The sequence below is a fragment of the Paenibacillus sp. J2L1-98 genome (genome assembly GCF_056269405.1).
This window is the reverse complement of the sequence record NZ_JBWDNW010000002.1, coordinates 459583-515646: the sequence shown is the minus strand read 5'-3', so window position 1 is coordinate 515646 and position 56064 is coordinate 459583. Positions and strand designations below refer to the sequence as shown.

Sequence of the window (56064 nt, the reverse complement as noted above, 5' to 3'; positions counted from 1 at the left end):
AAGGAACGGGACTTCATCGGCTTAATAGGTACGAATGGTGCGGGAAAAACGACGCTGCTTCGCATGATTGTTGGCTTACTGAAGCCGACCAGCGGCACGATCCGTTTATTTGGAGAGAAAATAGACAAGTTTAAGCAATGGGAGCGTATTGGCTACGTTCCGCAGAAAAACACACTCAACCCGTTGTTTCCGGCTACTGTGCGGGAAGTGGTACTTTCAGGGCTTTATGGGCGGAGCAAGCTGTTTAAGCAGATGAATAAAGCGGATTTTAAAAAATGCGAGGATGCGCTTCAAGCGATGGGCATCGATGACTTAAAGGATAAGCGCATCGGTCAGCTGTCGGGCGGCCAGCAGCAGCGTGTGTTTCTGGCAAGAGCGTTGATTAACAATCCTTCACTGCTCATTCTGGATGAGCCGACGGTGGGCATTGATACGGAGACGCAGGAGAGCTTCTTCCATATGATCAAGCATATGCACCAGCATCATAACATCACGTTTCTGATGGTTTCCCATGACTTGGAAATGATCCGTTCCTATCTTGGCCAAGAGCCTGCGTCAGCGAACGGGAAGCTCAAGTTTCATATTAAGCATTCGCATGAAACGCAGGATTGCGTGGAGAATGACCTGGCGCACAGCTTGAAAGGTTTAAGGGAGCAAATGGAGAGCAGGAAAGAGGTTGTTTTAGTTGGAGATCGTAACGAGTGAGTTTTTTCAAAGAGCCCTTATCGGCGGTTTGCTGATTGGCATAACCGCTCCGCTGATGGGCTTATTTCTTGTGCTGCGCAGACTGTCTATGATTGGCGACACTTTATCTCACGTCTCTATTGCCGGCGTGGCGCTGGGCTTCCTTATAGGCGTTTACCCGATTGCGGTAGGGCTGCTATTCGCCATAGTCGCATCCTTCGCTATCGAGAAGCTTAGAAAGGCCTACAAATCTTACGCGGAGCTGTCAATTGCTATTATTATGTCGGGCGGGGTCGCGCTTGCGTCGATTCTATTCACGATGGGCAAGGGCTTTAACAACAATGTGAACAGTTATTTATTTGGGAGTATCTATACACTCAATAATACCGATCTATACGTTATTGGCGGAGTTACAGTCATCGTACTCGCAGCGATCCGCTTGCAGGTCAAGGAGCTTTTCCTTATTACATTTGACGAGGATGCGGCTGCGGTAAGCGGCTTGCCCGTGAAATTTTATAATGTTATGATTAGCGTGCTTACTGCACTCATTATTAGCGTATCTATTAAAATCGTGGGCGCGCTGCTTGTGTCCGCCTTGCTCACGATACCGGCTGCATGCAGCCTGATTATTGCCCGCAGCTTCCGTCAGAGCGTCATTACGGTCGTCATTATCGGTGAGCTGGCCGTTATTATCGGGCTACTTATCGCTGGGATATGGAATTTAGCGCCTGGCGGTACGATCGTATTATTGCTTATTGCCGTGCTGCTTTTGCTGCTCGTGTTCCGTCGCGGGGTGCGGGCAGGCAGTTGATTCGGATTGGGGTGAAAGGTATTGTCAGACATTAACATTTGGCTGGCTTTCGGCGCCGGCTTCGCATCGTTCATTTCCCCTTGCTGCTTGCCTCTGTATCCCTCATATTTATCGTATATTACGGGTATTTCAGTGGCTGATTTGAAGGAGAATTCGAACGCAAAACAAAAACGGATGCGTACGATGTCGCATACGCTGTTTTTCATTTTAGGCTTTTGCACGGTTTATTACGCTTTAGGTTACGGAACGAATGTGTTTGCTGAGTTTTTCAGCGAGTACAGACAACTGATTAGGCAGTTATCCGCTATACTGATCATTTTGATGGGACTTTTTCTAATCGGATTATTCCAGCCGCAGCTGCTCATGAAAGAACGGAGAATGAATCTGATACCGAAAAAAGCGGACTACATAAGCTCCTTTATTTTTGGAATCGGCTTCTCTGCTGGCTGGACTCCGTGCATGGGACCTGCTCTAACGGCTATATTAGGATTGGCCGCAACGGAACCCGGAACATGGTTTCAATTGACGACAGCATATGCGCTAGGTTTTGCAATCCCGTTTTTTGTGCTTGCTTTTTTCCTCGGCACGGCAAGATGGATTTTGAAATATTCCGCTTCCGTAATGAAGATTGGCGGAGCCGTCATGATTTTGATGGGTATTTTGCTGTTTACCGATCAAATGACCAAAATTACGATCTGGTTAAATATCATTACGCCGGAATGGCTTGCATTCTAAACGAAAGCTCAGCCCTTTGAGTAAAATATTTAATTTTTGCATCTGGAAAACGGTTATAGATGCGCTCCGATATAGACTTGCGGAGCGCATCTGCTTATTTTAGGAGTTATAAGCTCTCCAAAGCGGTTCTCCCTGCCGTCATGCCTTAGAGTGGTGGGAAATGAAGTCCGTCGGATAACCCGCTCTTGCAGCCTTAGCGGCGGCCTAATGCGGAGTTTAAATCTAGTGCATCACGCTAGAAATTTTAGCCCCATGAGCGTTAATTTGTGGAAGAGAAGAGTGGATCAAACGGGCATTTTCAAGCGTTTTTGGCGTTTTGTAATCTATTTTTGGATTGAGAGCAGGTTGCAGTGAGCGTAATGAACAGTGTATGATACATAGAGTAACGCCTGCGAAACAGGTTGAAGAAGTATGGTTAGGAGGTTCTTCAGTGCCTACACCGAGCATGGAAGACTACTTGGAAAAAATTTATAAGCTGATCGATGAAAAAGGATATGCGCGTGTCTCGGACATAGCAGAAGGACTAGAGGTGCATCCTTCTTCCGTCACTAAAATGATTCAGAAGCTCGATAAAGATAATTATTTGATTTATGAGAAGTATCGCGGGCTTGTCCTGACCAATAAAGGCAAGAAAATGGGTAAAAGACTTGTCGACCGGCACCAGCTGCTAGAGTCGTTTCTAACGACGATCGGCGTACAGGACGAAAATATTTATCAGGATGTCGAAGGAATTGAACATCATTTAAGTTGGGATTCTATTACATGCATTGAAACATTGGTTGAATATTTCCGCCGGGACTCGCAAAGAATGGACGAGCTTCGCGCCGTACGTGCGGAAATGGACAGTGAATGATACATAGCATATAGAATAATCTGCAAAAAAAGGACTGCGGCTAACATGCCGCAGTCCTTTTTTGTATTTAATGGTATTTAGGTAGTTCATCGTCATCCTTGCCGCCTTCAATGACGCGAAACGGCACGGTTTTGGAGCGGGGCTTGCTTGTCTTCGATCGGGAAGAGGCGGAACGGCTCGGCTTGACGTAGGTCCTGCTTTGCTGCGAGCCATATCCTCTTAAGAAAGACGGCGGATATTTATACAGCAGGAAAATACCGCCAAGCACTGCAATCGGAATAATAAATGTGCCTGGTCTATTAATAACACTGTATACGAGACCGATCACTAGCAGCGCCAAAACCGTGATTGACCATACATTCCATTTGCCCGGTATTCTGCTCATTGTAATACCGCCTTTCAGCTCATCGTAAATTTATTTCATTTGCCTATCAAGCTCAAGCATGCGTTTAAATGAAGCGATGGACACCGCCACCTGCTCGTCGCGCGGTTCTTTAGTCGTAAGCAGCTGCAGCCACAAGCCCGGATAGCCGAGGTAGCGCAGAATAGGAATTTCACGCAAAGCATTCGTCCAGCGCAGTACCTCATACGATATACCGAGAACGAGAGGAAGCAGAAGAATACGGATGTAAATTCGTTCCCAAATCGTATCCCATGTGAAAAAGGGTAGCGAGTATACGACAACGCCCACTAAGACAGTGAACACGATAAAGCTGGAGCCGCAGCGATAGTGGAGACGGCTATATTTTTGCACATTGCGAATGGTAAGCTCCTCGCCTGCTTCATAAGCGCTGATTACCTTATGTTCAGCGCCATGATACTGGAACAGCCGCTTAATAAGCGGAGTCATGGAGATGAAGTATAAGTAAGCGAGCAATAAAATAATTTTGATAAGTCCTTCTAATAAATTATGACCGACCTTGTTGTCAAATACCCCGGCAAACAGTAATTCTTCAAGCGCTGCAGGAGCAGCGGTGAATATGAGCTTGCCGAAAATAAAGGACAGTACGCCTGCCACGGCCACGCCGACCAGCATACTGAGACTCCAGCCTGATTTTTTTTCTTCCTTTGCCTTGGCGGCTTGCACGGACTTAACTGTATCCTGTTCTTCGCCGGCTTCATCCTCCGCGTATGTTTCCATAGAGAAGTTCAAATGCTGCGAGCCTTTGGCGCTTGATTCCAAAATGCCTACAACGCCCCGGACGAATGGGATTTTTTTTAATACTTGGATCCAGCTCTTGGTAGTACGGGGTACTTCATAAAATACAATTTCATCATTTTTGCGTCGGACTGCCGTTACGTTAACGTGTTTGCCAGCAAACATTACGCCTTCAATAACCGCTTGTCCGCCATATATGCTTCGGGAGTCTTGCGGCAAGAGCTTGTCACCTTCCTTGAGTGGAATATCGTCTTAGCTGTTACGACGAATGTACCTTTAACTTTGTAATCTATTGTACTTGATCTACCGGCCAATTGCCAACGTCAGCATGCTGGAAGCGAAAAGCGGATTAATGAAAGCCGGCTGTTGAAGTCAGCGGTTACGGATCGGAATTTCTTCACATACTAAGCCAGGCAACAATGCACATCAGAGTGGAGGTTAACCAAAATGTCTAAGGAAAAGCAGCGGACAGATTATGATGAGCGGGAGCATCATACAAATCCATGGCTTTACTCGATCAAAATCGGCTTTTTCGCAGGTCTTATATGGGGAATCGTGCGGTGGATGTTTTATGAAATGAAATTTACGAAGGTGCTGCCCGGCTTTGCGGCGGATCCTTTCTTTCGGTCATCCTTTCTAAAGACCGGATGGGGAGAGGTCGTTGGGATAGGCGCATTCGTACTATTTTCAATAGCCGCAGCGTTACTTTATAAACTAGCGCTTGGCCGATTGCGCGGTCCATGGCCGGGCGTTTTGTACGGCGCCGTTTGGTGGGCCATTCTATTTATCGTCGTAGGCCCGATGCTCGGCATCATGGAGAGCATTAGAATAGCAGGCTGGAATACGCTTTACACCGAGATTTGCGTATTTCTCCTGTGGGGCGTGTTTATCGGTTATTCCATTTCCTTTGAGTTCACTGACGAAGCATCGAGGGAGCCAATTAAAGCGGAGTAACGAGTTCTACTTCTCAAGGAGCCGACATTTGTGGTAAAATGGCTATTGATCTTTGAACCTATGATGGATTCGGTTGCTTGGGAGGTGCATTTATGCACAGAATCATTGTTTTGAACGGGCCGAACTTAAACATGCTCGGAATTCGTGAGCCCGGGGTATACGGGACAGAGACGCTTGCATCCATTGAATCGCTCTTGAAGAATAAAGCCGAAGCGCTTGGCGCCACGCTTGAATTTTTCCAAACGAATCATGAGGGCGAAATGATTGACCGAATACATAGTGTGTATGGCAAAGCAGACGGTATCGTCATTAACCCCGGTGCTTGGACGCATTACAGCTATGCGCTGCGCGATGCTCTTAGCACAGTGGGGCTGCCGGTCATCGAGGTGCATATGTCGAACATTCACAAGAGAGAAGCGTTCCGGCATGTATCCGTCATCGCTGCAATCGCAGTCGGTCAAATTGCCGGCTTCGGGTCTCACAGCTATGAACTCGGCCTTACTGCGCTCGTACGTCATTTGCAAAAATCGTAATGAGTTTAAGAAGGGGTGAAGCGGTTATGCCAAACGATAGAGTAAAGCGACTGCGCCAGCTGATGGAAGAACATCGCTATGAAGCGATACTAATTGGAAGCGAACACAACCGTCGATACATAAGCGGCTTTACCGGCTCTTCAGGCATGGTGCTGATCACGCTTCGCGAAAGCTATTTGCTTACCGATTTTCGCTATCGTACGCAAGCGCCTCAGCAGGCGGCAGGCTTTCAAATCGTCGAGCACGGATCAAGTCCGCTTGAGGATGTGCTCGGGCTTCTGCGTCAAGGCAAGCTGACGAAGCTCGCTTTCGAGCAAGACCATGTCGTGTACAGCGAGTTTACGGCATGGACGAAAACGTTGAGCGGCATTACACTCGAGCCTGCTGCAGGATTGGTTGAACGGCTTCGCATCATAAAGGACGAGTCTGAGCTGCAAATTATGCAGGATGCTGCGGACCTGGCGGACAGCACCTTCAATCATATTTTGAAACTGATCCGCCCGGGAGTTCGTGAAACGGAAATCGCGCTTGAGATGGAAGTGTATATGCGAAAGCACGGCGCAACATCCTCTTCCTTCGACACCATCGTAGCGTCGGGCGAGCGCTCCGCACTGCCGCATGGAGTAGCCAGCGATCGCATAATCGGCAATAATGAGTTTGTGAAGCTTGATTTCGGCGCTTATTATAATGGCTATTGCTCTGATTTGACCCGGACAGTAGTAGTTGGAACGCCCACAGCGAAGCATCTTGAGATCTACAACATCGTTCTCGAAGCGCAGCTGCATGCACTGGAGAATATTAAGCCGGGCATGACCGGCCGCGAAGCGGATGCGCTAACTCGCGACATCATTACGAAATACGGCTATGGCGATCTGTTTGGGCATGGTACCGGGCATGGACTCGGCATGGAAATTCATGAAGCGCCGAGATTGTCCAAATTAAGTGAAACGATTTTAACCCCCGGCATGACGGTCACGGTTGAACCCGGCATATACGTACCTGGCTTCGGCGGCGTGCGCATAGAGGATGATATCGTTATTACGGAAACCGGTATTAAAATATTAACCTCATCCCCGAAGGACTTGATCACTCTGGGTTAGGACTATTCATTCAGGAGGGAATCAGCAATGATTTCAGTAAACGATTTTAAAACAGGTTTGACCGTGCAAGTAGACTCAGATATTTTCACCGTTCTTGACTTTCAACACGTTAAGCCGGGTAAAGGCGCGGCTTTCGTTCGCTCCAAGCTGAAAAACCTTCGCAACGGTAACGTTGTTGAGAAAACGTTCCGTGCGGGCGAGAGCATCGGCCGCGCGATTATCGAAAACCGTGAAGTGCAATATTTGTACAACTCCGGTTCGGAGTACACGTTTATGGATAATGAAACGTTTGATCAATTTAACTTGGACAAGAAGCAGCTGGAATGGGAACTTAACTTCCTGAAAGAAAACATGAACGTTAACATTTCTAGCTACCAAGGCGAAATTCTTGGTATTCAAATGCAAAACAGCGTTGAGCTGAAAGTCATTGAAACAGAGCCGGGTGTGAAAGGCAACACAGCACAAGGCGCTACGAAAATGGCTAAGGTTGAAACCGGCCTGAACGTTCAAGTTCCACTGTTCATAAACGAAGGCGACGTTCTGCTCATCGATACTCGCGAAGGCAAATACATCTCGCGCGCTTAGTAAGCAGCTTGATTCAACCGTCCGATGCAACTCGGACGGTTTTTTTTGCAGGCGGATATACCCAAGGGACCGTCTTTTGTGTTATAATATTGTCTTGTATGTACATGTCAGGGTTGGGAGTGAATCAGCTTTGTCGTTGATAGTGATGAAGTTTGGCGGCAGCTCCGTGGGAACGCCGGAGCGGATGCAGCGCGTAGCGAAACGAATAATTGACAGGCAGCGGGAAGGCAACGATATCGTTGTCGTCGTTTCTGCCATGGGAGATACGACGGACGATTTAATCGATCAGTCGAAACAGCTTAATCCAAATCCGCCGGCGCGGGAAATGGATATGCTATTAACGGTTGGAGAGCAAATATCGATAGCTTTGCTGTCGATGACCGTTCACCAGCTTGGAGCTGAGGCCGTATCCTTTACCGGCTGGCAGGCAGGCATCCGCACAGAAGCGGTGCATGGCAAGGCGAAGATGACGAACATTCACCCTGAGCGCGTATTTAAAGCGCTGGAGCAGGGCAATGTAGCCATCATTGCCGGCTTCCAAGGGATGACGGAAGACGGTGAAATTACGACACTCGGACGCGGCGGCTCTGACACGACGGCAGTTGCAATGGCAGCCGCGATGAAAGCAGACGTTTGCGAGATTTATACGGATGTGGACGGCATTTATTCAACCGATCCCCGCGTCGTAAAAAATGCGCGCAAGCTAAACGAGATTTCGTATGATGAAATGCTTGAGCTCGCTAATTTGGGCGCTGCTGTATTGCACCCGCGTGCGGTGGAATACGCTAAGCATAACAATGTTAAGCTTGTTGTGCGTTCAAGCTTTACCCAAAACGAAGGTACAAGTGTGAAGGAGGAAGCGGTCATGGAGCAAGGCGTGGTCGTTCGCGGCATCGCGTTTGACAAAAATGTAGCTAGAATTAGCATTATGGGTGTTGAGGATGTACCGGGCGTGCTTGCCAATGTGTTTGGCGCACTCGCGAGCAACGGCATCGATGTCGACATTATCGTACAAAGCGGTGTGCAGGACGGTAAGGCCGACTTCTCCTTCACTCTCTCTGGCGACGACAAGGATAAAGCGATTTCGGTTATCGAGGGTGTCCGCAGCAAGGTGCCGTACCGTGAGACTACTTCAGAATCGAACCTTGTGAAGGTATCCATCGTGGGCGCAGGCATGGTCAGCAATCCAGGCGTTGCAGCGAAAATGTTCGCAACGATTTCATCGCTTGGCGTCAGCATCAAGATGGTAAGCACCTCTGAAATCAAATGCTCTTGCGTGATTACTGCTGAGCCTTTGAGCGACGTTGTGCGTGCGCTTCATACTGCATACGGTCTTGATACCGAAGTGCAGGCGTTTGTAGGCGGCCCTCAGGAACGGCGATAATAGAATAGGCTAAAGAGAAGGCACGTTCCGTACTGACGGAACGTGCCTTTTTTTACGCGCAAGCGATCAGGATCTTGTTAGCTGATCTCCATTCAATCTTGGGACCTCGTGGTAAATATCGATGGCGGAGCAAGCCTCAATATCTTTTTTCATCCCCATTTTCAAAAGCTTTTTTCCCGTCATTCCATTCATTATTGTCTCTTTCACTTGAGCCGACCGATTGCGGTACAGCGCCAGCATCGCGGTGCCAAAATCGTCCATTTCAACAGTAACATGGCTTAAGCTATGAAGCTTATCAAGCACAAGCCCGGCGCATAAGCCATCCTCAATCGCAAATTCATCATGACTGCCCGCGCACAAAATAACGACATCGCGCCGAAGATCGACAGCCAAGCGGGCGCAGGCCTCCGCATTCAGCAGCGACGCGGTCAGCACATTGTCTGCCCGCATCGATTTATGGATCGCCCTTGTGCCGTTCGTAGTCGTAAGCACAATTCTTTTGCCTGCCACGACCTGTTCGGTGTACTCATCCGGCGAGTTGCCCAGATCGAAGCCTGCGATTTTTCGGCAAAATCGTTCTCCTCCAAGCAAATCTCCCGGACGCTGAAGAGCCCTTGCCTCCATGACGGTTTCAGCAGGGATGACGCATAAAGCGCCCGCTGCGATTGCCGTAATAATCGTGCTTGTCGCCCGCAGCACGTCGATGATAATAGCCGTCTTTTGATGAAATCTTGCGGAGCTGGCTTCATTTACACTTGATATAACCTGCACTTGCATGTTGGATATTCCGCCTTTCCTAAGCTCAATCCTTTACTATATGCGTCTTCCTATGGGCAGGTGTCCGGTATGAAAGGTAGACAAGCGTGCATATGAATAAGGAACAGATGGATTGCGAAGGGAGGTCATTTAATCGTGCTTAATAAAATTGTACTGACTATGGCGTCACTGCGGCTTATGTCAGGCAGCATCGAAATTTGCGCCGCGCTGCTGATGCTCCGGTTGAACCAAATCGACAGAGCGCTGGTCGTAAACTCATCACTTGCGTTAGTAGGCCCGCTCATTCTCATCGCGACGACTACCGTTGGTCTCGTCGGGATTTCCGACAAGCTGTCGCCTTCTAAATTTCTTTGGGTAGGTGCCGGCGTCATCTGTCTGATGATCGGTATTTTGAAAAAATAATAGATTGTAAATCTAGCAAACGATGAACGGGGCAGACATATTTTCGCATCGATAGCATACAAATAGGAACTACGAAGGACAAACATCCGGGAGTGATGATGGCATGCTGGCACGCATCGTGCACTTACTGCCCTTGGAGCTAAAGACGCTGCTGGAGCGGCTTCCTGAACCTATGCAAGAGCAGCTAGAGGAAATTCGGATTCGAGAAGGACGACCGCTTGAAATAGGGTTTCGGGGGCAGTCTCGATTTATGATGATTGACGGGTCGCTGCGCCAAGCTGCCGACGGGGCATACAAGCCATCGGCAGACACATGCCGCAAGCTGCTCGAACGCATTACCAACTATTCCTTGTACGCCATGGAGGAGGAGCTCCGCAGAGGGTTTATCACCGTTTCGGGCGGTCATCGTATTGGACTGGCCGGCAGGACTATACTCGACAGCGGCGTTGTACGCGGCATTCGCGATATTGGCGCTTTCAATATCCGGGTAGCCAGAGAAGTGATCGGCGCTAGCGCCCACCTGCTGCCTAAGCTGATCGACCGTACGAGAAAAACGCTGCATTCCACACTTATTTTAGCTCCTCCGCAGCAGGGTAAAACGACGCTCGTGCGGGACATCGCCAGATCTGTCAGCTATGGCTTGTGGCCGACCTTGGAGGCAAGCGGCTGGCAAGGAAGAAAGGTCGGCATCGTCGACGAACGGTCGGAGATTGCAGCTTGCGTCCGCGGCATCCCGACATTCGACGTAGGTCCGCGAACCGATGTGATGGATGCCTGTCCAAAGGCGGAAGGCATGATGATGCTTTTGCGCTCCATGTCGCCCGAGGTGCTGATTGCCGACGAGATCGGCAGGCCTGAGGATGGCGAAGCCATTCGTGAGGCCAGTCATGCGGGCATCAGCGTTGTCGCCACCGCACATGCCTATGATTTGCAGGATGCAAGAGGCAGGCCCGTACTGCTGAAGCTGCTTGAAGAGGGCGCATTTACGTACGTCGTTGAGCTGAAACGCACAGACCAGGGCATCATGCACCGCGTGGTGCCTGCGGAAGCAATCGCCCTACGGGCCTCCTCCCGCGAGCATCCTTCAGCATCCCGTACAGCCACAGATACGATGCATGCCTTCTCGGGGCGACATCGAGCTGATGACCCGTGATTAAGCTGCTAGGCGCGGTTCTAGTCTTGTTTGCAGGCACGATGATCGGCTTCCAGCAAGCAGCAAAATTCGCCGAGCGACCAAGGCAGCTGCGGCAGCTCGCACATGCGCTGCAGCGGCTGGAGACGGAAATCGGCTATGGCCACACGCCTTTACCGGAGGCGCTGGAGAGAACGGCAGCAGCTACCCCCGAGCCGCTCGCGACCATTTTTCGCAAAGCGGCTAGCGGTATCTGGGAAACGGAAAGCTTTACTTTCCGCGATAGCTGGGAGCAGGCGATCAAATCACAGTGGGAAGCGACTTCGATGCGGAATAACGAGCAGGCCGTGCTCATTCGGCTAGGCTCGACGCTAGGCATCAGCGATAAAGAAGATCAAATGAAGCATATACATCTAGCGTTATTGCAGCTGAAAGCCGAGGAGGACGCAGCGAGAGATGATCAGGGGCGTTATGAGAAGATGTGGAAAAGTCTCGGTATTTTGATCGCTGTGCTGATCGTCATTTTGATGGTGTAGTGGGGTGCGGCATAGATGAACATGGATGTGAGCGCCATTTTCCAGATTGCCGGAATCGGAATTGTTATCGCGATGATACATTCGGTTCTTAAGCAAATGGGGAAGGAAGATATGGCGCATTGGGTAACGGTCATTGGTTTCGTCGTCGTACTGTTTATGGTTGTTCGGCTCCTGAATGAACTGTTCCAAGAAATAAAAACGATTTTTTTGTTCCAGTAAACGTCTTAAGTCGGACGTGCATGCGAGCAGGTGAGCGGAATGGAAATGATTCAAATCGTCGGCCTTGGTCTGATGGCTACAGTACTTATACTTGTTGTTCGGGAGCAAAAGCCGATGTTCGCTTTTCTGCTCGCGGCGTTTACAGGCTTGTTTATCTTTCTGTACTTGATCGGCAAAATCGAAATCGTCATATCCGTGCTAGAGGATCTGGCTAATCGATCGGGTATCCCTTCGATATACTTGAAGACGATCCTAAAAATTATCGGCATTGCGTACATTGCGGAATTTGGGGCGCAGATCGTAAGAGACGCAGGTCAAGAGGGCATCGCATCGAAAATCGAATTTGCCGGCAAAGTATTTATTCTCGTCATGGCTGTTCCGATTATTAGCGTAATCGTCGAGACCGTTATCGGGCTGCTGCCGGAGGGGAGCTGAAGCCTATGATTAAGCTCACTCCTGCAAGAGACCGGGCCAGGCTGCTGCTCTTCATTTTAACTGCGGCGTTTCTGTTCTCCTTTGTTCCGAATGTCGGTTACGCGGGAAGCGGGGAGAGCGGTACACCGGCTGAGGAAAGCCGCGTCCAAGCAGATCAGCTCTCCAAGGAGCTGGCAGCCGAGCAGTTAGGCGCTCTGGAAACGGAAGCTGTTGAGTCTTACTGGAATAAGCTTCGGAGTGAATACGGCGGTTTTTTTCCGGAACAGCATATTCCCAGCTTCGCCCAGATGATTCTTCCAGGCGGCGAAGGCCTTAAGTTTACGGATGTGTTGCAAGGGCTGCTTCGGTATATGTGGCATGAAGTGCTCTACAATGGCAAGCTTCTCGTAACCGTTGTGATGCTGACGGTGTTCAGCATGGTGCTGGAGACGCTGCAAAACGCTTTCGAACGAAATGCAGTCAGCAAGGTCGCCTATTCCATTACTTATATGGTGCTCATTATTATCGCGGTAAACAGCTTTCATGTTGCAATGGGCTATGCAAAAGGCGCAATAGAAAGCATGATTCAGTTCATGCTGGCGATGGTGCCGCTGCTGCTTACGCTGCTTGCATCGATGGGCAACGTCGTTACGGTGTCCGTTCTGCATCCGCTAATCATTTTTATGATTCATGCAGTCGGTACGCTGATTTATACGCTCGTATTTCCGCTTTTGTTCTTTTCGGCGGTTCTCCATATTGCAAGCGCATTGACGGATAAATTCAAAGTCACGCAGCTGGCAAACCTATTGCGGAACATTAGCGTAGGCGTGATGGGCGTTCTGCTGACCGTATTTCTCGGCGTCATTTCCGTACAGGGCGCAACTGGAGCGGTAACCGATGGCGTCACGCTGCGGACAGCCAAATTCGTTACGGGGAGTTTCGTGCCGGTCGTGGGAAGGATGTTCTCCGATGCGGCGGATACGGTCATCTCGGCGTCAATGCTTGCTAAAAACGCAGTAGGGTTGGCCGGCGTTATTATACTGCTTTTCATCAGCGCGTTCCCTGCAATCAAAATATTGACGCTAGCGCTCATCTATAACATTTCTGCAGCTGTCATGCAGCCGCTGGGGGATTCGCCGATTGTAAGCTGCCTGGCGACGATCGGGAAGACGATGATTTATGTATTTGCAGCATTGGCAGCTGTCAGTCTCATGTTTTTCCTTGCAGTTACAATTATTTTGACTGCAGGAAATGCGGCGTTGATGGTCAGGTAAGGAAGGAGACGAGTGCTGTGATGGCTTGGTTAAGCGACTGGCTGCGAGACATCATTGCAGTCATTTTGCTGGCGGTGTTCGTTGAGCTTCTGCTCCCCAACAAAGCGATGCAGCGATATGCGAGGCTCGTAGTCGGCTTATTCATTTTGCTGACGATTCTCTCTCCGATATTAAAGCTCATACAAAGCGACTTTGGAGCGAAGCTGGATGAAGGAATGGAGAATTGGAGTAAATCGGCCATGACGCGGGAGGAGCAGATGTCCGGGTTAAACCAAATTACAAGTGATGCCGAAGCAATGAGCGAGAAGCGCAATCTCGAAGCCGCCAAACTCACGGAACGGACGCTGGAGGAATCCATTCGGAATGAATTGATCGAGAAAGAAGCAGCACCGGTGGCCGAGGTGGATGCGATGCTGAAGTGGGTTGCGATTTCCGGTAAGCAAACACCTTATATAAGTCAAGTAACCGTCACTCTCAAAGCAAACGATCAGAAAAAAGGGATACCCAAGGAAGATTCTGCAGTCGAAGCGGTGCAGCCGGTAATCGTAGATGTTGAGATCGAGCCTCTGGGCGATACCTCGCCGCTCCCGGGCAGCAAGGATTCAACCGGCGAAATAGAAGGATCTGATGAACCGGAGGGCAAATGGTCGAGAGCGGACCCGGCTGCAGCTGCTGCAATCAGCAGCTTGATTACGAAGGGCTGGGGCGTTGAGGCGGATCGGATTATCGTAAGGCAGCCGGCGGAACAACAAACGAAATAATAAAAGGTTAGCGATGGAGAGGAGGTATGGCGCGGTGGCCAAATGGCTGGAAGGCATAGAATCAGCGGTTAGCGGAGGTCCCGGGGGTCCGAAGCGTGTGCGGACCCTTCGAATATTGCTAATCGTTGGAGGGATTGGCGCAGCGCTAATGATTATGAATTCTTTTTTGACGTATAAGCAGGTTGAACCATCGGCACAGGATCCGAATCCTCCGCCTCAGACAGAGGCCGCATGGAACAATTCGGTGTCGTCATCAGGCTCTATGTTTGCTGCGATCGAGCATCCATTGGAGACAAGGCTGAAAGAGATTTTGGAGAAAATCGTAGGCGTTGGAACAGTGGATGTACTCGTAACGGTTGATTCGACAGAAGAAATAGTCGTTGAGCGACATAAACAAGATTCACAGCAGGTCACGGATGAGAATGATCCGAACGGAGGCAAACGGCATAATACCGCGATAACAGAAGACGGACAGGTCGTTTTGTACGAGGTATCAGGTGACCAGAAGCCGATCGTGACCAAAACGATTAACCCGCACATTCGAGGTGTTCTTATCGTTGCCAAAGGCGCTGAAAACGCCACTGTCAGACGTCTCATCGTCAATGCGGTCGAGCGGGGCATAAACGTACCGGTTAACCGAATTTCTGTTGTGCCAAGCAAACAATAAACTAAATTGAATGGTTGGGGAGGGTGTTCACATGAACACGAAAAGACAAACGGTATGGCTCGTATCAATGCTTAGCTTAATGGTGGTATTGTCGGCGTATTACTTATTTACGCAAGACGTAGAAACTCCGGAAGTGTTGACTGACGGCTCTCAAACGGAGCAAGCAGCGCAAAATGCGACGGAGGCTGCTGCGAATGGCGATGGGCTGGTTGTGAATGAAGTGGAGCAGCCAGCCGAAGATGTCGTTCTAAGCGATGCGGATAAAGAGGCATTGAATCTAATCGAGGAGCAGGGATTAGCGGCAGGCGGCTTGTTCAGCGAGCTGCTCGCGAAGCGGGAGCTGAAAAACACAGAGGAAGAAAATCGCATAATGGCAGCCATTGCGGAGACGCAAACCAAGCAGGAGGAATCCGTAGCCGCCATTGCCGAGCTTGATATGCTGGAAGAGAAAAACGCTAAATTAACAGGCATTGAGTCGGAGCTTTTGAAGCAGTATGAAAATGTCGTTATCGATGAGCAAAGCGACAAATTCAATGTCGTAGTTTCCAGCGACAAGCTGGAGAAAAAGCAGGCTGCCGACATTATTAAATTGGTGATGAGCACCATGCAAGTCGGTGCGGACCAAGTATCTGTCCGATATATTCCTTAAGCGCCAGCAAGCTTTTATCAGAACAAGAGGCCTTGTCGTCCCCGGCATGTCAGCGGGTGGCGGCAAGGCCTTTTTTTGTGTTATCATCGATTACCGAACAAAAAATGATTCGTGTTCAGGCTTGTTTATGATATAATGTTAAACGTTATGTGTAAGAATTGGTTATATTGGCATGGTAACCATTGTGGTTATCCGCTATGGAAGCAATTTTGCTATCGCAAATTTAAGGAGTGAAAATATTCATGTTCAAATTGAGCGAGATCAAAGAGTTGATCAAATTGGTTGATCAAACTTCCGTTCATGAGCTGGAAATCGAAAACGAAGGGACTCGCCTGCTCATCCGCAAGCCTGGCAAAACAGAAGTGGTGAATGTGCAAGCAGCCCCAATTACGCATACATACGCGCCTGCACCTGTACAAACTCAGCCAGCCGCACCGGCAGCACTGGCACCACAGCCTCAAGCTGTACAAGAAACGGCGCCTGCACGCCCATCGACTGATCATTTGCATCAAATCGTATCCCCGATGGTAGGCACGTTCTACAGCTCTCCGTCACCGGAAGCGCCAGTCTACGTCAAGATCGGCGACCGCGTCAGTGAGAAGAGCGTCGTTTGTATTCTGGAAGCGATGAAGCTGATGAATGAGCTGGAAGCAGAGGTACGCGGTGAAATCGTAGAAATTTTGGTTTCTAACGGCCAGCTTGTTGAGTACGGCCAGCCATTGTTTCTTGTTAAGCCGGAATAATGAAGTGAGTTAACGTCCGTTTTAGGGAAACTGTCGTTTGAAAGGGGTTCCTACGTGAAATTTCACAAAATATTAATTGCAAACCGCGGTGAAATTGCGGTTCGAATTATTCGCGCTTGCCGCGAGCTTGGTATTAGCACTGTCGCTGTTTATTCTGAAGCGGATCGCGATTCGCTTCATGTGCGTTTAGCCGATGAAGCTTACTGCATTGGGCCGACCGCATCGAAGGACAGCTATTTAAACTTAACGAACATTATGAGCGTAGCTACAATTACGGAATGTGATGCTATTCATCCCGGCTATGGCTTTCTAGCTGAAAATGCTGACTTTGCGGAAATTTGCGAGTCATGCAATATCACATTCATCGGTCCATCCCCGGTTGCGATTAATAAGATGGGTGACAAAGCGGTTGCCAAACTGACGATGAGAACGGCCGATGTTCCGATCATCCCGGGCTCTGACGGTCTCGTTGAGAACCTGGATGAAGCTATCAGCGTAGCTCGTGATATCGGCTATCCAGTCATTATTAAAGCAACGGCTGGCGGCGGAGGCAAAGGTATTCGGATCGCGGAAGACGAGTCGACGCTTATACAGCAAATTACGACTGCTCAACAGGAAGCGCAGAAGGCATTCGGCAATGCAGGCGTTTATCTCGAAAAATATTTAACGGGCATGAAGCACGTTGAAATTCAAATTATGGCCGACAAGCATGGCAATGCCGTTCATTTATTTGAACGCGATTGCTCGGTACAGCGCAGACGCCAAAAGCTGGTTGAAGAAGCGCCATGTTCCGTATTGTCTCCCGAGCTTCGCGAGCGAATGGGACAAGCGGCCGTTCGAGCGGCGCTGGCGGTTAACTATTCAGGCGCCGGTACGCTTGAGTTTTTGCTCGGACCGGACGGAAACTTTTATTTCATGGAAATGAATACGCGTATTCAAGTCGAACATCCCGTAACCGAGATGATTACGAACGTGGATTTAATTAAAGAAATGATATCGGTAGCAGAGGGTAATCCTCTTTCGTTCACTCAAAACGACCTGAAAATTAACGGCTGGTCCATCGAGTGCCGCATTAACGCAGAGGATTCCGAACGCAATTTCATGCCATCCCCAGGAACGATTCCGTTCTACTTGCCTCCTGGCGGCGCAGGGGTTCGCGTGGACAGCGCCGTATATCCCGGCTATACGATTTCGCCGCACTACGATTCGATGATCGCGAAGCTGATTGTTTGGGGCGCGACCCGCGAGGAAGCGATCGCAAGAATGAAACGGGCATTATCTGAATTTGCAATCGAAGGCATTCGGACGACGATACCGTTTCATCAGAAGCTTCTAAATCACTCCAAATTCGTGAGCGGTGACTTTGATATTAAGTTTCTCGAGGAGCATGATATTAACGCTCCGGAATGAACATACGACAAAGATGTGAACAAGTAGTAATGTTTGTCATATTTCTTGCCGAATGTTATAGTATATTAACAAGATGCGGTTTATTGCTTGGCCTCGCGCCAAGTACGCGCAACTTTAAGGAGGTGTACAGCCATCATGAGTACGATCGCTGCGGAGTATGAGAGAACGGACATTGGAACGATTCAAATTGCACCTGAAGTCATCGAAGTTATCGCTGGATTAGCTACGGTTGAAGTGGATGGAGTGGCTGGAATGAGCGGCGGATTTGCTGGAGGCATCGTTGAGCTTCTTGGCCGCAAAAATTTATCCAAAGGTGTTAAAGTTGAAGTGGGTCAACGAGAAGCTGCGGTAGATGTGAACATTATCGTTGAGTATGGCATCCGTATTCCCGAGATTGCTTCGGAAATTCAACTCAATGTGAAACGTTCTATCGAGATGATGACGGGACTCCACGTTGTTGAAGTGAACGTACATATTCACGATGTACATTTCAAGACGCCTGATAAACCGGAAGAAGAAGAGATTCAACACAGAGTCAAATAGATATTAATGTCTAATTAAATTCCGTACAACCCCCTCGTGAATGGGCATGCCGCTCGGCGCAAGGGGGTTTTCATTCGGCTTGGCAGGAGGAGGCGCTACGTTGGTTAAGGTCGTGGACAAGCTGCTTTTGTTTTTGTATAGCATTGTAATCGGATGTGTGTCCGTATTTTTGCTATCCATTGGTTTTGGCTGGATATCGAGTGATCTATTGAATGATCTGGTAGGCGATATATATCGTGTTGATTCCATCCAAATTACGTTAGCTGTAACGGGTGTCATCCTTTTTATACTTAGCTTAAGATTTTTTATCGTATCACTTCAGCGCGGATCGGCTTCCGCTCCGTCTATTGATCAAAGAACGGACTTCGGCGACATTCGTATTTCTCTTGAGACGATCGAAAATTTGGCATTGAAGGCCGCTTCCCGTCAGCGTGGCGTGAAGGATTTGCGCGCTCGCATTCGTGCGACGGATGCTGGTCTCGATATCGTGATTCGTGCGGTTGTTGACGGTGAAAGCTCCATACCGGTGCTGACAGAGGAAATTCAACGCTCCGTGAAGGAGCATGTTGAGGATATAGCCGGTATACCTGTAACGAACGTTGCAGTATATGTTGCGAACATCATTCAAACGGGCACATTCAAGAGTCGCGTGGAATAGAGGTGAGTTTGCTGATGTGGAGGGAGTTCTGGGCTATCTATGGGAAGCGCGCAGCTGGCGCTGCGATAGGGCTGTTTTTCGGATTGTTATATTTGTTTGTCGGTTTTTGGGACATGCTCTTTGTAGGGCTGCTTGTCTCGATCGGTTATTGGATCGGCTTGCAGAAGGAAACAAGCAGCGGACCTATCTTTCCATGGCAGCGGCTTTGGTATTCGCTGTTAGAAAGATTTAGGCCGTTTAAATGATCCTGTGGTCTCCTCCGTACTCCGGATTTCGGAAAGCCGCTTATTCGGGGCAGGGAGGAGATCATAGGTTTTTTTTGAAATATAGAGTTTACAAGAATAAACCATTTTATCGGCATAAAGCTGCCGCGGAGGTCACATGAAACGTAGATTAGCAAGAGAAATAGCAGTATCAAGCTTATATCAAATGGAAATGAATGAGGTTTCGGCATCAGATGCAGTCGACATGCTGATGGACGAGCTTCGTCAAGAAAATGAAATAGGTGCCGATCCGGCTGAGGCGGGCAGCACAGCCGAGTTCGCGCGCGAGATTGTTTCTGGCGTTATGGAGCATAAGCAAGCCATTGACGGCATGCTGCAGCAGTTTTTGACTGGCTGGCATATCGATCGGTTGTCACGTGTCGACCGTCAAGTGCTAAGACTGGCATGTTATGAGATCGTATTCCGCAATGACGTACCGCCTAAAGCGGCGATCAATGAAGCGATTGAGCTTGCGAAGCATTTTGGAACAGAGGAATCTGGCAAATTTGTAAATGGCGTGCTCGGAAAATTGCTGCTGGAAATTGAAGAGTTGAAATCTTAATCACAATTAAAAAATCAAACAATCATTGATGCAAAAGGAGACTGGAGCTATGTGCGCACAAATCATTGAAGGAAAGAAAATATCCGACCTTATACGTGAGGAAATGATTACGGAAACTGCAGCCTTGAAAGAAAAAGGGGTCGTCCCTGGCCTGGCAGTCGTACTCGTTGGCGAAGATCCTGCTTCTAAAGTTTATGTAGGTTCTAAGGAGAAAGCTTGCCTGCAGCTTGGTTTTTATTCCGAAGTACACCGGCTTTCTGCTGAAACAACTGAAGAAGAGCTGCTTGCGGTCATAGACCGATTGAACAATCAGGCTACAATTAACGGCATTCTCGTTCAATTGCCCCTTCCAAAGCATATCAACGAGAAGGCCGTTATTGATGCCATTCGCGTAGATAAAGATGTAGACGGCTTTCATCCGGAAAGCGTCGGCAATCTGGTTATCGGCGATGACAGCTTGCTGCCTTGCACACCTGCAGGCGTTATTGAGCTTATTAAGCGCAGCGGTGTCGACATTTCTGGAAAGCATGCGGTCGTTATCGGCAGAAGCAATATCGTCGGCAAGCCGGTAGCCATGCTGCTGCTCCGCGAGAATGCGACGGTTACTATTTGTCATTCGCGTACGGCGAACATGGAAGAAATCGCTAAGCAAGCGGATATTCTCGTGGTTGCCATCGGGAAAGCGAAAGCAATCGACAGCAAATTCGTCAAACCAGGCGCGATTGTCATTGACGTAGGCATTAACCGTCTGCCAGACGGCAAGCTTGCGGGAGATGTTGATTTTGACGATTGTTTGGATACAGCTGGCTTCATTACACCGGTGCCTGGCGGAGTCGGACCTATGACGATTACTATGCTGATGAAAAATACGATTACAGCGGCAAAAAGGGCAAACGGAATCAAGGAGTGATGGTACGCATGGCGGATCAGCCTCGAATTTATTCGATTAAAGAGCTTAATCGCTATATCCGGATGAAGATGGAATCGGATTCACTGCTAGGCGATATTTGGCTGCGCGGCGAGATTTCGAATTTCACGCATCATTCCAGCGGGCATATGTATTTTACTCTGAAGGATAGCGATAGCCGGATTAAGTCCATTATGTTCGCATCACATAATCAACGGCTGCCCTTTATTCCTAAAGAAGGCGCGAAAGTGATAGCCAGAGGGAATATATCGGTTTATGAACGAGATGGCAATTATCAGTTTTATGTCACCTCGATGCAGCCTGACGGAATAGGGAGCTTGTATCTCGCGTTCGAGCAGCTTAAAAGCAAGTTGAATGCGGAAGGGCTGTTCGCCGAATCGCGCAAACGTCCCATTCCGCTTTTTCCACGTGCAATAGGCGTCATCACGTCTCCGACAGGAGCTGCCGTACGGGATATTATCATAACTTTACAGCGACGGTATCCATTAATCCCTATTTATGTCTATCCCGTACTCGTTCAAGGAAACCAAGCGGCGCCTTCAATCGTAAAAGCAATAGAAGCGATGAACCGTTTTGGCGAAGCCGACTTATTAATAGTTGGGCGCGGCGGCGGATCGCTTGAAGAGCTGTGGGCGTTCAATGAGGAATCGGTCGCTCGCAGCATTGCCTCTTCTCGTATTCCGGTAATCAGCGCGGTTGGGCATGAGACGGATTTCACGATTGCTGATTTTGCAGCTGATTTACGTGCAGCCACGCCAACAGCAGCTGCTGAGCTTGCTGTTCCGAGCATTGCTGAACTACAGCAGCAGCTGCAGCGCAAGCAGCAGCGGCTCGTTCAAGGCATCCGCTACCGCGTTCAAGAAGATAAAGAAAAGCTGCAGCGGCTTCGGCGCTCGCCATTTTTCTTATATCCGCGAAAGTATTTGCTGGAGCAAGCGGAGCGTTTAGACCGGCTGTCGGAGCAGCTTGAGCAGCGGACAAAGCGGATAGCCGAACGTGGACATACGAGACTCGCAAGGCTGCAAACCACATTGGCCGGGCATCATCCAGGCGAGCGAGTGGCTTTTGCGGCTAGACGCTTGCAAACGGCTAACAAGCAGCTCGAGCATGCGATGAGCATTGCCGTTAAAGATAAGAAGCTTCAGCTGCATAGCGCAATGAAACAGCTGGACGCCTTAAGTCCATTAAAGGTCATGTCTAGAGGATACAGTCTCGTATATGACGAGCAAGAGCGGCGATTAATTAAATCGATTCGCGATGTGAAGCCTGGCGACATCGTAAAGGTGAAGGTAGCAGACGGTCAGCTTGACTGTCATGTAGGTTCATTGAGAGGAGATCAATTAGGTGGCAGCAACGAATAATAGTGAGCTCACTTTTGAGCAGGCAATGGAGCGATTGGATTCCATCGTATCCAAGCTGGAGAACGGCGATGTTCCGCTTGAGACAGCTATTGAATTGTTCCAAGAGGGTATGAAGCTGTCTCAGCTGTGCGGAGGCAAGCTGGAGCAGGTCGAGCGCAAAATAGAATTGTTGATCGAAACGGAGCAGGGCTTCCAGAAAAAAACGTTTGCGGATGTAAACGAGGATAAAGGGGAATAAGCTTGAACGAGAGGGCATCCATAAAAGCGTACTTATCGAAATGCGCGGAGCTTACCGAAGCTTCGCTTAAACAATCGGTTCCGAGCTCGTGGGACGTTCCGGTACGGCTGCGGGAGGCCATGCAGTATTCGCTTGAGGCAGGAGGCAAACGCCTGAGACCAGCGTTAGTGCTATCGGCTGCCGAAGCTGTATTTGGCCGTACGACAACCTTCGATGCCGCTCTTCCAGTAGCTTGCGCCGTAGAATTTATACACACGTATTCATTGATTCATGATGATTTGCCTGCCATGGATAATGATGATTTCCGCAGAGGAAAGCCGACTAACCATAAGGTGTTTGGCGAAGCGATGGCGATTTTAGCAGGGGACGCGCTGCTTACGCACGCTTTTCATTTAATTCCTCAAGCGGCGCGAAAAGGCGGTATTGGCGCTGAAGTGGCGCTTGCCATCGTAGAGGATCTGGCCAAGTTGGCGGGTGCTCCCGGAATGGTAGGAGGCCAAGTTGCCGATATGCTTGGGGAGCAAGGAATCACTTCAATCAGTGAGCTTGAATATATCCATCTTCACAAAACAAGCGATCTTATTGTGTTCTCGGTCACGGCCGGCGGCCGCATCGGAGGAGCGACAGAAAAGCAGCTTGAGCTACTAGCGACATATGGCCGAAATATCGGTCTTGCTTTTCAAATTCGGGATGATATTTTGGATTTGATCGGCGACGAGCAGAAGCTGGGCAAGAAAACAAATAGCGACGTTCAGCAGAATAAAGTAACGTATCCTTTCCTAATCGGAATAGAAGAGAGCAAAGCTCAGGTTGAGCGGCTAACCCAGGAAGCGAAATCAGCTGTGCTGGACGCGGGGCTACTTGCACCTGAACGGCTGCTTGAAATTGCGGATTATCTCGTTGGTCGCGATCATTGAGAATGTAATGCTTTTTCCATTTTGGTTGGGAAACTAAGCTCAGTGTGCTATAATAGGTAAAATGTAGATGTTCATGAGACGGCAGTTAAAGGCTGTCCGCGAAAGCGAGGAAAGTAACGTGCTGCTTGACCAGATTAACGGACCTCAAGATTTGAAAGCTTTGACAACCGCTCAACTAGAGCAACTGGCCGGTGAAATCCGTCAGTTTCTTATTGAGAAGCTTTCCGTTACGGGTGGTCATCTCGCTCCTAACTTAGGAGTTGTAGAGCTGACCCTAGCCATGCATTATTTATTTAACAGCCCAGAAGATAAGTTTATTTTTGACGTCGGGCATCAATCGTATGTACACAAAATATTAACCGGCCGTAAGGACCGGTTTGATACGCTGCGTAAATATAAAGGGCTATGCGGCTTCGTCAAACGTGCGGAAAGCGAGCATGACGTTTGGGAAGCCGGACATAGCAGCACATCCTTATCGGCTGCAATGGGGATGGCGCTCGCCCGTGATTTGAAGGGTGAGAGCAATCGCGTAGTTGCTGTTATCGGTGACGGCGCCCTTACCGGCGGCATGGCATTAGAAGCGCTTAATCATATCGGTCACGAGAAGAAAAATTTGATTGTCATTTTGAATGATAATGAAATGTCTATCGCTCCGAACGTTGGCGCATTGCATCACTATTTGGGCAAAATACGTACCGATCGTCATTATCATAAAGCTAAGGACGAGCTGCAGTTACTGCTGAACAAAATACCGGCCATCGGCGGAAAGCTTGCTAAAACAGCCGAACGCTTCAAGGATAGCCTGAAGTATTTGCTCGTAAGCGGCATTCTGTTCGAGCAATTCGGATTTACTTACTTGGGTCCTGTGGACGGACATGATATCGAGCAGGTGCTTGATATTATGCGCCAAGCGGATTCGATGCCGGGTCCCGTGCTTGTACATGTATTGACTGTCAAAGGGAAAGGCTATTCACCTGCCGAAGCGGATTCGTTTAAATGGCATGGCATCACGCCATACAAAATTGAATCCGGTCAAGTGGTCAAGGCTGTTGGTCCTCCCGTGTATACAGATGTATTCGGAGAAATGTTAATTGAATTAGCCGAGAAGGACGATCGAATTGTCGCTGTTACTCCTGCAATGCCAGGCGGATCCGGCTTGCTCAAATTTGCAGCGAGGTTCCCTGACCGCATGATTGATGTGGGTATTGCCGAACAGCACGCGGCAACGATGTCGGCAGCGCTTGCGATTGAAGGAATGAAGCCTGTTTACGCGGTTTATTCCACTTTCCTGCAGCGCGCATATGACCAAGTCGTGCACGATATTTGCCGTCAAAACCTTAACGTTATTTTTGCGATAGACCGTGCTGGATTTGTTGGACCTGACGGTGAGACGCATCATGGCGTTTATGATATATCCTATTTGAGACATATTCCGAATTTGGTTATTATGATGCCGAAGGATGAGAATGAACTCAGACAAATGCTTAAGACAGCCGTTGATTATAATGACGGTCCGATCGCTGTCCGTTATCCGCGGATCGCGGGCTTAGGCGTGGAGATGGAAGCCAATCCGCAAGCTTTGCCGATCGGCACTTGGGAGACGGTTCGAACAGGAGATTCCGGCGTTATTTTGGCGATTGGCCCAATGCTGCAGGTTGCCGAGGAAGCGGCTGAACTTCTCAAGCGAGAAGGATTGAACATTCAAATCGTAAATGCCAGGTTTATTAAACCGCTCGACGAGCAGATGCTGCTATCACTCGCTGCGGCAGGCAAGCATATGATCGTATTGGAAGAAGGGGCGGAGCTTGGCGGCTTGGGAAGCTCAGTTCTTGAATTTTATTCGCTCAAAGGCATCTACGGCCTGTCCGTACGTATTATCGGCGTGCCTGATGTTTTCGTGGAGCATGGTACGATCAAGGAGCAAAGAAAAGAAATTGGTTTAACGGCTGAGAGAGTAGCGACCGAGTTCAAAGCGATGCAGCCAAAGCGTATGAAGCGAGTTACTGGTCAACAGTAACGTTTGAGGGAGAAAGATGACAACTACTGCGAAAGAACGGATAGATGTGCTTCTGGTGGAGCGCGGCTTTTATGAAAGCAGAGAAAAAGCGAAAGCGGCTTTGATGGCGGGGCTCGTGCTTGTAAATGACGAGCCTGTCGACAAAAGCGGAATGAAAGTGGCGCGTACGGCAGATATTAAGGTAAAGGGCGCGCTGCATCCTTATGTCAGCCGCGGCGGCTTGAAGCTGGAGAAGGCGATTCGGAAGTTCGATATCGATTTGAACGGACGCGTCATGCTCGATATCGGCGCATCGACAGGCGGATTTACGGATTGCGCTCTTCAGAACGGCGCATCGTATGTATATGCAATCGATGTCGGCTACAATCAGCTTGATTGGTCGCTTAGACAGGATGAACGGGTAAATGTCATGGAGCGTACCAACTTTCGCTATACAGAGCCGACTGACCTGGTTGGACCTTCTCCGACGTTTGCTTCAATTGATGTTTCATTCATATCGTTGAAGCTCATTTTACCTGCTTTATCCACCTTGTTATCGGTTGGGTCTGGAATTGTCGCACTAATTAAGCCGCAATTCGAAGCTGGACGAGAGAAGGTTGGCAAATCCGGTGTCGTACGTGATTCCGTTGTGCATAGAGATGTGCTGCGGACAGTTCTGACTGCTGCAGCCGAGCTGGGTTATTACTTGCAGGATATAACGTTTTCTCCTATTACGGGAGGAGAGGGCAATATTGAGTTTTTGGCTTACTGGACATGGTCCGCTGAGCCGAACGCTGCAATTCCGGATGATGCTGCGTTAACCGAATTGGTAAAACAAGCAAACGAAACCTTTACCACTAACAAATAAATGTAATAATCAGGAAGGTGTCAAGCAGAATCATAGCTGCTCGGCATCTTTTTTACTTTACAGCAACCTGCTCGATTTGATAAACTATAGAAACCAAACAAACGTTCGGTAAAGTTTGCAAACAGGAAAATGCCCCCAGCATAGCGAACGAGTAAGTGAACAATCCATTTGCGAATGGGGGATGCTAATGGGCACATACGGTGATTGGTTTATTATGCTTTTTGCCGGTGGTTTGTTTGTAGTGTGGATATTCAGAGTATTTCACCGATGGCTGCACGAGCCTGCAAGCGTTAAGCGTCTTAAGCTCGGTAAAGGCGGCGTGTTAGCAGATGATGATGAGAATATTTTATTGCTTGAGCAGGCTGGATATGAAGTAAGCTCAGGAAAGCATTTAATTCCGATTCCAATCAAGCTGGACGATGTGCCGCTTGGAAGGGGAAGTCGGTTATATATTGATTATATAGCGGAAATGGATAATTGTACGTATATCGTAAAAACAGCACGCGATCGGATGCCGATGGAATGGACGGCTAGTGGTGTTAGGGATCGATTGCTTGTGTATTCACTGTTATTGCCAGAATGCGAAGGCATATTGTTCGTTGACGCGAAGGAAAAAGTCATCCGCAAAATAACGTTTCACATCTCAGACCAATAACTCATGGAGGTTTTTGTATGAAGGGGATTCGCCAATATCGAATCAAGGAAATTATTACAAACCGCATAATCGAAACACAGGAGGAGCTTGTAGAAGCGCTGCGCGCAACCGGGATGCAGGTAACTCAAGCAACCGTATCGCGCGATATGAAGGAATTGATGCTTATCAAGGTACCGGCGGGTGAAGGGAAATACAAATATTCTATTCCGCAGGAGCAACAGCGCCAAAATCCGATTCATAAGTTAAAGCGTGCGCTGCTTGATCATTTTGTACATATCGATTTCACCGATAACCTTGTTGTCATGAAGTGTCTGCCAGGATCGGCAAATGCAATTGGAGCTTTGGTCGATAATATGGAATGGTCAGAGGTTATGGGCACAATCTGCGGTGATGATACAATCTTGATGATTTGTCGCACCAAGACGCAGAGTGGAGAAGTTGTGGAACGCTTGCTGGAACTATTGAACTAAATTAGGGGAGGATATTAAGCCATGCTGCGTGAGCTATCTATAAGGAATTTAGCGGTAATCGAAGAAGTGAACGTTACATTTCATCATGGATTTCATGTGTTGACAGGTGAAACAGGTGCAGGTAAATCGATTTTAATTGATGCGCTAAGCTTGCTGGTTGGCGGTAGGGGCTCCGCAGACATGGTACGGTATGGATGTGAGAAAGCCGAGATGGAGGCGTTGTTCGATCTTCCTGGCAGTCATCCTGTTTGGGTCGTGTTAAACAAGCTCGGTGTACATGCCTCCTGCGAGGAAATGCTGGTTATCAGGCGCGAGCTTTCGTCACACGGCAAGAGCAACAGCCGTGTAAATGGTCAACTCGTTACGATGACGATGCTTCGGGAAATTGGCGAGTGCTTAGTTAATATTCATGGTCAGCACGAACATCAATCATTGCTTCGCACAGATCAGCATTTGGAATGGTTAGATATGTTCGCAGGCGATTTGTTAATCGAACGAAAGCAAAATTACAGAAGCGTATTTAAAGAGCTGCAGCAAACCAGAGCTTCGCTGCGCGAGCTGGAAAATTCAACAAGACAAAACGTTCAGATGCTGGATTTGTATCGTTTTCAGATTGAAGAAATTAAAAATACCCAGCTTAAGCCAATGGAAGATGAATTACTTGCCGAACAGCGGCGCAAGCTACTGTATGCGGGGAAAAGAATGGATGGCGTGTCAGAGGCATATTCCTTGTTATACGGGGGAAAAGGTCTCGATATGGTAAGCAAAGCGGTTGCGAAGCTGATTGATATCCAGACCTATGATGCGGTGAAATTAAGTCCCTTGCTGGAGCAGCTTCAATCTGCGTTTTATCAAGCGGAGGATGCAGCTTTCCAGCTGCGGGATTATCGTGATGGTATAGAATCTGATCCAGACCAGCTGTCGCAGGTGGAGGACAGACTTGATTTAATAAATGGTTTGAAGCGGAAATACGGGGAAACAATACCGGATATATTAGCTTATTTAGATCGGACAATTATAGACCGTGACAAAATCGAAAATCGTGATCAGCTGCTTGAAGAGCTTCGATTAGAAGAAATTAGGCAGTACGAACAAGCATTGGTTCTAGCTCAGGAATTATCGCAGCTTCGCGAGCATGCAGCTGCGAAGCTGTCTGAAGCGATCGAGAACGAGCTGGGACAGCTACAAATGTCTTCCGCTAAGTTTCGGGTGCAAATCGATACGACCATTGACGGAACAGGGGAGACGAAGCAAATTCGCCTGCACATTAATGGAATGGACGAAGCGATTTTTATGCTTTCAACAAATCCGGGTGAGCCTTTGAAGCCGCTAAGCAAAATTGCATCCGGAGGAGAAATGTCACGCATTATGCTCGCCCTAAAGAGCATTTTTGCAGAGATCGATCAAGTTCCTGTCCTAATATTTGATGAGGTTGACACAGGCGTAAGCGGTCGGGCGGCGCAAGCCATTGCAGAGAAGATGTCGCAGCTCGCAATGAAGTGCCAGGTGTTCTCGATTACTCATTTACCTCAAGTAGCATGCATGGCAGATCATCATTATGAAATAAGGAAGCAGGTTATTGAAGATCGAACGTCTACTTCGGTAACGGAGTTGATCGGCACGATGCGTATTGAGGAGCTGGCTCGCATGCTTGGCGGTGTAGAGGTAACTGAAAAAACCAGACATCATGCACAAGAAATGCTTGATTTGGCTCACAGGCAGAAGGGAGCGTAATGGAAGCCAATTAGGGAATGTTTTTGCGGACATAAAACAACAGGGTGAGGGTAACTTAAAGGTACGCCAATGGCGATGCAGCCTTTAACGTCATGCGATGGAATTACAGGGAGCGTGAAATCATTGAACTCCAATCAAAGGAAGCGATGGTTTGGCCTAGTTCTCGTTTTCTTCATTTGCATGATCGGAATCTCCACCCCGTTTCAACATTTTGCCGCAATTCCGAATGAACTTCGTTTATTCTCCGGGCAACTGAAACGATTGCAATACGGAGTTCCCGTTCATGCAGAAGTAACGGTCGACCCTCAGATGCTTCAGATTAACGGATCAACCAGTCATTCTTTATCCGTAAATTTGAATGAAACACTGTCACTTCAGCCGAATCAAAGCGGTCAAACCAAAATGAAAGTGAAATTATTTGGTAAAATTCCATTTAAGACTGTAAAAGTGAATGTAGTGCCTGATTTACGAGTTATTCCCGGTGGGCAAACAATTGGAGTCAAGGTCAAATCATCCGGCATTTTAGTTGTGGGTCATCATCAGGTCTCTGGCAGCGATGGCATGAAGCAATCGCCTGGAGAGGCTGCAGGACTCCGGCTGGGCGATTTAATTGTTAAGATCAACGGGACAAGCATCAATCAAGTACACAGAGTTGCAGAGCTAAGTGAGAAGGCTGGCAATGATAAGAAGCCGCTTGAAGTTACTTATAAGCGTGACGGACAATTAAGCAATACGCAGTTAAGCCCTGTATTTGATGCAGAAGATAAGGCTTGGCGGCTGGGCTTATATATCCGTGATTCAGCAGCTGGGGTAGGAACATTAACATTTTATGCTCCTGATCAAGGCGTATATGGGGCACTCGGACATGTTATAACCGATATGGACACGCAAACGCCGATAGAGGTTGGCGAAGGTCAAATATTACAATCAAGCGTCACGTCCATTAACAAGAGCCAAAATGGCGAGCCGGGAGAAAAAAGAGCGCATTTTGTGAAAGAAAGCAAAATATTAGGCAATGTAGAGCGTAATACTCCGTTTGGCATTTTCGGCAAAATGAATGAAGTGCCGACGCATAGCTACAGCGAAAATGCAATGCCCGTAGCCTTTGCCGAAGATGTCAAAGAAGGGCCAGCGCAAATTTTGACTGTTGTAAATGGACAAAAGGTTGAACGCTTTGATATCGAAGTTGTCCATGTATCAAAGCAAACCGGTCCAGCCACTAAAGGTATGGTTATTAAAATTACAGACAAGCGACTGTTAAGTAAAACCGGCGGTATCGTTCAAGGAATGTCGGGCAGTCCGATTATACAGGATGGCAAGCTGGTGGGCGCAGTTACTCATGTGTTTGTGAATGATCCTTCATCAGGGTATGGCTGCTTTATCGAGTGGATGCTGCAGGATGCAGGCGTATTACTGAAGTCGGCTAACGGCAGAATTGGCGAGGCTGCTTAATGGTTGCAATTTAAAACGAGACGTCTGCTTAGGCTGGATGGAGCCAAGGCAGACGTTTTTTTTTAATTTTTATCCGGTCATCTAAAAACCGCGTGGCACATACAATAAGTGAAGAAAATTGTCGAAAGAGGGCGAAGGAGATCGTTACATGTAATAAATTTTTAATTATATCGAAACAACTTTAAATAATAAAGAAAAATAATTTTCGACAGAAGGAATTCAACTCCACGTGTCGAAAACTTTAAGGAGACAACAAGTGAGCGATATCATGAATATCATTTAAGGGAGGACCACAACTTGCATAAGATCGAAGTATTATTAGCAGACGACAACCGTGAATTTACTAACCTGTTATCGGAGTATATATCTGAACAAAGTGATATGAGTGTGAGTGGAGTTGCGTACAATGGAGAAGAGGTCTTAAGACATTTGGAGGAAACAAGAAAAGTTCCTGATGTACTTATTCTCGATATTATAATGCCGCATTTAGACGGTTTAGGCGTTCTCGAGCGTCTGAAAGAAATCAACCTGTCCCCGATGCCGAAAATTATTATGTTGACAGCCTTCGGTCAAGAAAACATTACCCAAAAAGCGGTGCAACTTGGCGCGTCCTACTACATTTTGAAGCCGTTTGACATGGATATTTTAGCAAACCGTATCCGTCAGCTTGTTGGTAACTCAACGTATTCGTCGACGGGAAGTTTTTCAACGAGTTCTTCCTCTTTGAAATCAAACGTCGTGCCAATTGCTAAAGGGAAAAATCTGGACGCTAACATTACGAGCATCATTCATGAAATCGGAGTGCCAGCTCATATTAAAGGCTATCAGTACTTGCGAGAAGCGATCACGATGGTTTACAACAACATCGAAATTCTTGGCGCGATTACAAAAACGCTTTACCCGGCAATTGCTGAAAAATTCAAAACAACGCCTTCTCGCGTTGAACGCGCAATCCGGCACGCGATTGAAGTCGCCTGGACCCGCGGCAACATCGACAGCATTAGCCATTTATTCGGTTACACCATCAACATCAGCAAGTCGAAGCCGACGAATAGCGAATTTATTGCGATGGTCGCAGATAAGCTTCGGATTGAGCATAAGGTGAGCTAGATGGGAGCTTTGTAAGGAATGGCGGGTGATGGTAACATGCCCGTATATTCCGCGAGACATGGTTTGAAACCGCTTTACGTTTTAAGAAACGCTGATGCTTACAACCGCTATTTGTTGGGTTATCCAAAACCAATGAAAAGCGGTTTTTTGTTTATGAAACAAAAAAAGGCCATCATAGGATGCCTCAGTTGTATACGACTCTTCGGTTTAAATAGACGTTGCTGCCATATTTCTTGATTAAACCAGACGATTCTGCTTTGATAAAGCTATGTATTTCTTTTAAGCGCTGACTTTGCGGTTGAATCGTTTCTTTTACTTTCCCGTCGACGGTAACGTCGAATACGATTTTCATGACTGCACCTCTTTTTCTTTAGTTACTCTAATCATAGTGCTGTTGTATTTCGGCATAATAAAATAAAATAGTGTAATTTGTAATCTTATTTTGAAAGCATCATCGCATTGTAAACGAATGATTTGAGGTGATAGGATGAAAGCGGTTTACGCAGGCAGCTTTGACCCGATTACGCTCGGTCACGTATCCGTTATTGAGAGAGCGTTCCAATTGTTTAGCGAGGTTCATATTATTGTCGCGAATAACCGGTCGAAGAAACATTATTTTACGATTGAGCAACGAACGGAGCTCGTTGCTTTGTCCGTGCCGCAGGATGAAAAAATTCAAATTATACCCTATGAGGGCATCGTTGCCGATTATATTAACGAGCATAACATTAACGTTGTCATTCGGGGGATTCGAAATGCAACCGATCTTGAATATGAGCTGCAGCTTGAGCAATATATTCGCAATACGACGATGGCCGATACGATCTACTTATCTCCTTATACACATTATATGCAGACGAGCAGCTCTCTCGTCAGAATGTTTCTGATGTCCGACAAGACGGAACTGGCCGCTTCTTATATGGTGCCGAAGGCGTATTTGCAAATGCTCGAGTATGTAGAGTAGCTTCATATTTCATGCAAGCATGCGCAAAAAAACCGCCGGTCCTGGATCGGTTCGACCCGTGACACTGCGGTTTTGTATGCGGATTGAGCTATGAACTACATATAATTAGTTTTGCGGCTTCGGCGGGCGGGGGCGCTTTTCTTTGAAGCGGGGCGCGACATAATTACGTTTGCGGTCCCGGAAAAAAGTCCAGCCTGCGATAAAGCCGGCCCCTGCGGCGAACATAACAAATCCGAGCAAAAACTTCAACCAATCAAAGTCGGGCGTAATGGCGTCATTCCCGAAATCGGAGAAATAAAAGAATACGGAATCTTTCATTTTGAGAAAGCCGAAACAGGCCAGCAGTCCTGGAATAACTAGCATGAGGATAGCAATAAAGCGTGCAGTAACTAATTTCATAAAAACAGTGTCTCCTTATCGGTCAAAATATACAGGTAGCTCTATCATACCTTTTTACGCGCAGAGTGTCTATTTCATAAAGGACGGTGATATCGCCGGTAAAAACAGGTACAATAAGGATGCATGTCATGTTACAATGCGGATGGGCAAGAAAGAGCCACGCCACGGAACATTAGGCTTTACCAGCATATATTGAAAGTATTTATGGAGGGAATTTGATTATGGCAATACAGGTGGATGTAGCTGTACTCGGAGGCGGACCAGGCGGTTATACGGCAGCCATTCGAGCAGCTCAGCTAGGCAAGAAGGTAGCGATTATTGAAATGGATAAGTTAGGAGGAACTTGCTTACATAAAGGCTGTATTCCAAGTAAATCGCTGCTTCGCAGTGCGGAAGTATATGCAACATTGCTCGAAGCGGGCTCATACGGCATTCAAGTTGCAGAGGGAGCAATTTCACTCGATTACAATAAAGTGCAAGAACGGAAGGATCAAACGGTAGAGCAGCTATACCGCGGACTTCAAGGGTTAATGAAGAAAAACGGGATTCAGATCATTCAAGGCAAAGGAAGAGTGATCGGTCCTTCGATTTTCTCACCTAAGAGCGGGTCGCTGGCGGTCGAGCTTCCGGATGGGGAAATGGAGTCTGTCGTATCGACTAATCTGATTATCGCGACAGGCTCAAGACCTCGCTTATTGCCGGGGTTAGCGCCCGATGGCGAATATATTTTGTCCAGCGAGGAAGCGCTAGTGATGGATAATCTGCCTGGTTCAATCATTATTGTGGGCGGAGGCGTGATCGGTGTGGAATGGGCGTCGCTGCTGCAGGATTTTGGTGTTCAGGTTACGCTGGTGGAAGCAGGCTCGCGCTTGCTGCCGGGCGAAGACACGGAGGTTTCTGCTGAGCTGACCAGAGTGCTCAAGAAGCGCGGGGTACGCGTTCTGACAGGCATTCAGCTTCAGACCGACCAATATAAAGGCGAAAACGGAGAAGTATCGATCGTGGCAGCGACACCGGAAGGGGACGTAATGCTGACTGCGGAGAAGCTGCTGATTTCTGTCGGACGTGAGCCGAATGTGGAAGGGATCGGCCTTGAAAATACAGACATCCGCACGACTAACGGCGCGATTGAAGTGAATGGTTTCGGTCAAACGAGCGAGCCGCATATTTATGCGATCGGAGATGTTACCGGCGGAGTTCAGCTCGCGCACGCGGCTGCACATGAGGGATTAATCGCCGCGGAGCATATTAGCGGAGAGAAGCCGGCTGCCATTCAGCCTCATTTGATTCCAAGATGTATATATTCCCGTCCGGAAATCGCTTCCTACGGTTTGACAGAGGATGGAGCCCGTGCGAAAGGGCATGACATCAAGACAGGCAAAATTCCGTTTCAAGCGATCGGCAAGGCACTCGTGCTTGGAGAGAAGGATGGCTTTGTCAAAGTGATTGCTGACCGTAAAACAAATGACATCGTCGGTGTCCATATGATCGGAGCACATGCGACAGATCTTATTTCTGAAGCAGCGCTGGCAGGGGTCCTTAATGCAACGCCATGGGAGGTCGGCCAAATGATCCATCCTCATCCGACGCTTGCAGAGGCACTGGGAGAAGCGATGCTGGCTGTTGACGGCAAAGCAATATCGTTCTAAGGATGACTGTTTTCTTTTTGGATCAAATGGAGTTATAATGTATATGATCAAGTCTTAGTACCAGGTTATAATAGCGCAAAAAAAAGGAGGAACACCTTATGACCCAATCTGCTGGGCAAAATGTTCGTCATTTGGAATTAGGGCTTAGCAATGAGCAAGCAATTGATATGTATGTAACGATGGTGACTGCACGTAAGTTTGACGAGCGGATGCTGCTTCTTCAGCGTGCCGGTAAAATTAACTTTCACGTTTCCGGTGTCGGCCAAGAGGTGGCACAGGTTGCGGCAGCTTTTGCGCTTGACCGTGATAACGATTATTTTTTACCGTACTATCGGGATTACGGCTTAGTACTCTCGGTAGGCATGACGGTGCGCGATTTACTGTTGTCGGTATTCGCGAAAGCGGAGGACCCGAATTCAGGCGGACGCCAAATGCCCGGCCATTTCGGCTCGAAGAAGCTGCGGATTGTGACGGGCTCAAGTCCAGTTACTACGCAGGTTCCACATGCGGTAGGCATTGCGCTTGCAGCGAAAATGAAAAAAAAGCCGCTTGTCAGTTTCGTAACGTTTGGAGAAGGATCGAGCAACCAGGGTGACTTCCATGAAGGCTGCAACTTTGCGGGCGTGCATAAGCTTCCTGTCATTTTTATGTGTGAAAATAATCAATATGCAATCTCCGTACCTGTCCATAAGCAGCTTGCCGGAAAGGTCGCTGACCGTGCGCTCGGCTATGGCTTCACTGGACTTCAGGTAGACGGCAACGATGCTCTAGAAGTGTTCCGGGTTGTAAAGGAAGCGCGCGAGCGCGCAATTGCCGGAGAAGGCCCGACACTTATTGAAGCGCTTTTGTACCGAATCTCGCCTCATTCTACATCAGATAACGATCTTGCCTATCGTACGAAGGAAGAGGTTGATCTCAATCGTGCGAAAGACGGCATCCCTAAATATATGCAATACCTGATCGATTGCGGCATTTGGTCAGAGGAACTTGAGGCGGAGCTTCAAGCCAACGTTCGCAAGGTGCTTGACGAGGCTACCGAATATGGCGATAAAGCACCTTTCCCGACGCCGGAGTCTACATTGCTTCACGTATATGCGGATGATGCTGAGCAAGGGGGTAGGGAATAATGGCAGTAATCGAATATATCGATGCAATCCGCCAAGCGATGAAGGAAGAAATGGAACGCGATGAGGACGTCTTCGTTCTGGGTGAGGACGTTGGTCTCAAAGGCGGCGTGTTCACAACAACGAAAGGTTTGCTGGAGCAATTCGGAGAGCTTCGAGCGCTTGATACGCCGCTAGCGGAATCTGCGATTGCAGGCGTTGCAATCGGAGCGGCGATGTATGGCATGAAGCCGATCGCAGAAATGCAATATTCCGATTTTATGTTCCCGGCAACCAATCAAATTATCAGCGAAGCAGCCAAAATCCGTTACCGCTCGAACAATGATTGGACGTGTCCGCTCGTTATCCGCGCGCCGATTGGCGGCGGTATTTTCGGCGGTCTGTATCATTCGCAATGTCCGGAATCTGTGTTTTTCGGCACACCCGGTTTGAAAATTGTCGCTCCATATCGTGCTTACGATGCGAAGGGATTACTGAAGGCCGCTGTTCGCGACCCGGATCCGGTCATTTATTTTGAAAATAAAAAATGCTATAAGCTCATTACGGGCGAGGTTCCCGATGATGATTACATCGTTCCGATCGGGAAAGCGAATGTGCTTCGTGAGGGCGATGACATTACCGTTATCGGTTATAGTCTTCCGCTTCATTTCGTAGAGCAGGCAGCCGAAGAGCTTGCAGGCGAGGGGATTAACACGCATATACTTGATTTGCGGACGCTTCAGCCGCTCGATAAAGAGGGCATTCTTGAAGCCGTGCGAAAAACGGGCAAGGTGCTTATTGTCCATGAGGATAATAAAACGGGCGGTGTCGGCGCTGAAGTATCAGCCATTATCGCAGAAGAGCTGCTTTATGAGCTGGATGCTCCGATCATGCGTCTATGCGGGCCGGATGTACCGGCAATGCCGATCAATCCTCCGGGCGAGAAGTTTTTTATGCTAAACAAAGAAAAAGTGAAAGAAGCCATGCGGCAGCTTGCGCTTTATTAAAATATAAGAAAGTATAAGTAACGTATTTATACAAAGCTTATATGTCATTGCGAAACGCTTGCTGCGCCGCCAGAGGACGGCTGTAGCCGTTTACGCTTGGGCCAGTAGGGAGATGTGAACTATGAAAACTAAGGCGGAAATCGTCGTGCCGCAGCTTGCGGAATCACTCGTATCGGCCACCATTGATAAATGGCTGAAGCAGCCAGGTGATTGGGTCGAACTTTACGAACCTGTCTGTGAAATAATAACGGATAAAGTAAATGCGGAATTGCCATCCACTGTGGCCGGCAAGCTTGTCCAAATTTTAGTCGGCAAGGGTGAGACCGTTCCGGTCGGCACACCGATCTGCATAATCGAGACGGAAGGATCGGCAGATCATGCGGGAAGCGGTGCAGCGGAATCTGTGGCTGAAAATACAGGGAATGCTACCGTAACTACAGCAGCTGTGGAAGACGCGCCGATGCGCAACCGGTTCTCGCCGGCTGTGCAGCAGCTGGCAGCTGAGCACGCAATCCGATTGACCGATGTTCCCGGAACGGGTCTTGGCGGACGTATAACGCGTAAGGATGTACTTGCTTACGTTGCGGCCGGCGCAGGAAAAGCGAATAATACTTCAAGCGGGAACGCAGCCGCGCAAGCGCCTAATACGGTAGATGCGGCGGCACAGGTTCGTTCCTCGGGGATGCATTTGACGGAAACGCCAAGGTTCCCCAAAATTGAGGTTGAAGGCGCGTCCGGGCTTGGCCGCGGTGATAGCTTTATTGATGTGACGCCTATTCGTAATACGATTGCCCGCAATATGAGGCAGAGCGTAAGCGAGATTCCGCATGCTTGGACGATGATTGAAGTGGATGTAACGAATCTGGTTCTGCTTCGGAATAAGCTTAAAGATGATTTCATGAAGCGCGAAGGCATCAATTTGACTTATTTGGCTTTCCTGCTCAAAGCTGTCGTAAATGCGATTAAAGACGTGCCTATCATGAATTCCATGTGGGCGGTGGATAAAATAATTGTCAAGCGGGACATTAACATCGCGCTTGCAGTCGGTACGGAGGATTCCGTTCTCACTCCGGTCATCAAAAATGCTGATCACAAAAACGTTGCCGGATTGGCAAAAGAAATTGAGGAGCTGGCCCGTAAGACGAGAGAAGGAAAGCTGACGCTGTCTGATATGCAGGGCGGCACCTTTACCGTCAACAATACAGGATCCTTCGGATCTATTTTGTCATATCCGATTATTAACTACCCGCAAGCTGCCATTTTAACCTTTGAATCAATCGTGAAGCGTCCAGTCGTTATTAATGACATGATAGCGGTTCGTTCAATGGCTAATTTATGTCTGTCGCTCGATCACCGGATTTTGGACGGCGTCATTTGCGGTCGTTTCTTGCAGCGCGTAAAGGATAATTTGGAGAGCTTTAACCTGGAAAGCAAATTGTATTAGAAAAGGGGACACCATCATGGCTGAAGCGGATAACGCAAATGGCTTAAGACGGCTGGATGCCCAGTATATCGGCATGCTTGATTACGCTCAGGCGTGGGAGCTGCAAAAAGCATACGTAAAGCAAATTGATAAGGGGGAGCGCGAGCAGTCGCTGCTCCTTCTTCAGCATCCGCCAACCTATACAATGGGTTCTGACAAACATCCCGAGCACCTGCTTCTAGATGAGTCAGAGCTTAAGGAGCGCGGCATTGCTTTGTTCCAAATCGATCGCGGGGGTGATATTACCTATCACGGACCCGGTCAGCTGGTTGGCTATCCGCTGCTCTATTTGGAAGCCGATGGCCTTGATTTACATGCTTATTTGCGCAGCTTGGAGCAAGTCATGATCAATTGGCTTGCCGAGTACGGTATAGAAGCGGGAAGAAAACCGGAATATACAGGAGTGTGGGTCGGTGACCAAAAGATTGCTGCCATCGGGGTGAAATTTAATAAAGCCCGGCAGCGGCGGGGCTTTATTACGAGTCACGGCTTTGCTCTAAATATCAAATCTGGGATAGCCGCAGAAGGGTTTAGCGGAATCGTCCCTTGCGGAATCCAGCAGTTCGGCGTGACCTCCTTCAATGATTTAACGGGGCTCGAGCTATCGGTAGAGGAAGCGGCGAAAGAGTTGCTCCCTCATTTTGTGAAAGAATTCAAATGTGAATTGGATCTAGTAAAGAAATAACGAACCAAGACCAGCTACCAAAGTGGATAAAATCAGTGCGGTCACGACTAAAATAGCAACAATTCGGATTAATCGCTGTCTGCGCATTTGGAAAACCCCTTTCTCGATTTAGAACGTATTGGCTGACTACGAGCTTGTCATTTACTCTATTGTATACGAAAGTGACGAACGGAGGAAACGTTAATGATTGCAAAAGATCGGCTGGTTAATGAATTTATGGAATTGGTGAGAGTAGATAGCGAAACGAAGCATGAGCAGGAAATAAGCCGTGTGCTTAAGCAAAAGTTCGAAGCGCTCGGTTTGCAAATTAGCGAGGATGATGCCGCGGCAAAGACAGGCCACGGAGCGGGCAACCTGTTCGCGATTTTGGAAGCAGAGGGTGCGGACGCATCAGCGCCGACGATTTTTTTCACCTGCCATATGGATACAGTTACGCCTGGCGTAGGCATTAAGCCGCAGCTGGACGCTGACGGATACATAAGAAGCGATGGCACGACCATTCTCGGCGCCGATGATAAGGCCGGTATTTCAGCTATATTTGAAGCTATACGCGTCGTTAAGGAGCAGTCCATCCCGCATGGCCGCATCCAATTTGTCATCACGGTCGGCGAAGAGTCGGGTCTTCTAGGCGCACGAGCGCTAGACGCGTCGAAGCTGGAGGCGAAGTTCGGGTATGCACTGGATTCAAACGGAGCAATTGGCGATATCGCGGTGGCAGCGCCAACGCAGGCTAAGGTTACAATCAAAATGTATGGACGTTCGGCGCATGCAGGCGTAAATCCGGAGGATGGCATAAGTGCAATTCAGGTTGCTGCGAAGGCAATTGCGAGAATGCCGCTTGGCCGTATCGATAATGAAACGACTGCGAACATTGGCCGGTTTGAGGGCGGAGGCGCTACGAATATTGTGTGTGACTTCGTGAAGCTGGATGCTGAAGCGAGAAGCATTGTTCAGCATAAGCTGGACAATCAAATCGAAGCGATGCGCAAAGCTGTGGAGAGCGCTGCAGAGGAGTTTGGAGCGCGCGGCGAGCTTGAGAGCGAAATTATATATCCCGCCTACCAGTATGATGATGAGGATTCCGTCGTACAGCTTGCGAAAAAAGCAATCGTAGCAATCGGTCGAACGCCGCGAACATTTCATTCCGGCGGAGGCAGCGACGCGAATATTTTTAACGGCTTAGGAATCCCAACCGTCAATTTGGCTGTCGGCTATGAGCATATTCATACGACAAAGGAACAGATTAAGGTCGAGGATTTGGTCAAAACGACCGAGCTCGTTGTTGAAATTATGAAGCAGGCTGCTATTGCGAAGTAAGCAAAAGCGGACTATTCTTTAGAAAATGATTGCTGCTTGCGGAATTTGCTTGCTGCAACATGACAGAAAGCCCTTCAATCCTGAAGCTCAGCGTGAGCTGAACGCGGATGGAGGGTTTTTGTCTGAGAGTGATAGGCCCGGACTAATTCGTTTTTTCCAAAGGTACGCGGCGCACGCTGATGACGTTTGTATATTCGGACATCGGTGTTCTTGATAACGATGCGGCAGACAGCTTGCGAAGCTGTTGACGTATTTCCCAGCCTTTTCCTACTAAACGTAAATGGTTCAACCCAACATATTGTTTCATATTAATCGCCCCTGTCGTTTTGATATAATGATAGTTATGCAGGGGCAGGACAAGTTATGCTCACGATAAGTAAATACATATAAAGGAGCGGTTACGAATGGAAGAGCAACAACGGGCAGCGCTATGGCGTGAGGAAACGATTAAGACAGAGCCTATTTTTGAAGGCAAATTGATTAAGCTGCAGGTAGATACGGTTGCGCTGGCAGATGGCCGGACCGCAACAAGGGAAATTGTAAAGCATCCTGGCGCGGCTGCGGTCATGGCGCTTTTGGATGGCAAGCTGCTTGTAGTCGAGCAATTCCGCAAACCGCTTGAAAAGTTTCAAATTGAAATTCCGGCGGGCAAGCTTGATCCCGGTGAAGATCCGCTCACTGCGGCTGCTCGCGAACTGGAAGAGGAAACAGGCTACCGCTCGAACGATCTTAAGCTCCTAAGCGCTTTTTATACTTCACCTGGATTTGCAGATGAGAAACTGTATATCTATTTCACCGACAAGGTTGAGCTAGGCGTCCAGAACCCCGATGAGGATGAAGATCTAAAGGTCGAAGCGATCACCCTTGAGCAAGCTGAAGCCTACATACAAGAAGGCCGCATAAGCGATGCAAAAACGATACTAGCCGTCTACGCTTGGAAACTATACACCCTAACAGGTCGGCTTTAGCCGGCCTTCCCCCCAACATACCCGTCATACCTCCATGAACGCCCTCATACACTAGAAAGACAACCTCTCTATACCAAATTCGCTGTTAGAATATTTAAATTCATCATAAAAGCGCCTTACTTTAAACTTTTTGTGTGCCCCACAGGGATGAAAGCGATGATTTAGTTTCAGTTGATCGAACTAAATGAAGCCGTATTTAACAATTGGGTGGATTAGGTGCAGCTCGTTGAACTAAAAGCTCATATATGAGTATACAAATTAAAAATCGTTGTTTAGTTTCGTGAAATGAAGCTAAACAGAGCTTTTATCAAAAAGTTTAAAAATTAAGTTAGCAAAATGAAACTAAATAAAAATCTAATGGATTAGCAAGGAGGTTGAGAAGGCAAACGCGTCCCAAAGGGACGAAAGTGCTCAGCCTCAAACTTTAATTGAGTCCCGCAGGGACGAAAGCGCGTCCGCCGCAAAAACAGATCGCATACGCCTGTCAATCTCCCGCGTTAGTCCAATTGCAGGTGTCCAGAGGGTGCAACCCTCGGGGTCCTCCCTCGGATGGGAGGGTTTGGGTGGGTTCGAGAGCTTCCAGTGAGTCTCCTATAAGAGTCTCGTTCAAGCGATCAAGCTTCCAGCGTGTCCCGCAGGGACGAAGCGCTCCGTCACATACACTGCTCTAAAGTGTCTGTTTACCTCCATCGTTAGTCCGATTGCGGGTGTCCAGAGGGTGCAACCCTCGTGGCCCTCCCTCGGATGGGAGGGTTTGGGTGGGTTCGAGAGCTTCCAGTGAGTCTCCTATAAGAGTCTCGTTCAAGCGATCAAGCTTCCAGCGTGTCCCGCAGGGACGAAGCGCTCCGTCACATATACTGCTCTAAAGCGCCTGTTACCTCCATCGTTAGTCCAATTGCAGGTGTCCAGAGGGTGCAACCCTCGTGGCCCTCCCTTGGAAGGGAGGGTTTGGGTGGGTTCGAAAATCTTTTAAGGTTTGGTTTTAAATGAAATTGTTCGAAAGCCCTTGAGGTCTCTGGAGAAGCCCTTCCACGAAAGGGCGGGTTCCACAATTGTGAAAGGTTTGGTGACTATGGCAAAAAATCAGTTATCATTGTATGTATTTGTATCGGTTTTATTTGTGGTAGGCGTTATTTTCGGCGCGTTAATGGTTAATGCGCTTACCCTTGAGCAGCAGCAGGAGCTGGCTCAGGACGTGGATCAATATGTTCAGCTGATGAATGCGAAAACAGGAGCGGGAGAGGCGCATGCATTTTGGGAACGGTTTTTTTTCCACAGCAAGTGGCTGCTTTTATTGTGGCTGCTCGGCATCACCGTTGTCGGAATTCCAGGCGTGCTTGCGCTTAATTTTTTGAAGGGTGCTTTGGTAGGGTTTTCGGTAGGGACGCTCATTAATCAGTATGCATGGAAGGGAGTTCTCTTCTCGCTCGTATCGGTCGCACCGCAAAATATAATTGCTGTTCCGGCGATGATCATCATGAGCGCCGCTGCCATCTCGTTCTCCATGTTTGTTATCAAAAACAGGCTTCTCCGGCAGAAGGGAGAGCTGGCCCCTCAGCTGGGTTCATATACTTCGACTGCTGTTCTTATGCTTATTCTTTTTGCAGGTGCGGCGCTGTTAGAAACCTATATTTCTCCTGCTCTAATCGCTTTGGTTTCACCTCTTCTTTCGTCTGCGATCGCCACAAACTGACACCAAAACGTTTGACTTTATTACAGGTTAGCACCTATAATGAGAGGAAACGTTTCCTGAAATAGGCACAGTCATGCGGTAGGGGGGAATTCATGGAAGCCCGGATTGAGAAGATCAAACAACAGTTGCAGTCGCAGGGCTACAAATTAACCCCGCAGCGCGAAGCAACGGTGCGTGTTTTACTTGAGAATGAAGACGATCACCTGAGCGCTGAAGATGTATTTATGCTAGTTAAGGATAAAGCCCCAGAAATCGGACTTGCAACGGTTTATCGGACATTGGAATTGCTAAGCGAAATGCATGTAGTCGAAAAATTGAATTTCGGCGATGGGGTAGCACGGTACGATTTGCGTACGGACAGCAACAAACATCATCACCATCACTTAATATGCGTACAATGTGGAACAATGGATGAAATTAAGGAAGACTGGCTTTTGCCATTAGAAGAACGGCTTGAGCAGGAATATGGATTTTTTGTGATCGACCACCGCCTTGATTTTCAAGGTATTTGCCATCGATGCAAAGAGAAGAACGATAACGCAAACCCGACTGAAAATCAAACTTAAACGGCTTGGCTGCCCAGCATAACTGGACGGCAAAGCCGTTTTGGCATTTTTTTAGGCTTTATAGATACGATCGAGCTGTATCAAACCTGCGCCTTGTGCGAGCGAACTGTAATTTTTCAGCTTCAGCGCCCGTTTTCGCAGTCTGTTTTTTACCGCATTCGCGCTTAATCCCGGTTTACCGGCCAGAAGCAAGGCGGCTCCGCCTGTAACATGTGGTGCAGCCATACTCGTACCGGAAAGTTTAATGTATTTGCCGTTTAGCCAGGTCGATAATATGTTTTCGCCCGGTGCTGATAGTCCGATCCCGCGGCCTCTGCTGCTGAAGCTGGCAATTTTATTCAAACGGGTAGAAGCGGCAACAGCAATCGTCTCAGCAAAAGAAGCAGGCTCGTCAATTTGTCCGCTTGCGTTTCCAGAATTGCCTGCCGAGGCTACAATGACTATGCCTTGCTTGGCCGCACGCTTTATCGCATTGTGCAGTGTATTGCTGCTCTCGGAGCCAAGGATGCCAAAGCTCATATTAATAACATGCATCCGGTTTTTGATGCACCAATTGATTCCTTCGATAATATCCGAAACAAACCCCTCACCGTTCTTATTAAGAGCTTTAACTGCGTACAACTTCACTGCGGGAGCGGTTCCCGTTATTTTGCCGGCTATGCCAATCGCTGAAATGATTCCCGCTACATGAGTGCCATGCCCATTGTCGTCTGCGAAGGAGAGTCCGTTGATCGTGTTTCTTCCTCCGGCTATCCGTAAATTGGGATGACTCGCTATTCCAGTGTCGATAATTGCGACTTTTATTGATTTTCCTTTCGTAGTAGTCCATGCGGCAGGTGCTTTTATACGTTTAATGTTCCACGTAACAAGAGCGGTCTTATTTGCGCGTATCAATAGTGGGATTGAGGGGCGTTGACGTACGATTGGCTGATTTGGCAATAAGTTGTGAGCGCGGATTTTAAAGTCCTTCTCAATTAGCTTAATATGAGGATTTTTCGATAACGCCTGCAATGAAGTTCTTTTATGAAAATGGCAACCGATGATCCGGCTGCTTGAGACGGTCTTGAACGGATTGACTCCTAATTCCTTAAGCTGCTTAAGGCAGCGTCTATAGGACTGTGCTGAACGAAACGTTAACAGCTTGCGGTAGGTATGTTTAGAAGGTTTGCATGAAGTGCAGCTTTTAAATATCGCTTTAAGTTTTGACAATGGACGTAGAACCCCCTAAAATGGCATTTTACTCCTTCAGTCTATGGAGGAGGCCGCATTTCCGTATGGGTAACTGTCGTTTACGCACATATTTTTTGAAATATAACAAAGCATAGAAAGGATATCAGTGATTTTATTATATTTCACCGCGAAATGCCGATAAGGACGATCATTCCTTGCTGATCGTTCATACAACATAATAGGAGAATCTTTAAGCAGTGAGATTGAGAAAAAACCTAGGAGGAAATAGACATGATTGTTGGAGTTCCGAAGGAAATTAAACAAAGCGAATATCGTGTCGCCTTAACCCCTGCTGGTGTTACTGTACTGGTTGCAGCCGGCCATAGCGTGCTCGTCCAGTCGGGGGCAGGGAGCGGAAGCGGCTTCGAGGATAGCGATTATGAGAGTGAAGGCGCTGAGCTAATTAGCACAGCAGCGGAGGTTTGGTCACGGTCGGAGATGATCATGAAGGTTAAGGAGCCGCTTCCCGAGGAATTTGCTTATTTTCGCGAAGGCTTGCTGCTGTTTACGTATTTGCATTTAGCAGCGGCTCCCGAATTGACGAAGGCACTTGTCGATAAAGGGGTTACGGGTGTTGCTTATGAGACGATTCAGCTAGCTAACGGCAGCCTGCCGCTGCTCACCCCTATGAGTGAAGTGGCAGGGAGAATGTCCGTTCAGGTAGGTGCACAATTTTTAGAAGCATTTAACGGCGGAAGAGGCGTGCTGCTTGGCGGTGTGCCGGGTGTACCGCCAGCGGAGGTCGTTATCATCGGCGGCGGCATCGTGGGCACGAATGCAGCGAAAATTGCGCTTGGAATGGGCGCCAACGTGAGCATTTTGGAGAGAAGCGCCGATCGCATGAGGTACTTGGACGATACGTTTGGCGGAAGAATTCATACGCTGATGTCCAGCCCTTATCAGATAGCAGAAGCTGTTTCGAAAGCTGATCTGTTGATTGGCGCTGTTCTTATCCCGGGCGCGCGCGCTCCTCATCTGGTGACGGAGCAAATGGTGCAAAGCATGAAGAAAGGAGCGGTAATTGTAGACGTTGCAGTCGATCAAGGCGGCTCCATAGCAACCGTTGACCGGCCGACTACCCATAAGGATCCGATTTATGTGAAGCATGGCGTCGTTCATTATGCGGTTGCCAATATTCCGGGCGCGGTGCCCCGCACATCGACATTTGCCTTGACGAATGTGACGATTCCTTATGCGTTAGATTTGGCGAATCACGGTATGGAGGCAGTACGCAAAAGCATACCGCTGCAAAAAGGAGTCAATACCCATGCCGGAAAAGTAACCTATGAACCGGTTGCGGCCGCTTCCGGCTTACCTTATACACCGCTTGAAAAATGGATGGACAGTGTTCCCTATGACAGCCTGCAGGAATGATGGCATATTTGCATAAGCCTCCTCATATGGTGATATGGATGGACAATCGTATCGGCATTATAAGGAGGCTGGTTTGCATGGTTTTTTCTATTCGGAAATGGACGAGCCGCATCGTTTTTATCGTTATTTTTACTATACTGCTTTTTGCCGTAACGGGCGGCTATCGCTGGCTGGCCGATGCGATTTCTCCTGTTCATCCGTACCGGGAGCCCAGAGGGGCTGCCTTAAAAGTATTTGTAACGGATCCAAACTCGCCTGACAGCAAAAAAGCCGCCGACCGGCTGAGATGGTTTTATTGGTATGGAGAGTAAAGTTTTGTGCAGGTTGCATAGATTATCGGTTCAAGCAGGATTTAAGGCGTCGAATGTTGAATGGTTTTGTAGAATAAGCTTGTAAGTAATGTGCCTTATGTGAAAGGAATACCAATGAAAGATCATGTAAATCGTTTTATTCAGTACTTGCACATGGAACGGGGATTGTCTGCAAACACGCTGTCATCCTATGAACGGGATGTGAAACAATTTATTTTCTATGCGGAAGCGATTGGTCTTACTGAGCTGACCGCCGTTCAAAGACACCACATTTCAAGGTATATGCTGCATTTGAAGGAACAAGGAAGGAAGGCTGCGACGCTATCGCGGCATATTGTATCCGTGCGCGCCTTTTTTCACTATTTGGTTACAGAAGGACTCATTGTAAACAATCCTTCCATTTATATGGAGGCGCCCAAGCAAGAGAAGAAGCCGCCTAATATACTAAGCGTTGCTGCCACCAGCACGCTGCTAGAGACACCTAATAGCGCCAGCGCTACCGGCAAACGCGATAAAGCGATGCTGGAGCTTATTTATGCAACGGGAATTCGAGTGTCGGAACTTGTGTCGCTCAATATGGAGCATATTAATATGCAGATGGGGTTCGTTCAATGCATCGGCACAGGCCTTAGGGAAAGAATTGTACCTTTCGGCCGGCTCGCCGCAGACGCATTAACGGATTACCTGCAAACAGGCAGAGATGAATTGTTGACGCTTAGAGAGTCGGAATCAGCTCTCTTTCTTAATCATTTGGGTACTCGTTTGACAAGACAAGGGTTTTGGAAGACGATAAAGAAGTACGCGAAGGAAGCTGGAATTGAGGAAGAAATTACGCCTCATACGCTAAGACATTCGGTCGCAGCACATTTATTGGACAATGGCGCCGATATTCGGTCCGTTCAAGAGCTGCTGGGGCATGCGGACATATCAACCACGCTCAAGTATACGCAGGTACCTAAAACGCGTATGAAGGAAGTATATAACCGAGCCCATCCGCGAGCTTAAACGGGCAGGCGGCACTGCATGCACTGACAGAGGAGGGAGTCATACATATGAAATTTGATCGTATTGCGGTAATCGTATTGGACAGCGTTGGAATAGGCGAGCTTCCTGATGCGGAGTCGTTCGGTGATTTGGGCTCGCACACGCTTGGTCACATTGTGGAGAGAGTACCCCGTACGCAGCTTCCTCATCTGAGAAGATGGGGACTGGATCGTATCGCTTCTATACATGATTGGTGCCCGGGAACGGACGGGCCGGCTGCCTATTATGGGAAAATGGCCGAGGTATCGGTGGGCAAAGATACGATGACTGGCCACTGGGAGCTGATGGGTCTCGAAATGACCGTACCGTTCCAAACCTTTCCTGAAGGCTTTCCGCCAGAACTGCTTGGTCCGTTCGAGGAACGGACAGGCCGCAAAGTTATCGGGAACAAGCCGGCAAGCGGCACCGACATTTTGGATGAGCTTGGGGCCGAGCAAATGGATAGCGGCGCGTGGATCGTCTATACATCTGCAGATAGCGTATTTCAAATTGCAGCCCATGAGGATGTCATTCCTCTCGAGGAGCTTTACCGTGCTTGTGAAATTGCGAGAGAGCTGACGATGGATGAGCGCTTTACGGTCGGACGCGTCATTGCAAGGCCCTATATAGGCCAGCCAGGCGCCTTCAAACGTACACCTAATCGTCATGATTACGCTGTGAAGCCGCCTCAGCCGACCGTTTTGAATGCATTGAAGGAAGCGGGCTTTGATTCAATTGCCATTGGGAAAATCAACGATATTTTTGATGGGGAGGGCATTACAGCCTCCACGCCAACCAAAAGCAATGCAGACGGCATCGATAAAACGATTGCGCAGCTTAAACAGCCCTTTAAAGGACTTCTATTTACGAATCTGGTTGATTTCGATTCCCTTTATGGCCATCGTCGCGATCCAGCGGGCTATTCAGCCGCGTTGGAGGAATTCGATCATGCGGTTCCCAATTTGGAGCAGCAGTTAGGCGAGAGAGACTTGCTTATCATTACGGCCGACCACGGGAATGACCCTGTGCATCCGGGTACGGATCATACTCGCGAATACGTGCCTATTTTATTGTACAGCCCTTCATTTAAGCAACCGGGCCAGCTCGGCGTGCGCTCAACCTTCTCGGATCTTGGAGCAACGATCGCCGAAAATTTCGGTGTACAGGCGCCACCGAACGGGACAAGCTTCCTTTCCGAGCTTATCATAGAAGATCATAAGTAACGATATTCATAATTTTGAATAGCACTTTAATTGAATTTATTTTGGGAGGAATATCGATATGAGTACAATAACTCCGGCAGTACTGACCGCAGCGCATATCAAAGAAGCGGCAAAGTTTATCGAGGCGCAAACCGAGCAAAGGCCTGAAATCGGTTTGATCATGGGTTCGGGACTCGGTGTGCTTGGTGACTATTTGGAGGATGCGGTGACGATTCATTATCAAGATATCCCTCACTTTCCTATTTCTACAGTTGAAGGCCATGCTGGCGAGCTGTTGATCGGAACGCTTTCGGGCAAAACAGTATTGCTTATGCGTGGACGATTTCATATGTACGAGGGATATGGTCCGGAGCTAACCGCATTCCCGGTTCGTGTAATGAAGGCGCTGGGCGTAAAAACATTGCTGGTTACGAATGCTGCAGGCGGCATCAACACCGATTATGAATCGGGTAATCTTATGCTAATCTCCGACCATATTAATTTGACCGGGAAAAATCCGTTAATCGGTCCAAATGACGACGAGCTCGGCGTACGGTTCCCGGATATGTCGGAAGCATACAGCAAGCGTCTGCGATCTATCGCTCGCGGGATTGCTGAAGCACAGGGCATTCCGCTGCGTGAAGGAGTTTATGCAGGATTGCTCGGGCCAACCTATGAAACACCTGCAGAAATTCGGATGCTGCGAGTGCTGGGAGCTGATGCTGTCGGAATGTCGACTGTTGCCGAAGTAATCGCGGCGCGTCATTCGGGAATAGAAGTAGTTGGAATTTCCTGTATAAGCAATATGGCCGCGGGTATTTTGGATCAACCTTTGTCTCATGCAGAAGTTATGGAAACGACGGAGCGCGTCAAGTCCCAATTTTTGGGACTTGTTACAGCATTAATCGCTGTCATGTAAGGTTTTTTGTAACACAATTGTAATAATTGCGTCGACTCAATATGACAGTGTTTTTTTTGTGAATCGTCGTATAATGTCCATGATTACAGAAAGATGGAGTGGAAAAAGACATGGACAAGCAATTAATCACGCAGATGGAGCATTTGCGTAAGAAGATGGTAGAAGCGGCTCTGTTGAATGAAAGCCTGCAGCATTTGGACGTAATCATGCTAAGCCAATCACTTGATGAGATTATTGTCCAGGTGCAAAGAGAACAACGTTCTTTATAAAGAGGTCAATACTGGGTTGGTGAATGGAGAGGGAAACATGCGGTCGGTAGATCTTATTCAGAAGAAAAGAGACGGTGGCGAGCTGACCGCGTCGGAGTTAACATTTTTGATTGATGGCTATTCTCGCGGAGATATACCTGATTATCAGCTGTCGGCATGGGCAATGGCAGTGTTTTTCCGTGGTATGACGTCTAGGGAGACAGCAGCGCTAACGCTTGCAATGGCTAATTCAGGTGATCAAGTTGATCTCGGCCCTATTAGCGGAATTAAAGTAGATAAACATAGCACGGGCGGCGTTGGCGATAAGACAACATTGATACTTGCGCCTTTGGTCGCTTCAGTAGGGATTCCCGTTGCAAAAATGTCCGGTCGCGGCTTAGGCCACACCGGTGGTACGATCGATAAGCTCGAATCAATTGAAGGTTTCCGGACGGAGCTGTCGAGAGAGAAGTTTATGACGCAGGTGAACGATATCGGATTATCTGTAATTGGCCAAAGCGGAAATCTTGCTCCAGCAGATAAGAAGCTGTATGCACTCCGCGATGTTACGGCTACTGTAGAATCGATTCCGCTTATCGCTAGCTCGGTCATGAGCAAGAAGATTGCTGCAGGCGCGGATGCGATCGTGCTTGATGTAAAGACGGGCAGCGGCGCATTTATGAAGACACTGGAGGATTCCGAGAAGCTGGCGCAAGCGATGGTTGAAATCGGGACAGAGGTTGGCCGAAATACAGCAGCTGTTATTAGCGATATGGATCAGCCGCTGGGCTATGCAATCGGAAACGCGCTAGAGGTTTATGAATCGATAGAAACGCTTAAAGGTAACGGCCCGGAAGACCTTACTGAGCTCTGCTTGACATTAGGGGCTCATATGGTCGTATTAGGCGGGAAGTCAGACTCCATTGAAGCGGCGAAGCGGCTGCTTCGCGATCAGATTGCGAACGGGGCGGCATTAGCAAAGTTCAAAGCGTTTATTGCTGCGCAAGGCGGGGATGCTTCGATTGCGGATGATCCTTCAAGACTTCCGCAAGCGCCGGTCACTGTTGAGGTGAAAGCAGAGTCTTCCGGTTTTGTTAGTGCGATCGAAGCAGAGCAGCTTGGTCTTGCAGCTATGCTCCTTGGCGCGGGCAGAGCAACAAAAGATGCGGTCATTGATTACGCGGTTGGCGTCACGCTGCGCAAGAAGGTTGGTGATTCCGTGGAAGCAGGCGAAACCATTGCGCTGCTTCATGTTCGCGTATCAAATGAGTCTGCAACCGAAGTCGCGGACCGAGTACGTCAAGCGTATACGATCCGTGAAGAGAAGCCTGAGAAACGCGCGTTATTGCTTTCAGTCATAACTTCTGAAGGCGTTACCCGTTATACTTAAGTTTATAATGAATCGAAATCCGCTCCGGGTATATGCCGGGGCGGATTTTTTTGTTGCACAATTAACCCTAGCTTATGGAATAATTTCCAACTTAAAAGTCAACACTGAATAGAGAAATATAAGCGAATTGTGCGCAATCTTCATTTGCATCACAAACAAAACAATTGGTGGCTTACGAAGCTAGGTTAATCGACTGCTTCATCGCAGCTATCATAAGCTATGCGGACGCTTATGAAGTGAGTTTTGCTTCTCAAAACCAAGTGGTAGCTTACGAAGTGAGTTTTGCTTCACAAAACTTTAGGAGGAGATCTAGTTGAAAAATCGTTCTATCAAGCTATGTATTCTTTTTCTCGCATTCGTGATTGCGCTGCCTGCGGCCGCGTTTGCTGCTGTGGAGCCAACGCCGGCTCCCAACGCCCAAAAACAAGCGCCTTCTGCTAATCTGGCGCCATCGGCCCGTTCCGCGATTCTGATGGATGCGGACAGCGGGACCGTTATTTATGAAAAAAATAGCCATGATAAGCTGCCGCCCGCGAGTATTACTAAAATTATGACGCTTCTCCTCATCATGGAAGCGCTCGATGACGGTAAGATCAAATTGACAGACAACGTGCAGACAAGCGAGTATGCCGCATCGATGGGAGGCTCTCAAATCTTTCTCGAACCGGGAGAAGAGATGAGCGTTGAAGATATGATCAAAGGCATTGCGCTTGCTTCCGGTAACGACGCCTCGGTAGCAATGGCCGAGAAGCTGGCAGGCACTGAGCAGCAATTCGTAGCGATGATGAATGAGCGGGCGAAGCAGCTTGGCATGAACGATACACAGTTTAGCAATCCGAACGGCTTGCCTGTAGCGAATCATTTCTCGTCAGCGCATGATATTGCGGTTATGTCGATGGAGCTCCTTAAGCATTCCGAAGTAACGAAATATACAGGGCTTTATCAGGATTATTTGCGCAAATCGTCCGAGAAGCCTTTCTGGCTTGTAAATACGAATAAGCTGGTACGGTTCTATAGCGGAGCGGACGGCCTGAAAACAGGCTTTACGAGCGAAGCGAAGTACTGCTTGTCGGCTACGGCCAAGCGCGATAATATGCGGGTCATCGCAGTCGTAATGGGAGAGCCCGATACGAAGACTAGAAACGCTGAAGTATCGCAAATGTTCGATTATACGTTTGCGCAATATATGAATCACGCGATTATCAAAGAGGGAGACTCGATGGGCACGCTCCAAATTGAGAAGGGCACAACGCCTGAGCTTCCGCTCGTCGCTAAGCATCCATATAGCGTGCTTCTCAAAAAAGGCAGCCAAACGAAAGATATCCGTTACGAGCTGAAAATCAACGGCCCTCTGAAGGCGCCGGTCCAAATCGGCCAGCCGATAGGCAAGCTGGTCGTCTATCAAGGCGAGCAGGTTCTGAAGGAATTTGATGTGGATGCGCCGTTATCGGTCGAACGCGCAGGCTGGTGGAAATTGCTGAAGCGATCCTTCTCCGGATTGTTTGCTTAGACTCCTTTTCAGCGCGGTAACATCTGATTGACTTCGCACATTTTGTCAGCTGATAGCGGTATGCTTCTAGTTTTGTCGCCATGCAGGAAAAGGTCACCATTTTGGAGAATTGCTAGTTCTATCTCGGCAAGTGTAAACGTCTGCAGCTCTTTTAAGGCAGATCGGCAAACGTTTCACGGTGAAATATAAGGAAGGAATACAGGTTAGCTTATTCTTACTTATGTTTGGAAAAAACCAAACTTAGAGGAGATGAACAGCATAATGAGTCTGCAAGCAGAACTGGAGCAATACCGCAATGTGCTGATCGTAAGGCTTCGGGGCGAGCTGGATCACCATACTGCCGATGTTGTGCGCTATAAGATGGAGGAAGCACTTCTTCGCGGCAGCAGCGAGCATGTCATTCTCAGCTTGAAGGAGTTGCAATTTATGGACAGCTCCGGTCTTGGCGTAATATTGGGCCGGTACAAGCAGGTGAAGAGCAAGGGCGGGAAAATGGTCGTCTGCGACGTAAATCCAAACGTTTATCGCTTATTTGAAATGTCTGGCCTGTTCAAAATATTGACCATTCATGAAAACGAACGTACCGCAATTTCCAGTTTGGAGGTGGTGTCATGAACGGATCCAATGAAATGACGCTTTCCTTCAGCGCCCGCTCGGAAAACGAAGCCTTCGCACGAATAGCGGTCGCTGCATTTGTGTCACAGCTCGATCCGACGCTCGAGGAGCTGAATGATTTGAAGACCGCAGTATCCGAGGCCGTGACGAACGCGATTATACATGGCTACGAAAGCGATTCGTCTTGCAAGGTTACGATCGAAGCGAGAATCGAGGGCGATTCCGTATCCATTACCGTGTCGGATAACGGACGGGGCATTGAGGATTTGGATCTGGCGCGTCAGCCGCTCTATACATCGAAGCCGGAGCTTGAGCGCTCTGGAATGGGCTTTACAATCATGGAAAACTTTATGGACCGTTTCGAGGTTTCAAGTACGATAGACGGCGGAACTCGCGTGGCGATGCTGAAACGAATCGAATCGAAAAAAGCGCTCTACAATTAGCGCATAGGGGTTGAACCTCATGGATGTCAATCTAAAGCAGACGGCCCAGCCATACTTGGATGACGCGGAAGTAAAGCGGCTCATTGCGTTAAGTCAATCCGGCGATACGCTTGCAAGGGATACACTCGTTCAGTGCAATATCCGTCTAGTTTGGTCAGTCGTGCAGCGGTTTATCAATCGCGGTTATGAGCCCGAGGATTTATTCCAAATCGGCTGCATCGGATTGCTTAAGTCAGTGGACAAATTCGACTTGTCCTATGATGTGAAGTTTTCTACTTATGCGGTTCCGATGATCATTGGGGAAATCCAACGGTTTTTACGCGATGACGGCACGTTAAAGGTCAGCAGATCCCTCAAGGAAACCGCCAATAAGGTGCGTAAAATGAAGGATGAGCTGTCCAAGACGTTAGGCCGCTTGCCCACCATTAGTGAGGTTGCGGAGCGGCTGGGCATTACGCCCGAGGATGTCGTATTCGCACAGGAAGCGAACAAGCCGCCGACGTCCATTCACGAAACGGTGTTTGAGAATGACGGCGACCCCATTACGCTGATGGATCAAATAGCGGATGAATCTCAGGAACGGTGGTTTGACAAGCTTGCGCTGGTTGAAGCCATTGAAGGTCTGAGCGAGCGTGAACGATTAATCGTATACTTGCGTTATTACCGTGACAAAACGCAATCCGAAGTAGCGAGCAGGCTGGGTATATCGCAGGTGCAGGTATCGCGGCTTGAGAAAAAAATATTACAGTCCATCAGAGACCAAATCGCCCTTTAAGGCGGTTTGGTTTTTTCTATTTTTTACCTCAAATCGCATGAGTATCCGAATCGTCCTTTTCTCATACTAAAAGGGAAACATAAACAAAAGTTTAAGCAGAAGGGAAGCTGACAAATGGCAACACCCAACCATTCGGTCCTCTATCTGCGTCTAAAGAAACGAATCTACATGAAACCGAATCAACGTGTCTCCTTGGGGCAGGCGGCCAGACTGCTGGCTGAAGACGACTTGTTCGAGAAGCGGTTAAAGGAGCTTGTCCTTTACGAGCACAAGAAGGCGGACGGCAACCGTGTCGTTATCGACGTGCTGCAAATCGTCAAAGCCATTCGCCAGCTGGAGCCGGATTTAACCGTTGAAGCCTATGGGGATCCGCAGGTTCTCGTGATGATAGCGGAGAAGCCGGTAAAGCCGCGAATTGCGGTGCTCATTCTGGCATGGCTGCTGCTGTTTTTTGGAGCGGGTCTCGCGATCATGAATTTTCATACGGATGTCAGCATGAAAGAAGTTCATATCCGGATCGTCGAGCTGATTACCGGTAAGCGTACCGATCATCCGCTATGGTTTCAAATCCCGTATTCGCTGGGAATCGGGCTTGGAATGGTGTTGTTCTTTAACCACATTTTCCGCAAACGGTTCAACGAGGAGCCGAACCCGCTTGAGGTTGAGCTGTATATGTATCAGGAAAATGTGAATGCTTACGTCATTGCCGATGAAATGCGCAAAAAGTCGGATTACGACCAAACAAAGGATAATGGCCATGATTAATGCTTTAGCCAATATTTTTGTGGCTCTTCTTGGCTTGGCGGGCGGTCTTGCAGTAGGCAGCGGACTGGTGGCCCTGCTTATTGTTCTCGACCTTATACCGCGCCTCGCTCAAATCGCAAATGCCTATCGTATGTCCATTTGGTTCGAGACGGCTGTTATATGCGGCTCGCTTTACTGGACATTTGCCGATTTTATGAATTGGAGACTGTCATTGCCCTCAAGCGTTTTTTTGAGCGTTTCAGGTCTGTTTGACGGCATATTTGTCGGGATGCTGGCTGCTGCATTGACAGAGGTGATGAACGTGCTGCCGATTTTGGCAAAAAGAATGAATCTGTCAGACTATATGGTCGGGCTCGTAATGGCGATGGTCCTCGGGAAAACGTTAGGCTCGTTATTCGATTGGCTTGTATATCAGTGGTAGTTTATTAAGGACGAGGTGAGGGCGAATGAAGGATAAACATTCAGACCATGAACATGATCAAGGGCAAGAGGCAATGCCTTCTTTTTCGAAGCTTTACGGGGATCAGCAGCAAGAGGAATCGGGAGTGGCGTTAGATGAAGCGTCATTCGTACGTAGTAAAAAGAGACAAAGGATCGGCAGCGCCGTTTCAGAGACTGCAGGGAATGAGGATAAATCACCGATTCCGGATCACTTGGATAGTGTACTTGATCGTTTGGAGAAAGAGATTGGCTATAAAACAAGCTTCGACGTGGTCGTAAGAGAGATGACGTTTGGCGAAAAGCGTACCGCTATGCTTTGTATGAACGGTTTAGCGAAGGACAACATTTTGACTGAAGTGCTCAAACGGCTTACTTTCCTGCAGCCGGAGGATCTGTCAGCTCACGCGTTTCAATCATTCCTTGATTTGTACGTGCCTGCCGCTCAGG

The 56064-nt window shown here is 48.4% G+C and carries 66 protein-coding genes (2 of these 66 cut by a window edge); 59 read left to right on the top strand and 7 right to left on the bottom strand.

Annotated elements, in window-relative coordinates; translation table 11 throughout:
- The 4 genes from AC0YNZ_RS07235 to mntR form a co-directional block, all read left to right on the top strand.
- Positions 1-705: the 3' portion of a metal ABC transporter ATP-binding protein gene (locus tag AC0YNZ_RS07235; protein ID WP_475825961.1), read on the top strand. Its footprint begins 123 nt before the window's first position; 705 of the gene's 828 nt are visible here — the last part of the coding sequence; its start codon lies beyond the left edge, outside the window; its stop codon occupies positions 703-705.
- The gene (locus AC0YNZ_RS07230) at positions 686-1495 is read left to right on the top strand and encodes a metal ABC transporter permease (protein WP_475825960.1); all 810 of its coding nucleotides are present in this window, start codon (positions 686-688) and stop codon (positions 1493-1495) included. Before AC0YNZ_RS07235 ends, AC0YNZ_RS07230 begins: the two co-directional genes overlap by 20 nt.
- A gap of 21 nt (positions 1496-1516) precedes the next feature.
- Positions 1517-2230, top strand: coding sequence for a cytochrome c biogenesis CcdA family protein (locus AC0YNZ_RS07225; RefSeq protein WP_056627640.1), 714 nt, complete (start codon positions 1517-1519; stop codon positions 2228-2230).
- Positions 2231-2660: 430 nt separating this feature from the next.
- Entirely contained in the window at positions 2661-3083 is a 423-nt protein-coding gene (mntR, locus tag AC0YNZ_RS07220; RefSeq protein ID WP_110770550.1) for a transcriptional regulator MntR, read from the top strand.
- Positions 3084-3150: 67 nt separating this feature from the next.
- Here the strand turns inward: mntR and AC0YNZ_RS07215 are convergent, their stop codons facing one another.
- Complete coding sequence (locus AC0YNZ_RS07215) at positions 3151-3468, bottom strand: hypothetical protein (protein ID WP_475825959.1); 318 nt, start codon at positions 3466-3468, stop codon at positions 3151-3153.
- A 30-nt stretch (positions 3469-3498) separates the two neighbouring features.
- Positions 3499-4461: a DUF1385 domain-containing protein gene (locus tag AC0YNZ_RS07210; protein WP_475825958.1), complete on the bottom strand. Its 963-nt coding sequence runs from the start codon at positions 4459-4461 to the stop codon at positions 3499-3501.
- Between the two features lie 228 nt (positions 4462-4689).
- Between AC0YNZ_RS07210 and AC0YNZ_RS07205 the strand changes: the two genes are divergently transcribed.
- The 5 genes from AC0YNZ_RS07205 to AC0YNZ_RS07185 all read left to right on the top strand — a co-directional run bounded on the left by AC0YNZ_RS07205 (position 4690) and on the right by AC0YNZ_RS07185 (position 8798).
- Positions 4690-5196 carry a YqhR family membrane protein gene (locus AC0YNZ_RS07205; RefSeq protein ID WP_475825957.1) on the top strand — a complete coding sequence of 169 codons (507 nt, stop codon included), beginning with the start codon at positions 4690-4692 and terminating at the stop codon, positions 5194-5196.
- A 92-nt stretch (positions 5197-5288) separates the two neighbouring features.
- Positions 5289-5729 carry a type II 3-dehydroquinate dehydratase gene (aroQ, locus tag AC0YNZ_RS07200; protein WP_475825956.1) on the top strand — a complete coding sequence of 147 codons (441 nt, stop codon included), beginning with the start codon at positions 5289-5291 and terminating at the stop codon, positions 5727-5729.
- Between the two features lie 26 nt (positions 5730-5755).
- Positions 5756-6829: a M24 family metallopeptidase gene (locus AC0YNZ_RS07195; RefSeq protein ID WP_475825955.1), complete on the top strand. Its 1074-nt coding sequence runs from the start codon at positions 5756-5758 to the stop codon at positions 6827-6829.
- Positions 6830-6856: 27 nt separating this feature from the next.
- Positions 6857-7414, top strand: a complete 558-nt coding sequence (gene efp / locus AC0YNZ_RS07190; RefSeq protein ID WP_110770545.1) for an elongation factor P — start codon at positions 6857-6859, stop codon at positions 7412-7414.
- A 130-nt stretch (positions 7415-7544) separates the two neighbouring features.
- Positions 7545-8798, top strand: a complete 1254-nt coding sequence (locus AC0YNZ_RS07185) for an aspartate kinase (RefSeq protein ID WP_475825954.1) — start codon at positions 7545-7547, stop codon at positions 8796-8798.
- Between the two features lie 66 nt (positions 8799-8864).
- Here AC0YNZ_RS07185 and AC0YNZ_RS07180 read toward each other — a convergent pair whose 3' ends face one another.
- Complete coding sequence (locus AC0YNZ_RS07180) at positions 8865-9575, bottom strand: 2-phosphosulfolactate phosphatase (RefSeq protein ID WP_475825953.1); 711 nt, start codon at positions 9573-9575, stop codon at positions 8865-8867.
- A 135-nt stretch (positions 9576-9710) separates the two neighbouring features.
- Here AC0YNZ_RS07180 and AC0YNZ_RS07175 point away from each other — a divergent pair, with 135 nt between their 5' ends.
- The 26 genes from AC0YNZ_RS07175 to spo0A all read left to right on the top strand — a co-directional run bounded on the left by AC0YNZ_RS07175 (position 9711) and on the right by spo0A (position 31537).
- Entirely contained in the window at positions 9711-9977 is a 267-nt protein-coding gene (locus AC0YNZ_RS07175; RefSeq protein WP_475825952.1) for a YqhV family protein, read from the top strand.
- Positions 9978-10080: 103 nt separating this feature from the next.
- The gene (gene spoIIIAA, locus AC0YNZ_RS07170; protein WP_475825951.1) at positions 10081-11130 is read left to right on the top strand and encodes a stage III sporulation protein AA; all 1050 of its coding nucleotides are present in this window, start codon (positions 10081-10083) and stop codon (positions 11128-11130) included.
- The gene (spoIIIAB, locus tag AC0YNZ_RS07165; protein ID WP_110770541.1) at positions 11127-11645 is read left to right on the top strand and encodes a stage III sporulation protein SpoIIIAB; all 519 of its coding nucleotides are present in this window, start codon (positions 11127-11129) and stop codon (positions 11643-11645) included. Before spoIIIAA ends, spoIIIAB begins: the two co-directional genes overlap by 4 nt.
- A 15-nt stretch (positions 11646-11660) precedes the next feature.
- Positions 11661-11864: a stage III sporulation protein AC gene (gene spoIIIAC, locus AC0YNZ_RS07160; RefSeq protein WP_053376756.1), complete on the top strand. Its 204-nt coding sequence runs from the start codon at positions 11661-11663 to the stop codon at positions 11862-11864.
- 39 nt (positions 11865-11903) lie between these two features.
- A complete protein-coding gene (spoIIIAD, locus tag AC0YNZ_RS07155; RefSeq protein WP_110770540.1) occupies positions 11904-12299 on the top strand; it encodes a stage III sporulation protein AD in 396 nt (131 codons plus the stop codon).
- Positions 12300-12307: 8 nt separating this feature from the next.
- A complete protein-coding gene (gene spoIIIAE / locus AC0YNZ_RS07150; protein WP_475826161.1) occupies positions 12308-13552 on the top strand; it encodes a stage III sporulation protein AE in 1245 nt (414 codons plus the stop codon).
- 20 nt (positions 13553-13572) lie between these two features.
- Positions 13573-14313, top strand: coding sequence for a stage III sporulation protein AF (gene spoIIIAF / locus AC0YNZ_RS07145; protein ID WP_475826160.1), 741 nt, complete (start codon positions 13573-13575; stop codon positions 14311-14313).
- Positions 14314-14347: 34 nt separating this feature from the next.
- Positions 14348-14980: a stage III sporulation protein AG gene (gene spoIIIAG, locus AC0YNZ_RS07140; protein WP_475825950.1), complete on the top strand. Its 633-nt coding sequence runs from the start codon at positions 14348-14350 to the stop codon at positions 14978-14980.
- Positions 14981-15011: 31 nt separating this feature from the next.
- Positions 15012-15629 (top strand): SpoIIIAH-like family protein, encoded by a 618-nt coding sequence (locus AC0YNZ_RS07135; RefSeq protein WP_475825949.1) that lies wholly within the window; start codon positions 15012-15014, stop codon positions 15627-15629.
- Positions 15630-15871: 242 nt separating this feature from the next.
- Complete coding sequence (gene accB / locus AC0YNZ_RS07130; protein ID WP_475825948.1) at positions 15872-16372, top strand: acetyl-CoA carboxylase biotin carboxyl carrier protein; 501 nt, start codon at positions 15872-15874, stop codon at positions 16370-16372.
- 54 nt (positions 16373-16426) lie between these two features.
- Positions 16427-17782, top strand: coding sequence for an acetyl-CoA carboxylase biotin carboxylase subunit (accC, locus tag AC0YNZ_RS07125; protein WP_475825947.1), 1356 nt, complete (start codon positions 16427-16429; stop codon positions 17780-17782).
- A 135-nt stretch (positions 17783-17917) separates the two neighbouring features.
- Positions 17918-18325 (top strand): Asp23/Gls24 family envelope stress response protein, encoded by a 408-nt coding sequence (locus AC0YNZ_RS07120; protein WP_110770533.1) that lies wholly within the window; start codon positions 17918-17920, stop codon positions 18323-18325.
- A gap of 100 nt (positions 18326-18425) precedes the next feature.
- Entirely contained in the window at positions 18426-18983 is a 558-nt protein-coding gene (amaP, locus tag AC0YNZ_RS07115; RefSeq protein WP_475825946.1) for an alkaline shock response membrane anchor protein AmaP, read from the top strand.
- Between the two features lie 14 nt (positions 18984-18997).
- Positions 18998-19228: a DUF2273 domain-containing protein gene (locus AC0YNZ_RS07110; protein WP_056627699.1), complete on the top strand. Its 231-nt coding sequence runs from the start codon at positions 18998-19000 to the stop codon at positions 19226-19228.
- Between the two features lie 136 nt (positions 19229-19364).
- The gene (gene nusB / locus AC0YNZ_RS07105) at positions 19365-19808 is read left to right on the top strand and encodes a transcription antitermination factor NusB (protein ID WP_475825945.1); all 444 of its coding nucleotides are present in this window, start codon (positions 19365-19367) and stop codon (positions 19806-19808) included.
- A gap of 49 nt (positions 19809-19857) precedes the next feature.
- Entirely contained in the window at positions 19858-20718 is an 861-nt protein-coding gene (gene folD / locus AC0YNZ_RS07100; protein ID WP_475825944.1) for a bifunctional methylenetetrahydrofolate dehydrogenase/methenyltetrahydrofolate cyclohydrolase FolD, read from the top strand.
- Positions 20719-20726: 8 nt separating this feature from the next.
- Complete coding sequence (gene xseA / locus AC0YNZ_RS07095) at positions 20727-22097, top strand: exodeoxyribonuclease VII large subunit (protein ID WP_475825943.1); 1371 nt, start codon at positions 20727-20729, stop codon at positions 22095-22097.
- Positions 22081-22335 carry an exodeoxyribonuclease VII small subunit gene (gene xseB / locus AC0YNZ_RS07090; protein WP_475825942.1) on the top strand — a complete coding sequence of 85 codons (255 nt, stop codon included), beginning with the start codon at positions 22081-22083 and terminating at the stop codon, positions 22333-22335. The genes xseA and xseB overlap by 17 nt, the downstream gene beginning before the upstream one ends.
- 2 nt (positions 22336-22337) lie before the next feature.
- On the top strand, positions 22338-23252 hold the full coding sequence (locus AC0YNZ_RS07085) for a polyprenyl synthetase family protein (protein WP_475825941.1): 915 nt from the start codon (positions 22338-22340) through the stop codon (positions 23250-23252).
- A gap of 67 nt (positions 23253-23319) precedes the next feature.
- The gene (dxs, locus tag AC0YNZ_RS07080) at positions 23320-25269 is read left to right on the top strand and encodes a 1-deoxy-D-xylulose-5-phosphate synthase (protein WP_475825940.1); all 1950 of its coding nucleotides are present in this window, start codon (positions 23320-23322) and stop codon (positions 25267-25269) included.
- Between the two features lie 16 nt (positions 25270-25285).
- Positions 25286-26116: a TlyA family RNA methyltransferase gene (locus AC0YNZ_RS07075; protein ID WP_475825939.1), complete on the top strand. Its 831-nt coding sequence runs from the start codon at positions 25286-25288 to the stop codon at positions 26114-26116.
- A 187-nt stretch (positions 26117-26303) separates the two neighbouring features.
- On the top strand, positions 26304-26771 hold the full coding sequence (locus AC0YNZ_RS07070; RefSeq protein WP_475825938.1) for a hypothetical protein: 468 nt from the start codon (positions 26304-26306) through the stop codon (positions 26769-26771).
- Positions 26772-26788: 17 nt separating this feature from the next.
- On the top strand, positions 26789-27241 hold the full coding sequence (gene ahrC / locus AC0YNZ_RS07065) for a transcriptional regulator AhrC/ArgR (protein WP_475825937.1): 453 nt from the start codon (positions 26789-26791) through the stop codon (positions 27239-27241).
- A gap of 21 nt (positions 27242-27262) precedes the next feature.
- Positions 27263-28975, top strand: a complete 1713-nt coding sequence (gene recN / locus AC0YNZ_RS07060) for a DNA repair protein RecN (RefSeq protein WP_475825936.1) — start codon at positions 27263-27265, stop codon at positions 28973-28975.
- A 123-nt stretch (positions 28976-29098) separates the two neighbouring features.
- The gene (spoIVB, locus tag AC0YNZ_RS07055; RefSeq protein ID WP_475825935.1) at positions 29099-30427 is read left to right on the top strand and encodes a SpoIVB peptidase; all 1329 of its coding nucleotides are present in this window, start codon (positions 29099-29101) and stop codon (positions 30425-30427) included.
- Positions 30428-30724: 297 nt separating this feature from the next.
- Positions 30725-31537: a sporulation transcription factor Spo0A gene (spo0A, locus tag AC0YNZ_RS07050; RefSeq protein ID WP_475825934.1), complete on the top strand. Its 813-nt coding sequence runs from the start codon at positions 30725-30727 to the stop codon at positions 31535-31537.
- Between the two features lie 184 nt (positions 31538-31721).
- Here spo0A and AC0YNZ_RS07045 read toward each other — a convergent pair whose 3' ends face one another.
- A complete protein-coding gene (locus AC0YNZ_RS07045; protein ID WP_475825933.1) occupies positions 31722-31889 on the bottom strand; it encodes a mechanosensitive ion channel protein MscL in 168 nt (55 codons plus the stop codon).
- Between the two features lie 135 nt (positions 31890-32024).
- On the opposite strand from AC0YNZ_RS07045, the gene coaD reads away from it, so the two are divergent.
- Positions 32025-32501: a pantetheine-phosphate adenylyltransferase gene (gene coaD, locus AC0YNZ_RS07040; RefSeq protein WP_475825932.1), complete on the top strand. Its 477-nt coding sequence runs from the start codon at positions 32025-32027 to the stop codon at positions 32499-32501.
- A gap of 105 nt (positions 32502-32606) precedes the next feature.
- Here coaD and AC0YNZ_RS07035 read toward each other — a convergent pair whose 3' ends face one another.
- Positions 32607-32900 carry a DUF2627 domain-containing protein gene (locus AC0YNZ_RS07035; protein ID WP_475825931.1) on the bottom strand — a complete coding sequence of 98 codons (294 nt, stop codon included), beginning with the start codon at positions 32898-32900 and terminating at the stop codon, positions 32607-32609.
- Positions 32901-33121: 221 nt separating this feature from the next.
- Here AC0YNZ_RS07035 and lpdA point away from each other — a divergent pair, with 221 nt between their 5' ends.
- The 6 genes from lpdA to AC0YNZ_RS07005 all read left to right on the top strand — a co-directional run bounded on the left by lpdA (position 33122) and on the right by AC0YNZ_RS07005 (position 40144).
- Positions 33122-34549: a dihydrolipoyl dehydrogenase gene (gene lpdA / locus AC0YNZ_RS07030; RefSeq protein WP_475825930.1), complete on the top strand. Its 1428-nt coding sequence runs from the start codon at positions 33122-33124 to the stop codon at positions 34547-34549.
- A 98-nt stretch (positions 34550-34647) separates the two neighbouring features.
- Positions 34648-35676, top strand: a complete 1029-nt coding sequence (locus tag AC0YNZ_RS07025) for a thiamine pyrophosphate-dependent dehydrogenase E1 component subunit alpha (protein ID WP_475825929.1) — start codon at positions 34648-34650, stop codon at positions 35674-35676.
- Positions 35676-36659, top strand: coding sequence for an alpha-ketoacid dehydrogenase subunit beta (locus AC0YNZ_RS07020; RefSeq protein WP_475825928.1), 984 nt, complete (start codon positions 35676-35678; stop codon positions 36657-36659). The genes AC0YNZ_RS07025 and AC0YNZ_RS07020 overlap by 1 nt, the downstream gene beginning before the upstream one ends.
- A 121-nt stretch (positions 36660-36780) precedes the next feature.
- Positions 36781-38103, top strand: coding sequence for a dihydrolipoamide acetyltransferase family protein (locus AC0YNZ_RS07015; RefSeq protein ID WP_475825927.1), 1323 nt, complete (start codon positions 36781-36783; stop codon positions 38101-38103).
- Positions 38104-38119: 16 nt separating this feature from the next.
- On the top strand, positions 38120-38827 hold the full coding sequence (lipB, locus tag AC0YNZ_RS07010) for a lipoyl(octanoyl) transferase LipB (RefSeq protein WP_475825926.1): 708 nt from the start codon (positions 38120-38122) through the stop codon (positions 38825-38827).
- Positions 38828-39010: 183 nt separating this feature from the next.
- On the top strand, positions 39011-40144 hold the full coding sequence (locus AC0YNZ_RS07005) for a M20/M25/M40 family metallo-hydrolase (RefSeq protein WP_475825925.1): 1134 nt from the start codon (positions 39011-39013) through the stop codon (positions 40142-40144).
- Between the two features lie 142 nt (positions 40145-40286).
- Here AC0YNZ_RS07005 and mciZ read toward each other — a convergent pair whose 3' ends face one another.
- Entirely contained in the window at positions 40287-40451 is a 165-nt protein-coding gene (gene mciZ, locus AC0YNZ_RS07000; RefSeq protein WP_110770514.1) for a Z-ring formation inhibitor MciZ, read from the bottom strand.
- Positions 40452-40548: 97 nt separating this feature from the next.
- Here mciZ and AC0YNZ_RS06995 point away from each other — a divergent pair, with 97 nt between their 5' ends.
- The 3 genes from AC0YNZ_RS06995 (at position 40549) to fur (ending at position 43371) form a co-directional block, all read left to right on the top strand.
- Positions 40549-41112 (top strand): NUDIX hydrolase, encoded by a 564-nt coding sequence (locus AC0YNZ_RS06995; protein WP_475825924.1) that lies wholly within the window; start codon positions 40549-40551, stop codon positions 41110-41112.
- 1072 nt (positions 41113-42184) lie between these two features.
- The gene (gene spoIIM, locus AC0YNZ_RS06990) at positions 42185-42805 is read left to right on the top strand and encodes a stage II sporulation protein M (protein WP_475825923.1); all 621 of its coding nucleotides are present in this window, start codon (positions 42185-42187) and stop codon (positions 42803-42805) included.
- A 92-nt stretch (positions 42806-42897) separates the two neighbouring features.
- On the top strand, positions 42898-43371 hold the full coding sequence (gene fur / locus AC0YNZ_RS06985) for a ferric iron uptake transcriptional regulator (RefSeq protein ID WP_110770512.1): 474 nt from the start codon (positions 42898-42900) through the stop codon (positions 43369-43371).
- 51 nt (positions 43372-43422) lie between these two features.
- Here fur and AC0YNZ_RS06980 read toward each other — a convergent pair whose 3' ends face one another.
- A complete protein-coding gene (locus AC0YNZ_RS06980) occupies positions 43423-44580 on the bottom strand; it encodes a S8 family peptidase (protein ID WP_475825922.1) in 1158 nt (385 codons plus the stop codon).
- A gap of 252 nt (positions 44581-44832) precedes the next feature.
- Between AC0YNZ_RS06980 and ald the strand changes: the two genes are divergently transcribed.
- The 14 genes from ald to AC0YNZ_RS06910 form a co-directional block, all read left to right on the top strand.
- Positions 44833-45975, top strand: coding sequence for an alanine dehydrogenase (gene ald, locus AC0YNZ_RS06975; RefSeq protein ID WP_475825921.1), 1143 nt, complete (start codon positions 44833-44835; stop codon positions 45973-45975).
- A 77-nt stretch (positions 45976-46052) separates the two neighbouring features.
- Positions 46053-46286, top strand: coding sequence for a YqzK family protein (locus tag AC0YNZ_RS06970; RefSeq protein WP_475825920.1), 234 nt, complete (start codon positions 46053-46055; stop codon positions 46284-46286).
- Positions 46287-46400: 114 nt separating this feature from the next.
- Positions 46401-47291 carry a site-specific tyrosine recombinase XerD gene (gene xerD, locus AC0YNZ_RS06965; protein WP_475825919.1) on the top strand — a complete coding sequence of 297 codons (891 nt, stop codon included), beginning with the start codon at positions 46401-46403 and terminating at the stop codon, positions 47289-47291.
- A gap of 47 nt (positions 47292-47338) precedes the next feature.
- Positions 47339-48532, top strand: coding sequence for a phosphopentomutase (deoB, locus tag AC0YNZ_RS06960; RefSeq protein WP_475825918.1), 1194 nt, complete (start codon positions 47339-47341; stop codon positions 48530-48532).
- A gap of 58 nt (positions 48533-48590) precedes the next feature.
- Entirely contained in the window at positions 48591-49430 is an 840-nt protein-coding gene (locus tag AC0YNZ_RS06955) for a purine-nucleoside phosphorylase (RefSeq protein WP_475825917.1), read from the top strand.
- Between the two features lie 110 nt (positions 49431-49540).
- A complete protein-coding gene (locus AC0YNZ_RS06950) occupies positions 49541-49699 on the top strand; it encodes an aspartyl-phosphate phosphatase Spo0E family protein (RefSeq protein WP_181426056.1) in 159 nt (52 codons plus the stop codon).
- Positions 49700-49736: 37 nt separating this feature from the next.
- Positions 49737-51068: a pyrimidine-nucleoside phosphorylase gene (locus AC0YNZ_RS06945; RefSeq protein ID WP_475825916.1), complete on the top strand. Its 1332-nt coding sequence runs from the start codon at positions 49737-49739 to the stop codon at positions 51066-51068.
- A 313-nt stretch (positions 51069-51381) separates the two neighbouring features.
- A complete protein-coding gene (locus tag AC0YNZ_RS06940) occupies positions 51382-52578 on the top strand; it encodes a D-alanyl-D-alanine carboxypeptidase family protein (protein ID WP_475825915.1) in 1197 nt (398 codons plus the stop codon).
- Between the two features lie 261 nt (positions 52579-52839).
- Complete coding sequence (gene spoIIAA, locus AC0YNZ_RS06935; RefSeq protein ID WP_056627784.1) at positions 52840-53193, top strand: anti-sigma F factor antagonist; 354 nt, start codon at positions 52840-52842, stop codon at positions 53191-53193.
- The gene (gene spoIIAB, locus AC0YNZ_RS06930; protein ID WP_475825914.1) at positions 53190-53636 is read left to right on the top strand and encodes an anti-sigma F factor; all 447 of its coding nucleotides are present in this window, start codon (positions 53190-53192) and stop codon (positions 53634-53636) included. The genes spoIIAA and spoIIAB overlap by 4 nt, the downstream gene beginning before the upstream one ends.
- Positions 53637-53655: 19 nt before the next feature.
- Entirely contained in the window at positions 53656-54411 is a 756-nt protein-coding gene (gene sigF, locus AC0YNZ_RS06925) for an RNA polymerase sporulation sigma factor SigF (RefSeq protein WP_110770500.1), read from the top strand.
- Positions 54412-54525: 114 nt separating this feature from the next.
- On the top strand, positions 54526-55176 hold the full coding sequence (locus tag AC0YNZ_RS06920) for a stage V sporulation protein AA (protein WP_110770499.1): 651 nt from the start codon (positions 54526-54528) through the stop codon (positions 55174-55176).
- Positions 55169-55597 carry a stage V sporulation protein AB gene (locus AC0YNZ_RS06915; RefSeq protein ID WP_475825913.1) on the top strand — a complete coding sequence of 143 codons (429 nt, stop codon included), beginning with the start codon at positions 55169-55171 and terminating at the stop codon, positions 55595-55597. The genes AC0YNZ_RS06920 and AC0YNZ_RS06915 overlap by 8 nt, the downstream gene beginning before the upstream one ends.
- A gap of 25 nt (positions 55598-55622) precedes the next feature.
- Positions 55623-56064, top strand: partial view of a spore germination protein gene (locus AC0YNZ_RS06910; RefSeq protein WP_475825912.1) — the start only. 1205 nt of this gene lie beyond the right edge of the window; the window shows 442 of its 1647 coding nt (coding positions 1-442); it begins with the start codon at positions 55623-55625; its stop codon lies beyond the right edge, outside the window.

What these genes read in the sequence shown, in the direction of transcription:
- ald (WP_475825921.1), top strand. Translation starts at nt 44,833, where the DNA reads ATGATTGTTGGAGTTCCGAAGGAAATTAAACAAAGCGAATATCGTGTC.
- AC0YNZ_RS06995 (WP_475825924.1), top strand. Translation starts at nt 40,549, where the DNA reads ATGGAAGAGCAACAACGGGCAGCGCTATGGCGTGAGGAAACGATTAAG.
- recN (WP_475825936.1), top strand. Translation starts at nt 27,263, where the DNA reads ATGCTGCGTGAGCTATCTATAAGGAATTTAGCGGTAATCGAAGAAGTG.
- AC0YNZ_RS07070 (WP_475825938.1), top strand. Translation starts at nt 26,304, where the DNA reads ATGGGCACATACGGTGATTGGTTTATTATGCTTTTTGCCGGTGGTTTG.
- spoIIAA (WP_056627784.1), top strand. Translation starts at nt 52,840, where the DNA reads ATGAGTCTGCAAGCAGAACTGGAGCAATACCGCAATGTGCTGATCGTA.
- AC0YNZ_RS07110 (WP_056627699.1), top strand. Translation starts at nt 18,998, where the DNA reads ATGTGGAGGGAGTTCTGGGCTATCTATGGGAAGCGCGCAGCTGGCGCT.
- AC0YNZ_RS06950 (WP_181426056.1), top strand. Translation starts at nt 49,541, where the DNA reads ATGGACAAGCAATTAATCACGCAGATGGAGCATTTGCGTAAGAAGATG.
- AC0YNZ_RS07075 (WP_475825939.1), top strand. Translation starts at nt 25,286, where the DNA reads ATGACAACTACTGCGAAAGAACGGATAGATGTGCTTCTGGTGGAGCGC.
- spoIIAB (WP_475825914.1), top strand. Translation starts at nt 53,190, where the DNA reads ATGAACGGATCCAATGAAATGACGCTTTCCTTCAGCGCCCGCTCGGAA.
- AC0YNZ_RS07180 (WP_475825953.1), bottom strand. Translation starts at nt 9,575, where the DNA reads ATGCAAGTGCAGGTTATATCAAGTGTAAATGAAGCCAGCTCCGCAAGA.
- mciZ (WP_110770514.1), bottom strand. Translation starts at nt 40,451, where the DNA reads ATGAAACAATATGTTGGGTTGAACCATTTACGTTTAGTAGGAAAAGGC.
- coaD (WP_475825932.1), top strand. Translation starts at nt 32,025, where the DNA reads ATGAAAGCGGTTTACGCAGGCAGCTTTGACCCGATTACGCTCGGTCAC.
- lpdA (WP_475825930.1), top strand. Translation starts at nt 33,122, where the DNA reads ATGGCAATACAGGTGGATGTAGCTGTACTCGGAGGCGGACCAGGCGGT.
- lipB (WP_475825926.1), top strand. Translation starts at nt 38,120, where the DNA reads ATGGCTGAAGCGGATAACGCAAATGGCTTAAGACGGCTGGATGCCCAG.
- AC0YNZ_RS06920 (WP_110770499.1), top strand. Translation starts at nt 54,526, where the DNA reads ATGGCAACACCCAACCATTCGGTCCTCTATCTGCGTCTAAAGAAACGA.
- AC0YNZ_RS07005 (WP_475825925.1), top strand. Translation starts at nt 39,011, where the DNA reads ATGATTGCAAAAGATCGGCTGGTTAATGAATTTATGGAATTGGTGAGA.
- dxs (WP_475825940.1), top strand. Translation starts at nt 23,320, where the DNA reads ATGTTCATGAGACGGCAGTTAAAGGCTGTCCGCGAAAGCGAGGAAAGT.
- spoIIIAA (WP_475825951.1), top strand. Translation starts at nt 10,081, where the DNA reads ATGCTGGCACGCATCGTGCACTTACTGCCCTTGGAGCTAAAGACGCTG.
- AC0YNZ_RS07035 (WP_475825931.1), bottom strand. Translation starts at nt 32,900, where the DNA reads ATGAAATTAGTTACTGCACGCTTTATTGCTATCCTCATGCTAGTTATT.
- AC0YNZ_RS07045 (WP_475825933.1), bottom strand. Translation starts at nt 31,889, where the DNA reads ATGAAAATCGTATTCGACGTTACCGTCGACGGGAAAGTAAAAGAAACG.
- AC0YNZ_RS06955 (WP_475825917.1), top strand. Translation starts at nt 48,591, where the DNA reads ATGAGTACAATAACTCCGGCAGTACTGACCGCAGCGCATATCAAAGAA.
- AC0YNZ_RS07205 (WP_475825957.1), top strand. Translation starts at nt 4,690, where the DNA reads ATGTCTAAGGAAAAGCAGCGGACAGATTATGATGAGCGGGAGCATCAT.
- deoB (WP_475825918.1), top strand. Translation starts at nt 47,339, where the DNA reads ATGAAATTTGATCGTATTGCGGTAATCGTATTGGACAGCGTTGGAATA.
- nusB (WP_475825945.1), top strand. Translation starts at nt 19,365, where the DNA reads ATGAAACGTAGATTAGCAAGAGAAATAGCAGTATCAAGCTTATATCAA.
- AC0YNZ_RS07120 (WP_110770533.1), top strand. Translation starts at nt 17,918, where the DNA reads ATGAGTACGATCGCTGCGGAGTATGAGAGAACGGACATTGGAACGATT.
- fur (WP_110770512.1), top strand. Translation starts at nt 42,898, where the DNA reads ATGGAAGCCCGGATTGAGAAGATCAAACAACAGTTGCAGTCGCAGGGC.
- AC0YNZ_RS07195 (WP_475825955.1), top strand. Translation starts at nt 5,756, where the DNA reads ATGCCAAACGATAGAGTAAAGCGACTGCGCCAGCTGATGGAAGAACAT.
- ahrC (WP_475825937.1), top strand. Translation starts at nt 26,789, where the DNA reads ATGAAGGGGATTCGCCAATATCGAATCAAGGAAATTATTACAAACCGC.
- AC0YNZ_RS07015 (WP_475825927.1), top strand. Translation starts at nt 36,781, where the DNA reads ATGAAAACTAAGGCGGAAATCGTCGTGCCGCAGCTTGCGGAATCACTC.
- spoIIIAD (WP_110770540.1), top strand. Translation starts at nt 11,904, where the DNA reads ATGGAAATGATTCAAATCGTCGGCCTTGGTCTGATGGCTACAGTACTT.
- spoIIIAF (WP_475826160.1), top strand. Translation starts at nt 13,573, where the DNA reads ATGGCTTGGTTAAGCGACTGGCTGCGAGACATCATTGCAGTCATTTTG.
- spoIIIAC (WP_053376756.1), top strand. Translation starts at nt 11,661, where the DNA reads ATGAACATGGATGTGAGCGCCATTTTCCAGATTGCCGGAATCGGAATT.
- AC0YNZ_RS06915 (WP_475825913.1), top strand. Translation starts at nt 55,169, where the DNA reads ATGATTAATGCTTTAGCCAATATTTTTGTGGCTCTTCTTGGCTTGGCG.
- spoIIM (WP_475825923.1), top strand. Translation starts at nt 42,185, where the DNA reads ATGGCAAAAAATCAGTTATCATTGTATGTATTTGTATCGGTTTTATTT.
- efp (WP_110770545.1), top strand. Translation starts at nt 6,857, where the DNA reads ATGATTTCAGTAAACGATTTTAAAACAGGTTTGACCGTGCAAGTAGAC.
- AC0YNZ_RS06945 (WP_475825916.1), top strand. Translation starts at nt 49,737, where the DNA reads ATGCGGTCGGTAGATCTTATTCAGAAGAAAAGAGACGGTGGCGAGCTG.
- folD (WP_475825944.1), top strand. Translation starts at nt 19,858, where the DNA reads ATGTGCGCACAAATCATTGAAGGAAAGAAAATATCCGACCTTATACGT.
- AC0YNZ_RS07025 (WP_475825929.1), top strand. Translation starts at nt 34,648, where the DNA reads ATGACCCAATCTGCTGGGCAAAATGTTCGTCATTTGGAATTAGGGCTT.
- AC0YNZ_RS06970 (WP_475825920.1), top strand. Translation starts at nt 46,053, where the DNA reads ATGGTTTTTTCTATTCGGAAATGGACGAGCCGCATCGTTTTTATCGTT.
- accB (WP_475825948.1), top strand. Translation starts at nt 15,872, where the DNA reads ATGTTCAAATTGAGCGAGATCAAAGAGTTGATCAAATTGGTTGATCAA.
- xseA (WP_475825943.1), top strand. Translation starts at nt 20,727, where the DNA reads ATGGCGGATCAGCCTCGAATTTATTCGATTAAAGAGCTTAATCGCTAT.
- AC0YNZ_RS07020 (WP_475825928.1), top strand. Translation starts at nt 35,676, where the DNA reads ATGGCAGTAATCGAATATATCGATGCAATCCGCCAAGCGATGAAGGAA.
- sigF (WP_110770500.1), top strand. Translation starts at nt 53,656, where the DNA reads ATGGATGTCAATCTAAAGCAGACGGCCCAGCCATACTTGGATGACGCG.
- xerD (WP_475825919.1), top strand. Translation starts at nt 46,401, where the DNA reads ATGAAAGATCATGTAAATCGTTTTATTCAGTACTTGCACATGGAACGG.
- aroQ (WP_475825956.1), top strand. Translation starts at nt 5,289, where the DNA reads ATGCACAGAATCATTGTTTTGAACGGGCCGAACTTAAACATGCTCGGA.
- AC0YNZ_RS07215 (WP_475825959.1), bottom strand. Translation starts at nt 3,468, where the DNA reads ATGAGCAGAATACCGGGCAAATGGAATGTATGGTCAATCACGGTTTTG.
- AC0YNZ_RS07135 (WP_475825949.1), top strand. Translation starts at nt 15,012, where the DNA reads ATGAACACGAAAAGACAAACGGTATGGCTCGTATCAATGCTTAGCTTA.